The following is a 52153-nucleotide window of genomic DNA, read 5'->3' on the forward strand; positions in this document are numbered from 1 at the left end:
ACAAATGAGCCCCGTAGGGCTCAATGGTTGGCGCAGGTTCTGGGCGTGGGACGTCAAAAACGCCCACAGGTTCCCCAGGGGTCCACTCAGTCGCGGAAGTTATTGAACTGCAGCGGCATGTCGAAGGTCTTGGCGCGCAGGGCAGCAATGGCCTCTTGCAAGTCGTCACGCTTCTTACCGGTGATACGTACCTGCTCGCCCTGGATGGCGGCCTGGACCTTGAGCTTGGCGTCCTTGACGTGAGCGACGATTTTCTTCGCCAGCTCCTTGTCGATGCCTTCCTTGAGCACGGCTTCCTGCTTCATCAGCTTGCCGGACGCATACGCATCCTTGATTTCGAGGCATTGCGCGTCGATCTTGCGCTTGACCAGAGACAGCTTGAGGATCTCAATCATCGCTTCCAGCTGGAAGTCGGCTTCCGCGGTCAGGTTGACGGTCAGCTCTTTTTCCTTGAACTCGAAGCTGCCCTTGCCCTTCAAGTCATAGCGGCGATCCAGCTCCTTGACGGCGTTCTCGACGGCGTTGGTGACTTCATGTTTGTCCAGTTCGGATACCACGTCGAACGACGGCATGTAATTTCTCCAATAAAAAAGGGGCGCGGCTCAGTAGAGATGGAGCACGCCCAGGCTAAAATGCCCGGGCATTATAGCGGTTCTTTCGCCTCGTTCACTGCGGGCAGCCTTACGGAGTAAAAACTGATGTCGACCACCTGGCACGTCCTCGGCGCCGGCAGCCTCGGAACACTGTGGGCCGCCCGCCTGGCCCGCGCCGGGCTGCCCGTGCGCCTGATCCTGCGGGATCACGGGCGGTTGGCGAGTTATCAGACGGCCAATGGCCTGACCCTGGTCGAGCAAGGCCTGGCTCACACCTACCCGGTCGTCGGCGAAACCTCCGACAGCCCTGGGCCAATTCATCGCCTGCTGGTGGCATGCAAGGCCTACGACGCCCAGGAAGCCGTCGCACAGCTGGAACATCGACTGGTGCCGGACGCCGAACTGATCCTGCTGCAAAACGGCCTCGGCAGCCAGGACGCAGTCGCCGCCCAACTGCCCCAGGCACGCTGCATCTTCGCCTCCAGCACCGAAGGCGCGTTTCGCGAGAGTGACTGGCGAGTAGTGTTTGCCGGCCATGGCTACACCTGGCTGGGGGATGCGCGGCACCCTACTCCGCCGCTGTGGCTGGATGACCTGCAAGCCGCCGGCATTCCCCATGAGTGGAGCACCGACATCCTCACCCGCCTGTGGCGCAAACTGGCCCTGAACTGCGCCATCAACCCGCTGACCGTGCTTTACCAATGTCGCAATGGCGAGCTGCAAGCCCATCAGTGCGAAGTGGCCACCCTGTGCGCCGAACTCGCCGACCTGCTGGAATGCTGCGGCCAACCCGCTGCCGCAGAGGATTTGCACAGCGAAGTGGAACGGGTAATCCAGGCCACGGCGGCCAATTACTCCTCGATGTACCAGGACGTGGCCAGTGCCCGACGCACCGAAATCAGCTATTTGCTGGGCTATGCCTGCCAGGCGGCCGCCCGCCACCAACTGAGCTTGCCGCACCTGCAACAACTCCAGGCGCGCCTGGTACGGCAACTGTCTGCACGCGGATTGCCCAGCGACTGAAGCACGCGCTACCCTGCCTGCTTGTTCCTTTGCAGCGAAAACCTTGATGCCACTGCGCCAGCGTCTCGAAAATCTACCGGTTGGGCAGAAACTGCTGGCGGCCCTGCTGGTTTTGTTGACCACCGTCTTGCTGGTGGCCAACCTGACCTTTATCAGCGCCGCCTACTGGATCTCCCAGGAAAGCATGGCACCCCAGGCCTTGCAGGCCATCGGTCGGCTGGTGTCCAACCCGTCGCTCGCCGCCGAGTCCCTGGACTCACCGCTCAAGGCGCAAACCCTGCTGGATGAACTGACCAGCTACTCGCCATTGCGGGCCGCGGCCTTATACGACGGAGATGGCACGCGCCTGGCCCAGCTGCAACATGCCAATCGCCTGCACCTGCCAGATAATTTCCGGGACATTGAAACCTGGCGTACCACCGAATTTCGCAGCAACCAGGTGATCACCCTGCCCCGTGCCGGCAAACCGTCCGGGCACTTGCTGTTGGTGGCCAGCAGCGAACTGCCGGTGGCTTTCTATACCGGGACCTTCACCGCCAGCCTGGGTATCCTGATCTTCAGCGTGCTGCTGTGGCTGGTGATCGCCCGGCAGATCAAGCGCCTGATTACCCGGCCGATCCACGAACTGGAAGAATTGTCGCGCCAGGTCACCCGGGAAGAGAACTACGCCCTGCGCGCCGGGCGCGGCAATCATGATGAAATCGGCAGCCTCGCCGAAGCTTTCAACACCATGCTTTCGCGCATTGAAGCCCGTGAGCAGCAACTCAAGCGCGCGCGAGACGATTCCCAGGCCGCCTACGATCAAGCCCAGGGCCTGGCGGAAGAAACCCGCCACACCAACCGCAAGCTGGAACTGGAAGTGCAGGTGCGCAGCAAGATCGAGAAAAAGCTCACCGGCTTCCAAAACTACCTCAACAGCATCATCGACTCGATGCCCTCGGCGCTGATCGCCCTCGACGAACAGCTCTACGTCACCCAATGGAACCAGGAAGCCAGCGCACTTTCCGGGACCCGCCTGGACGAGGCACTGAACCAGCCGATCTTCCTCGCCTTCCAGCCGCTCAAGCCGTTCCTGCCGCAGATCAAGGCCACGGTCGAGCAACACACCGTGGAGCGGATCGAGCGCGTTACCTGGGTCAAGGATGACGAACCCAAGCACTACGCCCTGACCTTCTACCCGTTGATGGGCGGCGCCGGGCGCGGCGTGGTGATCCGGATCGACGACATCACCCAGCGCCTGTCCCTGGAAGAAATGATGGTGCAGTCAGAGAAAATGCTCTCGGTCGGTGGCCTGGCCGCCGGCATGGCGCACGAAATCAACAACCCGCTGGGAGCGATCCTGCATAACGTGCAGAACATTCGCCGCCGGTTGTCCAACGAACTGCCGAAAAACCTTGAGCACGCCGAACAGGCGGGCATCGACCTGGACTCGGTCAACCGCTACCTGCAAAGCCGCGAAGTGCCACAGTTGCTCGACGGCATCCAGCAGGCTGGCGCCCGGGCGGCGAAAATCGTCACTCATATGCTCAGTTTCAGCCGCCGCAGCAACCGGCAGATGGCGCCGTGCGACTTGCCGGCCTTGATCGACCAGGCCGTGGAAATTGCCGGCAACGACTTCGACCTCACCGTCGGCTTCGACTTCAAGGGCCAGGCGATCATCCGCCAGTTCGACCCGCAACTGGGCCCGGTACCCGGCACCGCCAACGAACTGGAGCAAGTACTGCTCAACCTGCTGAAAAACGCCGCCCAGGCCATTCATCAGCGCGAAGACGGCAGCGAGCCCGGCCGGATCATCCTGCGCACCCGGCTCAACCCGCCGTGGGCAGAAATCCAGGTGGAAGACAACGGCATCGGCATGAGCGAGAACGTGCGCAAACGCACGTTTGAGCCATTCTTCACCACCAAGGAAATCGGCCAGGGCACCGGGCTTGGGTTGTCGGTTTCGTATTTCATCATCACCAACAATCACAAGGGGCAGATGGAAGTGCATTCGACCCTTGGCCAGGGTACCTGCTTCACCTTGCGCCTGCCCCTGGCGGGCAGCCAATTGCCACCCAACGAACTCACTCAACTGGAGCGCTAACCATGGGCTTTCGCCTGTCGAAAATTTACACCCGTACCGGCGACAAGGGCGAAACCGGCCTGGGCGACGGTCGCCGCGTGCCCAAGGACCATCCACGGGTGGAGGCGATTGGCGAGGTGGATGCGCTGAACAGCCAGTTGGGTTTGTTGCTGGCGGGATTGGAGGAACAAAGCGGGCAGCATCCAGCGTTGAAGGATGTGATCGAGGTGCTGACACCTTGCCAGCATCGTCTGTTTGACCTGGGCGGCGAATTGGCGATGCCGGTGTACAAGGCGCTGAACGCGGCGGAAGTCGACCGCCTTGAGGCGGCGATCGATCGCTGGAATGAAGAGGTCGGGCCGCTGGAGAACTTCATTCTGCCGGGTGGTTCGGCGTTGATTGCCCAGGCCCATGTATGCCGAAGCCTGGCTCGCAGTGCGGAGCGCCGGTGTCAGCACCTGAATGCGCAGGAACCGCTGGAAGGCGTCGGGTTGGCGTACATCAACCGGCTGTCGGACTTGCTCTTTGTGGCAGCCAGGGTGATTGCCAAGCGCCAGGGCGTTGCAGAGATCTTGTGGCAGGCGGCGGCAAAGCCTCACTGACGCTTACTGACCGATTGCAACCTGTGGCGAGGGAGCTTGCTCCCGCTGGGCTGCGTAGCGGCCCCAAAAAAGCGGGAGCGCTGCGCACTCCAGCGGGAGCAAGCTCCCTCGCCACAACAGCTCCCCTGGCCACTCGCCAGGGTTATGCCTAAACCTCAGGCCAGAACGCCCGAATCCCCGCCACACCTTGAGCACCAGCCTCCCAGGCCTTTTCCCGCTCAGCAGGACCCACCCCACCGAGCAAGAACACCGGCTTGCTGAACCCACTGATCAACTGCTGTGCCTGCTCCCAGCCCAACGGCTCGGCATCAGGATGAGTCAGGGTGGGCTGCACCGGCGACAAGGTGACGAAATCCACGTCCATCAACTCCGCCAAGGCTAATTCCTCAGCATTGTGGCAAGACGCCGCCAACCAGCGATCCTTCGGCAAAGGACGTCCCTTGCTGGCGTACTTGCGCGGTTGCGCCGAGGTCATATGCCAGCCGGCCGCGGGAAAATCCCCCAGCCATTCAAACGGCCCCTTGAGCATCAGTTGCGCCTTGCCCGCACACAGGCCCACGGCGTCCACCGCCAGGTCACGGTACTTGGGGTCGTAACCGTTGGGGGCACGCAGCTGAACCAGCTTGATGCCACCAGCGATGGCTTTTTGAATACCGCGCAGCAGGACGGGTGTCTCCAGCTCGCCCGGAGTGATCAAGTAGTCAGCCGGCAAACGCGCCGCCGCAACGATCGGCGCATTGGCTGCCGGAAACTCATAGTTCGGCAGGTCCCGCTGGGCCACCCACTCAAGGGGTTGGCCTTCGGCACCGTGGGGCTCGCCGGTAAAGGCCGAGACTTCCCAGACATCCAGCAACACCTGTTTGTCCGGGTAATCATGCTGCACCTTGATCAACGGGCGAGCCGCCGTGACCTGGATGCCCAGCTCCTCCTGCAATTCACGGGACAGCGCGGTAGCGACCGACTCATCGGCCTCCACCTTGCCACCGGGAAACTCCCAGAGGCCGCCCTGATGCTGGGTATCGGCGCGGCGCGCCAGCAGAATCCTGCCGTCGACTCCCCGGATGACCGCTGCTGCTACATGAACTCGTTTCACCGCACTATTTCCTCTGAATCGGTTTGAAGACCTGCCTGGTATCAGGTGCGGTATTCCGCGTTGATCTTCACGTACTCGTGGGACAGGTCAGTGGTCCAGATGGTTTCGCTGCACTCACCGCGACCCAATTCGATACGGATGGTGATTTCTTCCTGCTGCATCACCGCCGAACCCTGGGCTTCTGTGTACGTCTCGGCACGGGCGCCACGGCTGGCGATGCACACTTCGCCGAGGAACACGTCGATCTTGCTCACGTCCAGGTTCGGCACGCCGGCACGGCCCACAGCGGCCAGGATACGGCCCCAGTTCGGGTCGGAGGCAAACAGCGCGGTCTTGATCAGCGGCGAGTGAGCCACGGTGTAACCGACATCCAGGCATTCCTGGTGGTTACCGCCGCCGTTGACTTCAACCGTCACAAACTTGGTGGCGCCTTCGCCGTCGCGCACGATGGCCTGGGCCACGTCCATGCACACTTCGAACACGGCCTGCTTCAACGCTGCGAAATACGCGCCGTTGGACGAGGTGATTTCCGGCAGGTCAGCCTGGCCGGTGGCGATCAACATGCAGCAATCGTTGGTCGAGGTGTCGCCGTCGATGGTGATGCGGTTGAAGGACTTGTTGGCGCCGTCGAGCATCAGGTTTTGCAGCACGTCACGGGAGACTTTGGCGTCGGTGGCGATATAGCCCAGCATGGTCGCCATGTTCGGGCGAATCATGCCGGCGCCTTTGCTGATGCCCGTGACGGTAACGGTCACGCCTTCGTGCACAAACTGACGGCTGGCGCCTTTTGGCAGAGTATCGGTGGTCATGATCCCGGTAGCCGCAGCCGCCCAGTTATCCACCGACAGGTCATCCAGCGCTGCTTGCAGCGCGCCTTCGATTTTCTCTACCGGCAGCGGCTCACCGATCACGCCGGTGGAGTACGGCAGCACCTGGCTGGCCTCCACGCCGGTCAGCTCCGCCAGCTTGGCGCAGGTGCGGGCAGCGGCGGCCAGGCCAGGCTCGCCGGTCCCGGCGTTGGCATTGCCGGTGTTGGTCAAAAGGTAACGCACCGGGCCTTCGACACGCTGCCTGGCCAGAATCACGGGAGCGGCGCAAAACGCGTTCAGGGTGAACACACCCGCGACGGTCGAGCCTTCGGCACAGCGCATCACCACCACATCCTTGCGCCCCGGGCGCTTGATGCCCGCCGAAGCGATACCGAGTTCAAAACCGGCAACCGGGTGCAACGTGGGCAAAGGACCAAGACCAACAGCCATGAATGCGCTCCTAAAAATATTGGGTGTGTACCCCGTCGCTATCGACGGTAACGAAATGGCAAAACGCCGCGACGGCTGATGCCGGTCGCGGCGCGGGGGTGTTGCAGCGTCAGGCGAAAATCTTAGTTGATTTCGCCGTGGCAGTGTTTGAACTTCTTGCCCGAACCGCACCAGCACAGTTCGTTGCGGCCCAGCTTCTGTTCGTTGCGCACCGGGGCCTGGGCCAGGGCCACATCGACCTCTTCGCCCAATACTTCCGGAGCCTCAAGACCAGGCGCTTCGTCGTGCTGGAACTGCATGCGCGCAGCCAGTGCCTCGGCTTCCTGACGCAAGCGAGCTTCTTCCTCGATCGGGTCTTCGCGACGCACCTGAACGTGGGACAGCACACGAATCGAATCGCGCTTGATCGAATCCAGCAGTTCGGAGAACAGCGTGAACGACTCGCGCTTGTACTCCTGCTTCGGGTTCTTCTGGGCGTAGCCACGCAAGTGGATGCCGTGACGCAGGTGGTCCATGGTCGACAGGTGGTCTTTCCACAGGTCGTCCAGCACGCGCAGTACGATTTGCTTCTCGAAGGTGCGCAGTGCTTCGGCACTCGCCTGCTCTTCTTTCTCGTTGTAAGCGGCCAGCAGCTCGGTCATGAGCTTCTCGCGCAGGGTTTCTTCGTACAGGTGGTCGTCTTCGTCGAGCCATTGCTGGACCGGCAAGTCGACACCGAAGTCGCTCTTCAACGCAGCTTCCAGGCCGGCAACATCCCACTGCTCAGGCAGGGACTGTGGCGGGATATGGGCGCTGACGGTGGCGTTGAGCACGTCCTGGCGGAAATCGGCAATGGTCTCGCCGATGTTGGTGGCGGCCAACAAGCTGTTACGCATGTGATAAATCACTTTACGCTGTTCGTTGTTGACGTCATCGAACTCGAGCAGTTGCTTACGAATGTCGAAGTTACGGCCTTCTACCTTGCGCTGGGCCTTCTCGATCGCGTTGGTCACCATGCGGTGTTCAATCGCTTCACCGGACTGCATGCCCAGGGCTTTCATGAAGTTCTTCACCCGATCCGAGGCGAAGATGCGCATCAGGCTGTCTTCCAGGGACAGGTAGAAACGGCTGGAACCGGCGTCACCCTGACGACCGGCACGACCACGCAGCTGGTTGTCGATACGGCGCGATTCGTGACGCTCGGACGCGATCACCTGCAAGCCGCCGGACTCCAGCACTTGCTGGTGGCGCTTCTGCCAGTCGGCCTTGATCTGCGCGATCTGCTCTGGGGTCGGGTTGTCCAGGGACGCAACTTCCACTTCCCAGTTACCGCCCAACAGGATGTCGGTACCACGACCGGCCATGTTGGTGGCGATGGTCAGTGCGCCCGGGCGACCGGCCTGGGCAATGATCTCGGCTTCTTTTTCGTGGAACTTGGCGTTGAGGACCTTGTGCTCGATGCCTTCCTTGGCCAGCAAGCTGGACATGTGCTCGGAAGTTTCGATGGTGGCAGTACCCACCAGCACTGGACGGCCCTGGGCCATGCATTCCTTGATGTCGGCGACGATTGCAGCGTATTTCTCGTCGGCGGTCAGGAACACCAGGTCGTTGAAGTCTTTACGCGCCAGCGGCTTGTTCGGCGGGATAACCATCACCGACAGACCGTAGATCTGGTGGAATTCGAACGCTTCGGTGTCGGCTGTACCGGTCATGCCGGACAGTTTGTTGTACAGACGGAAGTAGTTCTGGAAGGTGGTCGAGGCCAGGGTCTGGCTTTCAGCCTGGATGTTCAGGACTTCCTTGGCTTCGATCGCCTGGTGCAGGCCTTCCGACAAACGGCGACCCGGCATGGTACGACCGGTGTGTTCGTCGACCAGTACGACCTGGCCGTCCTGCACGATGTATTCAACGTTGCGATGGAACAGCTTGTGGGCGCGCAGGCCGGCATACACGTGGGTCAACAGACCCAGGTTGTGCGCCGAGTACAGGCTCTCGCCTTCGGCCAGCAGGCCGATCTGGGTCAGCATGTCTTCGACGAACTGGTGACCGGCTTCGTTGAGTTCGACCTGGCGGGTCTTCTCGTCGATGGTGAAGTGACCTTCTTTGGTCACCACGCCTTCCACTTCCTCGATGTGTTGCTCAAGGCGCGGGATCAGCTTGTTGATCTCGGTGTACAGGCGCGAGCTGTCCTCGGCCTGACCGGAGATGATCAGCGGGGTACGGGCTTCGTCGATCAGGATGGAGTCGACTTCGTCGATCACGGCAAAATTGAGTTCGCGCTGGAATTTTTCTTCCATGCTGAACGCCATGTTGTCGCGCAGGTAGTCGAAACCGAATTCGTTGTTGGTACCGTAGGTGATGTCGGCAGCGTAGGCGGCGCGCTTCTCTTCCGGCGGCTGGAACGGCGTGACAACGCCGACCGTCAGGCCGAGGAATTCGTACAGCGGACGCATCCAGTTGGCATCCCGGCGGGCGAGGTAGTCGTTCACTGTCACAACGTGCACGCCCTTGCCGGACAATGCGTTGAGGTAAACGCCCAGGGTAGCTACCAGGGTCTTGCCTTCACCGGTACGCATTTCGGCAATCATGCCTTCATGCAAGGTCATGCCGCCGATCAACTGGACGTCGAAGTGGCGCATGCCCATGACACGCTTACCGGCTTCGCGGGCGACCGCAAAGGCTTCGGGAAGCAGCTTGTCGAGGGTTTCACCTTTGGCTATGCGGGCCTTGAACTCTTCGGTCTTGGCGCGCAATTGCTCGTCCGAAAGGGCAACCATCTGCTCTTCGAAGGCATTGACCAGCTGCACCGTCTTGAGCATGCGTTTGACTTCGCGCTCATTCTTGCTTCCAAAAAGTTTCTTTAACAAAGGCGCAAACATATCGGCAGGTTCTTCCACACATAGGGATGGAGGGCGCCCCGTGAGTCGCCCGAGCAGCCCTCACGGCCGCATGCGAACGAGCATTCTACCCGGAAACGTGGGTGAGGAAAGTGGCGTTATTCCACGATGCTGGCACGGCGCTCTTGGAGGGCTTGTTTAAAATAAGGGCTTTTTGCTGAACTTCAACCCATTCGGGCAATAAGTTACTCGTTGATTTAATGGATAAACTGCCGGTAATGCAATGGCGGCGGTGTCGCAGACGCTTTCTGCTACCATGGCCTCTCTGTTACTTAAGGTGTCTAGTCATGGCATTTCGCCCTCTTACGGCCCGAGCTCCCGCCGTGTTGCTTCGCGAAGCCAAGCCTTTAAAAGCCATCTTCGGCCATGCGCAACGCCTTGGTCATCTGCAACGCCTGGTAGAAAGCCAACTGCAGCCCGCCGCTCGCGAACACTGCCATGTGGCCTCGTGGCGCGAGGGCAATCTGCTGCTGATCGTCACTGACGGCCATTGGGCGACGCGCCTGCGCTACCAGCAGAAACGTTTGCAGCGCCAATTGATGGCCTTCGACGAATTCGCCAGCCTGACGCGCATCCAGTTCAAGGTGCAACCGCCGACCGTGCCGCAAGGCGCGGTGGGGCATACGATGGATTTGTCGGAAATCGCCGCCGAAACCATTCAGGCCACGGCAGACGGGATTACCGATCCGAACTTACGCGCTGCGCTGGAACGGCTGGCCGCTCACGCCAAACCCAAAACCTGAGACCGGCGTAGAACCAAGTGTGGGAGCGAGCTTGCTCGCGAAGGTGGCGTGTCAGTCACTGCATATATTGACTGATCCACCGCTTTCGCGAGCAAGCCCGCTCCCACATTTGATCCCATCATTATTTACGTTTGCTGCCACCCAACAACGACCCCAGTAACCCGCGCACCAACTGCCGGCCCATCTGATTGGCCGCCTGTTGCATCGCCGATTTCAGTGCCTTGCCTGCCGTAGTACCGAGGAACGCACCGGCCTTGTCGGTGAAGCTCGGTTCTTCAGCTGCGGGCGTCGCCTCCTGTTGCGGCCCCAAGTCCTTGCGCGCCATCAACACTTCGTACGCCGACTCACGATCAATCGGCTTGTCATAGCGCCCCTGCAATGGCGAACTGGCAATCAGTGCTGCCCGCTCAGCTTCGCTCAGTGGCCCGATCCGCGATTGCGGCGGTGCTACCAGTACGCGTTGGACTACTTCAGGCGTCCCCTTTTCCTGCAAGGTTCCCACCAATGCCTCACCTGTACCCAACTCGGTCAGCACCGCCAGCGCATCAAATGCCGGATTGGGCCGGAAACCATCGGCCACCGCCCGCAGGGACTTCTGCTCCTTGGTGGTGAACGCCCGCAGCCCGTGCTGGATGCGCAAGCCGAGTTGCGCCAGCACGGTGTCCGGCAAGTCCCCGGGAGACTGGGTGACGAAATACACACCGACGCCTTTCGAGCGAATCAGCCGCACCACTTGCTCCAGGCGATCCTGCAGGGCCTTGGGGGTGTCGGCAAACAACAGATGCGCCTCGTCGAAAAACAGCGCCAGCAGCGGCTTGTCGGCATCGCCACGTTCCGGCAGTTGCTCGAACAGTTCGGCCAACAGCCAAAGCAGGAAGGTCGCGTAGACCTTCGGCGCCTCATGCACCAGCCGGCTGGCGTCCAATAGATGAATACGCCCGCGGCCGTCACTGGCCGGTTGCAGGATGTCTTCGAGTTGCAGCGCCGGCTCGCCGAACAACGCTTCGGCACCCTGCTGCTCCAGCACCGCCAGGCGCCGCAACAGCGCCTGGCTGGAACCGGTGGTCATCAGGGCCGCGTCTTCCCCGAGCAACTCCGGGTGATAGCGCAAATGGTTCAGCAGCGCCTTGAGATCCTTGAGGTCCAGCAGTAACAGGCCTTCACGATCGGCCACCTTGAAGGCTGCGTAGAGGGCCGATTGCTGGCTGTCGGTGAGCTCCAACAGGCTGCCGAGCAACAGCGGGCCCATTTCACTCATGGTGGTGCGCAACGGATGACCGGACTGGCCGTGGATATCCCACAACGTCACCGGATACGCCTTGGGCGTGTAATTAAGGAAAGGCATGCCGGCTATGCGCTCGGCGACCTTGCCCTGAGGGTTGGCCGCAGCGCCCAGGCCACACAGGTCACCCTTGATGTCGGCGGCAAATACCGCGACGCCGGCGTCGCTGAAGGCTTCCGCCAGGCGCTGCAAGGTCACGGTCTTGCCGGTGCCGGTGGCGCCTGCGATCAGGCCGTGGCGGTTGGCCAGGCGCATCGACTGGGCAATCGGCTGGCCCTGAAGATCTGCACCAATTATGAGTTGCGAGGAGTCAGGCATTTTGTCACCCATGGTTAATCTTTGGCGCTGAATGGTCGATACAGATAAAGCGAGAGACCCAAAAAGTCTTGGAAAAACAGGCCGGATAATTCCTGCAGGAGCAGATGGAAATATCACACTTTTTTTGACGCAGCCATTCCGCGCGTCCCAGAAGGACGTGCATCGGATATTAAGACCATAGCGGACCCCACAAGCCATGAATAAAAATCTGCGTTTCAGCCATAAAATCCTGCTTGCCGCCGCTCTTGTCGTCATTGCCGCCTTTGCGTTGTTTACCCTCTACAACGACTACTTGCAGCGTAATGCGATTCGCGACGACCTGAACAACTACCTGCATGAAATGGGCGATGTCACTGCCAGCAACATCCAGACCTGGCTTACCGGGCGCATTGTGCTGATAGAAAGCGCCGCACAGAACATCGCCATCAACCCGGATTCAACCAGCGTCGCCAGCCTCCTGGAACAGAAGGCCCTGACGTCCTCGTTCATGGCCACGTACCTTGGCGACAGCAAGGGCGGCTTCGTCATCCGCCCCGATACCAAGATGCCCGACGGCTTCGACCCACGGGTACGCCCCTGGTACAAGGGCGCGCAGGGCAGCAACGGCTCAACCCTGACCGAACCCTACATTGACGCGGCCACCGGCCAGTTGATCATCTCCATCGCCACCCCCAGCACCAAGGCCGGCCAGAGTGTCGGCGTGGTGGGCGGCGACCTGAGCCTGCAAACCCTGGTAGACAACATCGGTGCCCTGAACTTCGGCGGCATGGGTTATGCCTTCTTGGTCAGTGCCGACGGCAAAGTGCTGGTACACCCGGACAAGGGCCTGGTGATGAAAACCCTGGCCGACGTCTATCCGAACAACACCCCCCGAATCAGCAGCGACTTCAGTGAAGTCGAGGTAAACGGCAAGACACGTATCGTCACCTTTACCCCGATCAAGGGCCTGCCCTCGGTGAACTGGTACCTCGGCCTGTCGGTGGATAAAGATAAATCCTTCGCCATGCTCAGCGAATTCCGCACCTCGGCGATCATCGCCACGATCATCGCCGTGGTCATCATCATCGCCCTGCTGGGCATGCTGATTCGCATCCTCCTGCAGCCACTGCACGTCATGACCCGCGCCATGGAAGACATCGCCGACGGTGAAGGCGACCTGACCCGCCGCCTGACCATCCAGAACCACGACGAATTCGGCGTGCTTGGCAGCGCTTTCAATCGTTTCGTGGAGCGGATTCACACCTCGATTCGCGAAGTTTCCTCGGCCACCGAGCAGGTCAATGAAGTGGCCCTGCGGGTGGTCAGCGCCTCCAATTCCTCGATGGTCAATTCCGACGAGCAGGCCAACCGGACCAACAGCGTCGCGGCCGCGATCAACGAGCTGGGGGCCGCCGCCCAGGAAATCGCCCGCAACGCCGCACAGGCCTCCAACCAGGCCAGCGATGCCCGGCACTTGGCCGAAGACGGTCAGCAAGTGGTGGAACGCAATATCAAGGCGATGAACCAGTTGTCGCAGATGATCAGCGCCTCCAGCACCAATATCGAAGCGCTTAACAGCAAGACAGTGAACATCGGGCAGATTCTGGAAGTGATCACCAGCATTTCCCAGCAAACCAACCTGCTGGCCCTCAACGCGGCGATTGAAGCCGCACGGGCCGGGGAAGCCGGGCGCGGCTTTGCGGTGGTGGCCGATGAAGTGCGCAACCTGGCGCACCGCACCCAGGAGTCGGCGCAGCAGGTGCAGAAGATGATCGAGGAGCTGCAAGTCGGCGCCCGGGATTCGGTCAGCACCATGAGCGAAAGCCAGCGGCACAGCCAGGACAGTGTGGAAATCGCCAACCTGGCGGGCGAGCGTCTGAACAGCGTGACCCAGCGTATCGGCGAAATTGACGGGATGAACCAGTCGGTAGCCACCGCTACCGAGGAACAGACCTCGGTGGTGGAGTCAATCAACATGGACATCACCGAGATCAACACCCTCAATCAGGAAGGTGTGGAAAACCTGCAATCAACCTTGCGGGCCTGTTCCGACCTGGAACAGCAAGCGGCGCGCTTGAAACAACTGGTGGGTAGTTTCCGGATTTGATCCCGCCGGGTCAGCGGCTGCCTTGCACAGCCGCTGACCCCTTTTCTTCAGGCAATTCGGATGTGTCCTGCAATTGTTCCCACAACTCGGCGGCGCCTGGAAACTCGGTGCCGTCCTCACTGCTCAGGTCATCCGGGTCATATCGACTCAAACAACCCTCTCCCAGCGTCGCGGGGGCTTTGGAAGTCGCCTTGTCCAGTGGATCGCTCATGCTCCAGTCCTCACCCGCGCTCAAAAAAAGGGCCTGTAGCGATTTAACGCCCAGGCCCTTCATTCTTCAATCAAAACACTTCAATCAGAACACGACAGTCTTGTTGCCGTGCACCAGCACCCGGTCTTCCAGGTGATAGCGCAGGCCGCGAGCCAGCACCATCTTCTCGACGTCACGGCCAAAACGGACCATGTCTTCGATGCTGTCGCTATGGCTGACACGCACCACGTCCTGCTCGATGATGGGACCGGCGTCCAACTCTTCGGTGACGTAGTGGCACGTTGCACCGATCAGCTTCACGCCACGCAGGGATGCCTGGTGATACGGCTTGGCACCCACAAACGATGGCAGGAAGCTGTGGTGAATATTGATCACCTTGCCAGCGTATTCACTGCACAGCTCCGGCGGCAGAATCTGCATGTAGCGCGCCAGTACCACGACGTCCGCATCGTGCTGCTTGACCAGGCGCGAGACCTCGGCAAAGGCCGGCTCCTTGTCCTGCGGGTTGACCGGGACGTGGTAGTACGGAATGCCATGCCACTCGACCATGCTGCGCAGGTCGTCATGGTTGGAAATCACGCAGGAGATCTCGCAGTCCAGTTCATCGCTGTGCCAGCGGTGCAGCAGGTCTGCCAGGCAGTGGGACTCACGACTGGCCATCAGGACCACGCGTTTTTTCTGTTCCGTGTCGGTGATGCGCCAGGTCATCGAGAACTCTTCAGCGATCGGCGCAAATGCCTCGCGAAATGCCTCTAGACCAAAGGGCAGCGTATCGGCACGAATTTCGTGACGCATGAAAAACCAGCCGCTGAGATTGTCCGAGTGATGGCTCGCTTCGGTGATCCAACCGTTGTGGGAAGCCAGAAAGTTACTGACCTTGGCAACGATGCCAACCCGGTCCGGGCAAGCAATCACCAGCCGAAAAGTGCGCATTAGGGGGAAACTCCAGAACTTCGCAAAGGCCGCCATTCTAGCGATTGCGCAGAAAAACTGCAGTATTCCTCAACGCTTATTCTGATCGGCTGCGTCAACCCTGCCCCTTAATAGCGTAAGGTTTTTCCCCACTATGTGTGCAAACGCGTGGACTCCGGCAGTAAGCCAAGACTTAACCAGAGTATCTTTAGGCCATCCCCCTTACTAATTAACTCAATTCCACGCTTTTGCCACAAACAACCAAAGTAAATTACATAAATGCGGCCTTAAATGTTTACTTGGGCAAACTGTCTGACTATTATTGAGCCACTATCCCCTTTCACCCAGCGCCCTGCATAAGGTAGTCCCCATGTCCCTGATCAACGAATATCGCGCCACCGAAGAAGCTATCAAAGAGCTGCAAGCCCGTTTGAAGAACCTGTCCCAAGACGACAAACTGCAAACCGAGCTGGAATTCGAAGGCAAATTGCGCACCCTGATGGGCGAATACTCCAAATCCCTGCGTGACATCATCGCGCTGCTGGATCCGGATTCGAAAGTTAAGGCTCCACGTGGCGCCGTAAAAGCTACCGGCACCAAGCGTGCACGCAAGGTTAAACAATACAAAAACCCGCACAACGGCGAAGTGATTGAAACCAAAGGTGGCAACCACAAGACTCTGAAAGAGTGGAAAGCCAAGTGGGGCGGCGACGTGGTTGAAGGCTGGGCTACCCTGCTGGGCTAAGCCTCGCCAGGACGCTGCGTGATACGCAACGCAATAAAAAACGCCAGCTTGCTGGCGTTTTTTATTGTCCGTATTTTACCGGGAAGCTGATTACAGACTCATTCGAGTCGCTAAGGCATCAACATACTCCTGCCATTCATCAAGCACCTGGCGCTGAAACGGTGTGGCACTAACAGCCAACTCAAGACACGCCTGCTTAAAACCCTCAAGGGTGTTTGGCGCGCCCCATTGAGGGTCTGACAAACGTTGCTGACAGAAAACTCTCCAGCGTTGTTGCTCTTCACTATTCAAGGTGTCTGGAAAGTTGCGTGCACGATAGCGAAATAATAATTCAGGCAAACGTTCATCATCGAAAGGCCATTGCTGGCGCGCTAGTTGCGCCGGCTCGGCGACTCTCACTTGCTCACATAAACGTCGATCACGATCCCCGATAAAACCATCGTATAGCTGCTGCTCGGGATCGGCGCTTGGCGCAAAATCTTCCTCGGCGTAAATCGCCGCCAGTTTATCGCGCCATAGTTCCTGTGCGTCGCTTAGCCGCAGGGCCCGCGCATCACACTCATCCATATCCAGCTGCAAACGCTCGCGGTCTTGCGGCCGAAGCACGCTCAACGGTGCGACCACCGGGCAACGATTGATGTGCAGCAACTTGAGCGGTACCGGCAACTCACCTTCGGCCAGCTCGTCGCGGCGAGTATATAAGCGCCGGCGCAAGGTATCGGCGTCCTCGTCCAACAGCCCTTGCGGATCGAGACCCAGGTCGCAGACGATCAATGCATTGCGATTGCGCGGGTGCCACGCCAGCGGCAGCACCACCCCCAGGTAATGACGCTCGGCAGAAAAACGACCGGAAATATGCACCATCGGCTGCAACAACCGCACCTGGTCCATGACCCGTTGTTTGCTACGCAGTTGAAACAGCCAGTCATAGAGCTTGGGTTGCTTCTCGCGGATCAACCGGGCCAGGGCGATGGTGGCGCGCACATCGGACAAGGCGTCGTGGGCCTGGCCGTGGTCGATGCCGTTGGCGGCCGTCAACCGCTCAAGCTTGAGGGTGACGCGCCCGTCCTGTTCCGGCCAGACGATCCCGTCAGGGCGCAGCGCGTAGGCAGTGCGCACCACGTCGATCAGGTCCCAGCGGCTGTTGCCGCCTTGCCATTCCCGGGCATAGGGATCGAAGAAATTGCGGTACAAGCTGTAGCGCGTCATCTCATCGTCAAAACGCAAGGTGTTGTAGCCGGCCCCGCAGGTGCCCGGGGTGGCCAGCTCGGCGTGCACCCGGGTCATGAAGTCGGCTTCGGCCAGGCCTTTTTCCGCCAGCACGCCGGGAGTGATGCCAGTGATCGCGCACGCTGCCGGATGCGGCAGGATATCGTCGCTGGGGTGGCAGTAGAGATTGACCGGCGGCCCGACCTCGTTAAGCTCGAGGTCGGTGCGAATACCGGCTACCTGCAGCGGGCGGTCGGTACGCGGATTGATGCCGGTGGTTTCATAGTCGTACCAGAAAATGGTGGTCACGGGCTATTCCTGTGCTGAAGACCGGCAAAGTCTAGGCGCTTGCAGGCATCGGGGGCCAGCGCTGTGTTCCCTGTACAAATATTCAGTAAATCGTTGAGTGGTTGCTTCCACCGTCGACACTGCTAGCATCGGTCTTTCCAACCCCGCCGCTGCCGCCCAGGCGCCAGCGCCGCACTGCCAAGGACCGCGATGCCACCCGCGCCACTGGATACCCGCTACCAGATCGAGACCCCGGAGGGTATCGACCTGCCCCTGCGCCCGGCCGGCCTGCTGGTACGCTCACTGGCCTTTGCCTTCGACCTGGGTTTGCGCGGCCTGATTCTCGGCATCCTGTTTATCGCATTGGCCTTTCTCGGCAACCTGGGCATTGGCCTGGGTTCGCTGCTGCTGTTCCTCGTCAGTTGGTGGTACATGGTGCTTTTCGAAGTGCTCAACCAGGGCTGCTCGCCCGGCAAACAGGTCATGGGCCTGCGGGTGGTACAGGACGATGGCACGCCCATCGGCTGGTCCGCCTCGCTGATCCGTAACCTGCTGCGCTTTGTCGACATGCTGCCCTTCGGCTATTTCCTCGGCGCCATCAGTTGCCTGCAACACCCCAACTTCAAGCGCCTGGGCGACCTGGCGGCCGGGACTCTGGTGATCTACCGCGAACAACCGCTTTCCCGCCCGCAAGTGCCCCAGGCCCCGGCGCTGCGCCTGCCGTTCGCCCTTGAGCTGAACGAACAACGGGCGATTCTCAGCTTCGCCGAACGCCAGGGCGAACTGTCGGCCGAACGGGTCAACGAACTGGCCGCTATCCTGGCCACGCCCCTGCAGGTCTCCCCTGCCCGCGCCGTGGCAGAACTCAACGGTGTGGCCCGCGGATTGTTGGGGCCAGCATGAAACAGAGTCTTTTCGAAAGCCGCCATCAGCCACAATGGCAAGCCTTTGCCGAGCAATTGACGCAGTTGGAGAAAGGCAAAGCCAAAGGCGCCGACTTCGTCGACTTCCCTCATCAATACCGGCAGTTGTGCCAGCACCTGGCCCTGGCCCAAGAGCGCGGCTACAGCAGCTACCTGGTGGACCCGTTGCAGCAGCTTGCCTTGCGCGGCCATCAACAGTTGTATCGTCATCGCAGCCGGATGGGGGCAAACGTGCTGAGCTTCCTGCTGGCCGATTTCCCCAGGCTGGTTCGCGCGCAATGGCCATTTGTGCTGGCTGCCGGCCTGCTGTTCTTTGGCAGCCTGCTCGGCATTGCCTTGCTGGTGTACCTGTTTCCGGACTTGATCTACAGCATCGTCAGCCCTCGGCAGGTGGCCGAGATGCAGGCCATGTACAACCCCGATGCCAGCCGCCTGGGCCGGGCAGCCGAACGCGCTTCCAGCGAAGACTGGATGATGTTCGGCTACTACGTGATGCACAACATCGGTATCGCCTTCCAGACCTTTGCCGCCGGGCTGCTGTTCGGCCTGGGCAGCGTATTTTTCCTGTTCTTCAATGGCCTGATCATTGGCGCCGTTGCCGGGCACCTGACGCAAATCGGCTACGGGCAAACGTTCTGGTCATTTGTCATCGGCCATGGCGCCTTCGAGCTCAGCGCAATTGCCCTGGCTGGCGCGGCTGGCCTGCAACTGGGCTGGGCGCTGATTGCACCGGGGCCCCTCACCAGAGGCGAATCCCTGCGCCTGGCCGCGCGCAAAAGTGTGCAAATGATTTGTGGTGTGATGGTGTTCCTGCTGATCGCCGCGTTTATCGAGGCGTACTGGTCGTCCACCAATGCCGTGGCGCCGTGGGTCAAGTACCTGGTCGGCACCGCCCTGTGGTTGCTGATGGCGGCCTACCTGCTGTTTGCCGGACGGAATCGCCATGCGCCTGAGTGATGCCAGCGTCGTGATCCGCCCGCGTACCTCCTGGGAGGCCATGGACCTCGGCATCCTGCTGGCCCGGGAACACCGGCTGCTGTTGATGAGCAGTTGGGCCATCGTGACCTTGCCGGTCTTCGCCCTGTTCAGCGTGCTCCTGTGGAATCACCCCACCACCGCGCTGTTGCTGTTCTGGTGGTTGAAACCGGCATTCGACCGCCTGCCACTGTATATCCTGTCCAAGGCCCTGTTCGGCGAAACACCCAGCCTGAAACAAGCGCTGCGCCAATCGCCGCGGCTGCTCAAGGGCCAACTGCTGGCCAGCCTGACCTGGCGGCGCTTCAGCCTCAGCCGTAGCTTCGAGATGCCGGTGGTCCAGCTCGAAGGGCTGCAAGGCCAGGCGCGCCAACAACGTCTCGGGGTGTTGCAGCAGCGCAACGCAGGCGCCGCGCGCTGGCTGACCCTGATCGGGGTGCACCTGGAAATCGCCCTGTGGTTCGGGTTGATGGCCGTGTTCTATTTCTTCCTGCCGCAAGAGGTCGAACGCGACTGGGATTGGCAGCAACTGGTGCTCACCGCCGGCCACGACTGGCGTTGGCTGGAGCACCTGACCAACATGTTCTACGCCTTGATCCTGGTGTTCTGGGAGCCGATCTATGTCGCCTGTGGCTTCAGCCTTTACCTGAACCGCCGCACGGTGCTGGAAGCCTGGGACCTGGAACTGGTGTTCCGCCGAATGCGCCAGCGCCTGAGTGGTGTGGCGTCGGTGCTGTTGCTGGTGGCCGGGCTGACGCTGATTCCGCCGACCCCATCGGCATGGGCTGATGAACCGGTTCCCCAAACGCCGCTGACTACACAATCGGCCAGTCACTCGATCAAGACGCTGTTGGAGCAGCCACCGTTCAAGAACCCGGAAACGCTCACTCGCTACCGCTTCGGCGAGGATAAAGCAGCCGACAAAAACAAAGCGGCAGGTGATGCCAAGCTGCCAGCCTGGCTGGAAGCATTGCTGAAAAACCTCAACAGTGATTCGTTCAAGCACATCGCCAAGGGCCTTGAAGTACTGCTCTGGGGATTGCTGGCAGGTGGCCTGGCACTGGTGATCTGGCGCTACCGCGACTGGCTGCATGCCTTTGTCAGCCGCCGCAGCCCGCGCAAACCCAAGGCTGCCAAACCCGTGCCTTCGCAGCTGTTCGGCCTTGAACTGGGGGCTGACACCTTGCCCGAAGACATCGCAGACGCCGCCGAACAGCTGTGGGTAACACAGCCCCGGGAAGCCCTCGGCCTGCTCTACCGTGGGTTGCTCAGCCGCTTGCTGCACGACTTCAACCTGCCGCTGAAAAGTGCCGACACGGAAGGTGAAGTCCTGGAACGTATCCGCCAACTGCAACAACCGCAGCTGCTGGCATTCAGCGGTGAGCTGACCCGTTACTGGCAAAACCTTGCCTATGGCCATCGCCTGCCGCCTGCCTTGGCGCAACAACAGCTATGCAGCGATTGGCGAACCCTGTTCGGCTCGGGAGCGGCGCAATGAACCGGCCGTTGCTGTGGGTCGGGCTGCTGGTCGCGGGCTTGCTGGCAGCAGGCGGTTTTTATGCCTGGCACACGGCGATTCCTTATCAGGAAGTGGTCGATCGCGGCCCTTCACCCGAAGCCCTGGCCAACCCCTACCTGGCAGCTGAACACTTTCTGCGCCAGCAGGGCCTGGTGGTGGAACATGCCAACAGCCTCGAACGGCTGGCCAGCCTTTCGCCCAAGGGCAACAGCCTGCTGTTGCTGGGCGAGCGCAGCAACATGAGCCCGCCCCAGGTTGATCAATTGCTGCAGTGGACCCGGGCTGGCGGCCATCTGCTGCTGGTAGCCGAAGCGCTGTGGGATGAGGACACCGGTGAAAGTGGCGACCTGTTGCTGGATCGTGTGCAGATACACCAATCCTTCAGTGAAGAATTCGACGCTCCGGCACCCGCGCGTAAAAAGAAAACGCCGGACCTGACCAAACTCTATGTGGACAACGAAACAGCGCCGGCCTATTTCAGCTTCGACACCGACTTCAACCTCACCGACCCCAGGCACCTGGCACAATTCTCGGCCAACAGCGCCCGGTCGACGCACCTGATGCAGGTCAACCTCGGGCAAGGGCGTGTGACCGTGGTCACCGACAGCGACCTGTGGAAAAACCCGGGCATCGGCCTGCACGATAACGCGTGGCTGCTCTGGTACCTGAGCCAGGGCACCCAGGTCACACTGCTGTTCAACACTGATGTCGAGGACCTGTTCAGCCTGTTGTTGCGCTACTTCCCCCAGGCACTGGTGGCACTTGCCGCACTGATCGCCCTGGGCCTCTGGCACGCCAGCCTGCGCCAGGGTCCGATCCGGCAACCGGCGCCCAAGGCACGGCGGCAATTGCAGGAACACTTGAACGCCAGTGCCGACTTCCTGTTGCGCCGCAGCGGGCAAGACAGCTTGCTGCAAGCCTTGCAGCGCGACATCCAGCGCACCGCTCGGCGCCGTCATCCCGGGTTCGAACACCTCGATACAGCCGAACAATTGCGGGTGCTTGAACGCCTGACCCGCCAACCCTCCCTTGTTATCAGCCAGGCCCTTGGCCCACCTGCGACGAAACGGCTCTCCAGCGCCGATTTCAGCCGCCAGGTGGCCTGCCTGCAAACCCTCAGGAATGCCCTATGAGCGAATTTCCCGCCACTGACCCGATTCAGCGCGCCAGCCAACTGGCCCAGGCCTTGCGCGTCGAACTGCGCAAGGCGGTTATCGGTCAGGACCCGGTGATCGATGACGTGCTCACGGCGTTGATCGCGGGCGGCCATGTGTTGCTTGAAGGGGTTCCCGGCCTGGGCAAGACCTTGCTGGTACGCGCGCTGGCACGCTGTTTTGGAGGCGAGTTCGCGCGCATCCAGTTCACCCCGGACCTGATGCCCAGCGACGTGACCGGCCATGCCGTATACGACCTGCATACCGAACAGTTCAAGCTGCGCAAGGGACCGTTGTTCACCAACCTGCTGTTGGCTGACGAGATCAACCGTGCCCCGGCGAAAACCCAGGCAGCGTTGCTGGAAGCCATGCAGGAACGCCAGGTAACCCTTGAAGGCGAGGCGCTGCCCATCGGCCAGCCGTTCATGGTACTGGCCACCCAGAACCCCATCGAGCAGGAGGGTACTTACCCGTTGCCCGAAGCCGAACTGGACCGTTTCATGCTCAAGGTGCGCATGGACTATCCCGAGGCACAGCAGGAACTGGACATGGTGCGCGAAGTCACCCGCTCGTCCCGAGCCGACATGCTCGACGTACAGCCGCTGCGCACGGTGCTGCAAGCCGAAGACGTGCTGCTGTTGCAACAGATTGCCAGCGAGTTGGCGCTGGATGAGCAGGTGCTCGACTACGCCGTGCGCCTGGCCCGCACTACGCGCAGTTGGCCGGGCCTGACCATCGGCGCCGGGCCCCGGGCCTCCATCGCCCTGGTTCGCGGTGCACGGGCGCGGGCCTTGCTGCGCGGGGGCGAGTTCGTGACCCCGGACGACATCAAGGGCTGCGCCCTGGCAGTGTTGCGCCATCGGGTGCGTATTGCCCCGGAGCTGGATATCGACGGGTTGGAAGTCGACCAGGTGCTCCGGCAATTGCTGGACCAAGTCCCGGCGCCACGCCAATGAGACGCCCATGAGACCAACCCGCCTGCTGTTGACCTGGCTCTGTGTACTGCTGGGCCTGAGTATCCTGCTCGGCGCACTGGTGGCGCTACAGGTCAAGGTGCCAGACGCCCTGCACTCAGTGACGTGGGGCCTGCTGCTGGCCCTGTTGCTGCTGGCCCTGCTGGATGCCAGCCGCCTGCGCCGCCGGCCGTCCCCGCGCGTGCGACGGCAGATGCCCGGCAGCCTGGCACTGGGGCGCTGGGGGGAAGTGCGGGTAAGCCTGGAGCACGATTATCCCCAGCCGTTGGCGGTCCAGGTATTCGATCATGTGCCTGACGGCCTGGCGGTGGAGGACCTGCCGCAGTCCATCGAACTGCGGCCCGGCGAGCACAGTGAACTGGGTTATCGGCTAAGGCCCCAAAGGCGCGGGCATTTCAGCTTTACCCGCTGTGAAGTGCATCTGCCCAGCGCCCTGGGGCTATGGTCGGCCCGGCGCCTGATCGACGTCAGCGACGCCACCCGGGTCTACCCGGACTTCGCACGCCTGTATGGCGCGCAGTTGCTGGCGGTGGACAACTGGCTCAACCAGCTGGGCGTACGCCAGCGGCAACGGCGTGGGCTGGGCCTGGAGTTTCACCAGCTGCGTGAGTTTCGCGAAGGTGACAGCCTGCGCCAGATCGACTGGAAAGCCACCGCCCGGCAACGCACGCCCATTGCCAGGGAGTACCAGGACGAGCGCGACCAGCAGATCATGTTCATGCTCGATTGTGGCCGCCGTATGCGCAGCCAGGACGCCGAACTGTCGCACTTCGACCACGCGCTCAACGCCTGCCTGCTGCTCAGTTATGTAGCCTTGCGCCAGGGCGATGCCGTAGGGCTGTGCACATTTGCCTGCGACCAGCCGCGCTACCTGGCGCCGGTCAAGGGCAGTGGCCAGCTCAACCTGTTGCTGAATGCGGTGTATGACCTGGACACGTCCCGGCGTACGGCCGATTACCAGGCGGCCGCCAGCCAACTGCTGGCCCGGCAGAAACGTCGCTCGCTGGTGATCGTAGTGACCAATTTGCGGGATGAGGAAGATGAAGAGTTACTCAGCGCCGTAAAGCGCATCAGCCGCCAGCACCGGGTAATGGTCGCAAGCCTGCGGGAGGAGGTCCTTGACCAGTTACGCCAGGCTCCCGTGCAAACCCTGCCCGAAGCCCTGGCCTACTGCGGCACGATAAACTATCTCAATACCCGGGACGAACTCCACGACCGCTTGAACGCCCACGGGCTGTCGGTACTGGACACACTGCCTTCGGACCTGGGTGCCGCCCTGGTGACCCGCTACCTGGGCTGGAAAAAAGCCGGCGCGCTATGAACGCCGGATGCAGCACCTAGGCAGAGGCCTGCAACGGATCAAAGCTGAAGTAATCCAGCAGCGCGCTGATCACCTCCCCATATTCGGCAGGGGCCTGGGATATGCTGAACCCGGAATCGTAATGCTGGGGGTTTATATCCTCATGACACCACAGGCAGGTGGCCGTGAGGTCTACCGCCTGCACCTCACCCTCAGGCCCGGGGATCTTCAAGCGCAGCTCGAACTCCACATCGACCATCATGGGTAACTGGCTGATCAACATCAGGCCCTGCTCGGAAACATTGCCCAGATAGCCGATTGGCTTGTCCGTCAGGCGGTTGAACACTTGAAGGAAGCAAGGTAACTGATGCCGCTCGATCCGTCGGTGAGTAAACATGATGAGGTCGCCATCCAATGGCCATATATGTGGCCGCTCCAGTGATTCGAAACGAGCCTGAAGGCCCGCTCTCCCCGGATATCGGTGCGACAACCGCAAACGGGTTGCCACTTTTACAGCTGCCAAATCCGGGAACGCCATCCGTTTGAATAGAAACTTATACAAACTGACATTCAAAGATTAGCCCAAGACTGGCAACGAGCCAGCTATGGCATGACAAATATCATCACAACGACGCCGGCCGCGGCTGGGCAACGCTCGCGCCGGGGTAATGCCCCAGTTGCTGCAGGGTATCCAAACGGGCACGGGCACGGAATGCGTACTCGCTCGCCGGGTACTGGCTGATGATGAACTGATAGGTTTGCGCCGCATCGACAAACAGCTTCTCGCGCTCCAGGCACTGCCCGCGCAACATCGAGACTTCCGGTTGCACGTAGCGCCGGGAACGGCTTTCACGGTCGACCTGGGACAACTCAAGGGTGACCCGCTGGCAATCGCCCACACCGTAGGCGCGGTACGCATTGTTCAAATGATGGTCCATCGACCAACGGGTGCAGCCGACAACACTGACGGCCAGGGCAGCAATGATCACGATTCGCATGGGGGTTCTCCTGTCTTGTGCAGTGTATCGACCCTTCATCGAAAATCTTCAAGGTTGTTCATCTGTTCATGCAGAGTGAAAACAAGCGAATCATCGATAAGTAGTGCAAACGAACAATGACTACAACCAAAGAGCATAGTAGCCTTCCCCAGCGCTTGAACTCAGGAGTCCGTGCATGTCCGTCCGTCGTACCAAAATCGTCGCCACCCTTGGCCCGGCCAGTAACTCGCCGGAAGTCCTCGAACAGCTGATTCTGGCTGGCCTGGACGTTGCCCGTCTGAACTTCTCCCACGGCACCCCGGACGAGCACAAGGCTCGCGCCAAGCTGGTGCGTGACCTGGCCGCCAAGCATGGCCGCTTCGTGGCGTTGCTGGGTGACCTGCAAGGCCCGAAAATCCGTATCGCCAAATTCGCCAACAAGCGGATCGAGCTGAAGATCGGTGACCAGTTCACCTTCTCCACCAGCCATCCCCTGACCGAAGGCAACCAGCAAGTCGTGGGTATCGACTACCCGGACCTGGTGAAAGACTGCGGCGTGGGCGACGAACTGCTGCTGGACGACGGCCGTGTGGTAATGCGCGTCGACACCGCCACCCCGACCGAACTGAATTGCACCGTGATCATCGGCGGCCCGCTGTCGGACCACAAAGGCATCAACCGTCGCGGCGGTGGCCTGACTGCCCCGGCCCTGACTGAAAAAGACAAGGCCGACATCAAGCTCGCCGCCGAAATGGAAGTGGACTACCTCGCGGTATCCTTCCCGCGCGACGCCGCCGACATGGAATACGCCCGTAAACTGCGCGACGAAGCCGGCGGCACTGCCTGGCTGGTGGCGAAGATCGAACGCGCCGAAGCCGTAGCCGACGATGAAACCCTCGACGGCCTGATCAAGGCTTCCGACGCCGTGATGGTTGCCCGTGGCGACCTGGGTGTGGAAATCGGTGACGCCGAGCTGATCGGTATCCAGAAGAAAATCATCCTGCACGCACGTCGCCACAACAAGGCGGTGATCGTTGCGACCCAGATGATGGAGTCGATGATCCAGAACCCGATGCCAACCCGTGCCGAAGTGTCCGACGTGGCCAACGCCGTGCTCGACTACACCGACGCCGTGATGCTTTCGGCTGAAAGTGCGGCTGGCCCGTACCCGCTGGAAGCCGTGCAGGCCATGGCACGCATCTGCGTCGGCGCTGAAAAGCACCCGACCAGCAAGACCTCCAGCCACCGTATCGGCAAGGTCTTCGAAAGCTGCGACCAGAGCATCGCCCTGGCGGCCATGTACACCGCCAACCACTTCCCGGGTGTGAAAGCGATCATCGCCCTGACCGAAAGTGGCTACACGCCGTTGATCATGTCGCGCATCCGTTCCTCGATCCCGATCTACGCGTTCTCCCCGCACCGCGAAACCCAGGCCCGTGCGGCCATGTTCCGCGGCGTCTACACCGTACCGTTCGACCCGGCATCGCTACCGCCTGAGCAAGTCAGCCAGGCCGCGATCGACGAGTTGCTCAAGCGCGGCGTCGTGGAGAAAGGCGACTGGGTCATCCTGACCAAGGGCGACAGCTACCACACCATCGGCGGCACCAACGGCATGAAGATCCTGCACGTTGGCGACCCAATGGTCTGAGTGACCGCTCGCTGAAAAACAAAAGCCCTGCCATGTGAATGGCGGGGCTTTTTGCATTGCAAATTGGCTTGTGTGTTGGCTTTACTGGCCTATTCGCGAGCAAGCCCGCTCCCACATTTGATCGCGTACATCCTGAAGAAACACGGTCGAATGTGGGAGCGGGCTTGCTCGCGAAGACGGCCGACCAGTCAACGCTCATTCATCTCCGAGTGATAAACCCCGACAACGCCGCAATCGCCTCCGGCGACTTCAACCTCTGGGTAAACAACGCCCCCTCCTCCTCGATCACCTTGCGCAACTGCTCGCGATCAACGCTTTTCATCAGATGCTTGCTGACTTGCACCGCGCCCGGCGCCAGGGTCTCAAACCGTCCAGCAATTTCCCGTGCCTTGGCCAGGGCCGATTCACCGCTGCCCAATGCCTCGGTGGCAATGCCCCAGGCGGCAGCCTGTTCGCCGGTAAACCCTTCACCCAACAGCAGCAACTCCGCCGCCTTGGCATGCCCCAGCAAGCGCGGCAGGATCAAGCTGGACCCAAACTCCGGACACAGCCCCAGGTTGACGAACGGCATGCGCAACCGTGCATCCCGGCTGACATACACCAGGTCACAATGCAGCAGCAGCGTCGTGCCAATTCCCACCGCCACGCCCGCCACCGCCGCAATCACCGGCTTGCGGCAGTTGAGCAAGCTGCGCATGAAATTGAAGACCGGGCTGTCGAGATCCGCCGGCGGTTGTTCGAGGAAGTCGCCAATATCGTTACCGGCGGTGAAGCACTCGCTGCTGCCCTGGATCAGCACGGCATTCACGCTGGTATCGGCATCCGCCTGCTCCAGCGCCTCGGCCAATTGGCTGTACATGGCGCGGGTCAGGGCATTTTTCTTGTCCGGGCGATTGAGCTGCAAAATCAGCAACCCGCGTTCGCGTTGCTGCAGGATGGCATCGGTCATGACAAATCTCGCGGCTGGGAAATTCAGCGCTCAACCACGGGGCAGGAACACATCGGCCAGCAGTTGATTGCGCGGCAGTCCGGCCAGGAACAGGCGCTTGGAAAAGGCCTCGACACTGGCCGGGTGCCCGCAGAGTAAAGCCAGAGTTTGCCGGGAAACAAGCCGCAGTTGCGCCAACGCCTGCGTCACCTCAGCCGCTGTCCATAGCTCAACGGTCACGTTCGGATGCGCACCAGCCAGCTGGGCCAATGGCCCGGCGAGGTAATGACCGCCCGCGTCATGGGCCAGGTGAATGACCCGGATGGCGCCCTGGTGATCCTGGCGCAAGGCCTCGCGCAACACGCCCCATAGCGGGCCGAGTCCGGTGCCCGAGGCCAGCAGCCAGAGCGGCCGCGATTGCCAGTCGGGGTCGTACTGCAAGGCGCCGCCCCGCAATTCGCCCAGGCGCAGGCTGTCACCGGCCTTGAATTGGCGGGCGGCGTCGCTGAATTCGCCGGGCAGGCGGCAATCAATGTGAAATTCGAGAAACGGATCTTCCTGGGGCAGGCTGGCCAATGAATAAGGCCGCGCAACGCTGCCGGCCCACAACACCAGATGCTGCCCCGCCCGGTAGCGCAAGCCGCGTTCGGGTTGCAGCCGCAAGCGCAGTACACTCGGGGTCAACCAATCGACGCTCAGCACCGTCGCCGGCAACCCGTCACGCAGCGGGTCGAAGGCTTCGACGTGCAAGTCACCTGCGACCTGGCACTGGCACGCCAGGCGCCAGCCATCCTGGCGCTGCGCCGGGCTCAGGGCATCCGGCTGGTTGTCCTGGATATCCCCCTGGCAACGCACCAGGCAGGCATGGCAGCTGCCGGCGCGGCAACTATAAGGCACGGCCACGCCCGCCTGGTTCAGGGCATCCAGCAGGTTGCTGCCGGCGGCTACCGACCAGTGGCGTTCACCGACGTGAAGTTCAGGCATCAAGGGTCTCGGATCAAAAAGGCGTCTACAGGGAATCACGCCCGGTAGAGTTTGACCATAGTCGGGTGTATCGGCCACCGTGGCGGGTTATACTGCCGCGCCTTTTTAGCGTCGCGCCTGCACCACTTTGGCGTGCCTTGGAAAGGTGGCTTCAGCCGACCGATGCAACACTGACGCCACCTTTATTGAATGTTCCCTTATAGAGGAGCGCGACTCATGACCGTGATCAAGCAAGACGACCTGATTCAGAGCGTTGCCGACGCCCTGCAATTCATTTCCTACTACCATCCCGTTGACTTCATCCAGGCGATGCACGAGGCCTACCTGCGCGAAGAATCGCCAGCGGCCCGTGACTCCATGGCTCAGATCCTGATCAACTCGCGCATGTGTGCCACCGGCCACCGCCCGATCTGCCAGGACACCGGGATTGTCACCGTATTTGTACGTGTAGGCATGGACGTGCGCTGGGATGGCGCCACCATGAGCCTGGACGACATGATCAACCAAGGCGTGCGCCAGGCCTACAACCTGCCGGAAAACGTCCTGCGGGCTTCGATCCTCGCCGACCCGGCCGGTGCGCGTAAAAACACCAAGGACAACACCCCTGCCGTGATCCACTACTCCATCGTCCCGGGTAACACCGTGGAAGTGGACGTGGCCGCCAAGGGCGGTGGTTCCGAGAACAAGTCGAAAATGGCCATGCTCAACCCGTCCGACTCGATCGTCGACTGGGTGCTCAAGACCGTTCCGACCATGGGCGCCGGCTGGTGCCCACCGGGCATGCTTGGCATCGGCATCGGCGGCACCGCCGAGAAAGCCGCGGTAATGGCCAAGGAAGTGTTGATGGAATCCATCGACATCCACGAGCTGAAGAAGCGCGGCCCGTCCAACCGTATCGAAGAGATGCGCCTGGAGCTGTTCGAGAAGGTCAACCAACTGGGCATCGGCGCCCAGGGCCTGGGTGGCCTGACCACCGTGCTCGACGTGAAAATCATGGACTACCCGACCCACGCGGCCTCGCTGCCGGTGTGCATGATCCCCAACTGCGCCGCCACCCGTCACGCGCACTTCGTGCTCGACGGCTCGGGCCCTGCATCGCTCGAAGCGCCACCGCTGGACGCCTACCCGGAAATCGTCTGGGAAGCCGGCCCGTCGGCCCGTCGCGTCAACCTCGACACCCTGACCCCGGAAGACGTGCAGAGCTGGAAGCCGGGCGAAACCGTGTTGCTCAACGGCAAGATGCTCACCGGTCGCGACGCCGCGCACAAGCGCATGGTCGAGATGCTGAACAAGGGCGAAACCCTGCCGGTGGACCTCAAGGGTCGCTTCATCTACTACGTCGGCCCGGTTGATCCGGTGCGCGAAGAAGTGGTGGGGCCTGCCGGTCCGACCACCGCCACGCGGATGGACAAGTTCACCCGCCAGATCCTCGAGCAAACCGGCCTGTTGGGCATGATCGGCAAATCCGAGCGCGGCCCGACCGCTATCGAAGCGATCAAGGACCACAAGGCGGTTTACCTGATGGCAGTGGGCGGCGCGGCTTACCTGGTGGCCCAGGCCATCAAGAAATCCCGCGTCGTGGCGTTCGCCGAGCTGGGCATGGAAGCGATCTACGAGTTCGACGTGAAAGACATGCCGGTCACCGTTGCCGTTGATAGCAAGGGCGAGTCGGTACACATCACCGGTCCTGCCATCTGGCAGAAAAAGATCAGTGAAAGCCTGGCGGTTGAAGTGCAGTAAGCATTTCCCCGCAAGGATAAAAGGCGACCACTACGGTCGCCTTTTTTTGTTTCATGCACCTCTCACTGTGGCGAGGGAGCTTGCTCCCGCTCCAGTGCGCAGCGCTCCCATTTTTTTGGGGCCGCTACGCGCCCCAGCGGGAGCAAGCTCCCTCGCCACAACAGCCATGCGCCTCATGCTATGGTGCTCGCCCCCAATTGCACTGTTCATCCTCGAATGATCGCGATTCCCCGGCCTTTGCGTTTGACCTTCTACTCCCTGCTGATCATCGCCGGTGCGATGCTGGCTGCCGCCCTGGCCACCCGCCACGCCGAACGCCTGGCCCTGGTGGATGACGCCGCCCGCGCCAATCAGCAGCTCATGCTTTATGGCAACTCCCTGCACACCCTGATCGAACGCTACCGCGCCCTGCCCGCCGTGCTGGCCCTGGACTCGGAAATGATCAGCGCCCTGAAGGGCCCGCTGGACACCGCCACCCAGGATTTGCTCAACCGCAAGCTGGAGCGCATCAACGGTGCCGCCCAGTCTTCCACCCTGGAACTGATGGACCGCAACGGCCTGGCCGTGGCCGCCAGCAACTGGAACCTGCCCAGCAGTTATGTGGGGCACAACTACGCGTTTCGCCCGTACTTCAGCCAGACCCTGAGCCAGGGCACCGGGCGGTTTTATGCGGTGGGGGTGACCACCGGGATTCCGGGGTATTTCCTCTCCAGCGCGGTGGTCGGCGAGAACGAGCAGTTCCTCGGCGCCATGGTGGTCAAGCTGGAGTTTCCGGAACTGGAGCGCGAGTGGGCCCAGGGCAATGACTTGCTGCTGGTCAGCGATGCCCGGGGCATTGTGTTTATCGCCAATCAGCCGGGCTGGCGCTACCGCGCGCTGCGTCCGTTGTCGGACAGCGACCACGCCGAACTCAAGGCCACCCGCCAATACGACAAGAAACAATTGCTGCCGCTGGACACCGAAGCCTTGCAGCGCTTTGACGAAAACAGCCACCTGATGCGCGTCGACGGCCCCGACGGCAAGGCCAATTACATTTGGGAATCCCTGCCGCTGAAGGCCGAAGGCTGGACCTTGCACCTGCTGCGCAAGCCACAATTTGCCTTTGAAGACCAACGCAACGCCGGCCTCGCCGCCGCCGGCTCATGGCTGGCGCTGGTGTTCCTGGTGCTGTTCCTGACCCAGCGCTGGCGCCTCGCCCGCTTGCGCCAGCGCAGCCGCGAAGAACTTGAACAACTGGTGGAAGAACGCACCCGCGCCCTGCGTACTGCCCAGGATGGCCTGGTGCAATCCGCCAAACTGGCAGCGCTGGGGCAGATGTCTGCCGCCCTCGCTCACGAAATCAACCAGCCATTGACCGCCCAGCGCATGCAGTTGGCGACTCTGCGGCTGCTGCTGGACCATGGCCGGGTGGACGACGCCTACCAGGCCCTGACCCCGCTGGACGACATGCTCACACGCATGGCCGCGCTCACCGGCCACCTCAAGACCTTCGCCCGCAAGAGCCCCAGCGGCCTGCGCGAACGCCTCGACCTGGCGACGGTGGTGGACCAATCCCTGCACTTGCTCGATGCGCGCCTGCGGGACGAAGCCATCGGCACCGTACTGGACCTGACCCGCCCGGCCTGGGTACGCGGCGACGCGATCCGCCTCGAACAGGTGCTGATCAACCTGCTGCGCAACGCCCTCGACGCCATGGCCGACAAGCCACGCAAGCGCCTGGAGATCCGTCTGCACGCCGATCAGCAGCTATGGCACCTGACCGTCAGCGACAGCGGCGGCGGGATCGCCGAGGAAAACCTCAACAGCGTGTTCGACCCGTTCTTCACCACCAAGCCGGTGGGCGACGGGCTCGGCTTGGGGCTCGCCGTGTCGTACGCTATCGTCCACGAACTTGGCGGGCGCCTGAGCGCCGGCAATCAAGGTGACGGGGCGATCTTTACCCTGACCTTGCCCATCGCACTGGAGACGCCAGACCTATGTTGAATGCGGTGATTGTGGTCGACGACGAAGCCAGCATTCGCACGGCCGTCGAGCAATGGCTGAGCCTGTCGGGCTTTGAGGTGCAGTTGTTCGGCCGCGCCGAAGAATGCCTGGCGCAATTGCCGAGGGACTTTCCCGGGGTGATCCTGAGCGACGTGCGCATGCCCGGCCTCAGCGGCCTGGAGTTGCTGGCTGAAGTGCAGCGGCGTGACGCCGACCTGCCGGTGATTCTGCTCACCGGCCACGGCGATGTGCCGATGGCCGTCGAAGCCATGCGCGACGGCGCCTACGACTTCCTCGAAAAACCCTTCAGCCCCGAAGCCCTGCTCAGCAGCCTGCGCCGGGCGCTGGACAAGCGCGGGCTGGTGCTCGAAAACCGCCGCTTGCATCAGCAGGCCGATCACCGTGCCCAACTGGAATCGAGCCTGCTGGGGGTGTCCCGGGGTTTGCAGAACCTGCGCCGGCAAGTCCTGGACCTGGCCGGCTTGCCGGTCAATGTGTTGATTCGCGGCGAAACCGGCAGCGGCAAGGAGCTGGTCGCCCGTTGCCTGCATGATTTCGGCCCCCGGGCGAAGAAGCCGTTTGTGGCGCTGAACTGCGCGGCGATTCCCGAGCAGCTGTTTGAAGCCGAGCTGTTCGGCCATGAAAGTGGCGCGTTCACCGGCGCCCAGGGCAAGCGCATCGGCAAGCTGGAATACGCCAATGGCGGCACGCTGTTTCTCGATGAGATCGAAAGCATGCCGCTGGCCCAGCAGGTGAAATTGCTGCGGGTGTTGCAGGAGCAAAAACTCGAACGGCTCGGTTCCAATCAAAGCATCAAGGTGGACTTGCGGATCATCGCCGCCACCAAACCCGACCTGCTGGACGAAGCTCGCGCCGGGCGTTTTCGCGAGGACTTGGCCTATCGCCTGACCGTCGCACAACTGCGCCTGCCACCGCTGCGGGAACGCCGGGAAGACATTCCCCTGCTGTTCGAGCACTTTGCACAAAGCGCCGGCGAGCGCCTGGGCCGAAACTTCGCGCCGCTGAGCGGACCCGCGCTGGGGCGCCTGCTCAGCCATGACTGGCCGGGGAATGTGCGGGAGCTGGCCAATGCCGCGGAACGCCAGGTGCTGGGGCTGGGTGAACCGGAGCCGGAAGGCATCGAAGCCGGGCAATCGTTGGCGGCGCAGCAGGAAGCATTTGAAGCCCATTGCCTGAAAGCCGCGCTGACCCGGCACAAAGGCGATATCAAGGCGGTGCTGGCCGAGCTGCAACTGCCACGGCGCACCTTCAATGAAAAAATGCAGCGCCATGGCCTGGCGCGGGATACGTTCCTCTAACCCGATCGTTCCCACGCTCCGCGTGGGGATGCAGCTCTGGGCGCTCCGCGTCCGCCCTTAAAATCGTGACGCGGAGCGTCACAGGATGCGCTCCCACGCAGAGCGTGGGAGCGATCTTCGTCGGCGGTTTTCCGCTCATCCCCCTTGATTCATCAGCAATTTTCCGCTCAAAAATTTCCGCAAACCCTTCTAGACCGGGCCTTCATCGGCTTGGCACAGCTCCTGCTATAGCCCAGCCAGGCTGCGCTACCGCGCGCTCCACAAAAACAATTAGATGAAGGATCCTTAAATGGATAACTCCAACTCCCTGCCTCTGGGGTCGGCGGCTGCGCCGGCAAAAGAACGCACCACCTCCAGCCGTATCAGGTCGATCTTCAGCGGATCGGTCGGCAACATGGTCGAGTGGTACGACTGGTACGTCTACGCGGCTTTCTCCCTGTATTTCGCCAAGACCTTTTTCCCGAAAGGCGACACCACCGCCCAGCTCTTGAACACCGCCGCGATCTTCGCCGTGGGTTTCCTGATGCGTCCGATCGGTGGCTGGCTGATGGGCCTGTACGCCGACAAGGTCGGGCGTAAAAAGGCCTTGATGGCCTCGGTGTACCTGATGTGCTTCGGCTCTTTGCTGATTGCCCTGAGCCCGGGCTATGAAGCCATTGGTATCGGTGCGCCGATCCTGCTGGTTTTCGCCCGCTTACTGCAGGGCCTGTCGGTCGGCGGTGAATACGGCACCTCCGCCACTTACCTCAGCGAAATGGCGACCAAGGAACGTCGGGGCTTCTACTCCAGCTTCCAGTACGTGACCCTGATCTCCGGCCAGCTCATCGCCCTGGCGGTATTGATCGTGCTGCAACAATTGCTGACCACCGAACAACTGTACGACTGGGGCTGGCGTATCCCGTTCGCCATCGGCGCGCTGTGCGCGGTAGTGGCGCTGTACCTGCGTCGTGGCATGGAAGAAACCGAGTCGTTCACCAAGAAAGAAAAGGCCAAGGAAAGCGCAATGCGCACCTTGATGCGCCACCCCAAGGAACTGATGACCGTGGTCGGCCTGACCATGGGCGGCACCCTGGCGTTCTACACCTACACCACCTACATGCAGAAATACCTCGTGAACACCGTCGGCATGAGCATCTCCGACTCCACCACCATTTCGGCGGCCACGCTGTTCCTGTTCATGTGCCTGCAACCCATCATCGGCGGGCTGTCGGACAAGGTTGGCCGCCGGCCGATCCTGATCGCCTTCGGCGTCCTCGGCACCCTGTTCACCGTGCCGATCCTCACCACCCTGCACACCATCCAGACCTGGTGGGGCGCGTTCTTCCTGATCATGGCGGCGCTGATCATCGTCAGCGGCTACACCTCGATCAACGCCGTGGTGAAGGCCGAATTGTTCCCCACCGAAATCCGCGCCCTGGGCGTTGGCTTGCCCTATGCGCTGACCGTGTCGATCTTCGGCGGCACCGCTGAATACATCGCGCTGTGGTTCAAGAGCATTGGTATGGAAACCGGTTACTACTGGTACGTCACCGCGTGTATTGCGGTGTCGCTGTTGGTGTATGTGACCATGAAGGACACCCGCAAGCATTCGCGGATTACTACGGACTAAGGGTTCGGCAGGCGTAAAAAAAGGGCCATGTCAGTCAATGACACGGCCCTTTTTCATTGCCCTCAAGACAGCTCGGCAGCCGCCTGGCGTCCATACCGACGCTGGGCATACGCCGCCCCGGCAATCATCACCACCAGCACCGCCGCCAACACGGCCGACGAGCCGATGGTGCCAAAGTCCAGCCCGCCCTTTTCATGGGGTTTGGTCAGGAAGTCACCCAGGGTTGCGCCGAACGGCCGGGTCAACACAAACGCCACCCAGAACAGCAGCACCGACGAAATCCGCGTGAAGTATTTAAGCAACACCACCACCGCGATACTCGCCCCGATCAGCAACGCGCCACCAGCGAACCCCAGCCCGGAATCATCCGCGAGGAAATCACCCAGCGCCGTGCCCAGGGTGTTGGAGAACAGAATCGCCATCCAGTAGAACAGCTCACCGCGAAAGGTCTGCACCTTGTTCACGTTCAGCGAGTCGCCGCTGATACGCCACAGGGCAAAGATCGCCACCAGGATCGACACCAGAATCATCGAGCCCGTGGCATAACCCAGCCCCAGCGTGCGGTCCATAAAGTCCGACATGGTGGTGCCGGCGGTGCTGGTGGACAGGATCACGATCCAGTACAGCACCGGGTTGTAGGTTTTCGACCAGAGTTGCGTCACCAGAGTGACCAGGAACACGCTGATCAGGATCATCGAGCTGATGGCGTAACCGACATTCAAGGTCATCGACAGCAAGTCCCCGGCGGTTTCGCCCAGGGTCGTGGCGCAGATTTTCATGACCCAGAACGCCAGGGTGATCTGAGGAAGTTTGTTCATTGTGCAGAAGGCTCCAAAGGCTCAGTCGTTCAATCGGTCGACTTACAGGGGGTGTCGACCTGGCGCGCAGACTGACCCGGGAGCTGTGAAAAATAGGTGGGGGCTGTATGAAAATTCCATATGGATGATAGAAATCCGCCGCGCCGGATTGCACTATGGTGCCCTCCCCAGAACAGCGCAGCAGGAACCCCGGCCATGTCCGACGATATTCATTTCTACGAACCCGCCAACGGCCACGGCCTGCCCCATGACCCGTTCAACGCGATCGTCGGCCCGCGCCCGATTGGCTGGATTTCGTCACACGACAGCCAGGGCCGCCTGAACCTGGCGCCCTACAGTTTCTTTAACGCGTTCAACTACATTCCGCCGATCATTGGGTTTTCCAGTGTCGGGCGCAAAGACAGCCTGAACAACATCGAACAGACCGGTGAGTTCGTGTGGAACCTGGCCACCCGCCCGCTGGCCGAGCAGATGAACCAGAGTTGCGCGCCGGTATCACCCGAGGTCAACGAGTTTGAATTGGCCGGCTTGACGCCGGTGGCTTCAAAGGTGATCGCCGTGCCTCGCGTGGGCGAAAGCCCGGTGTCGTTCGAGTGCAAGGTGACGCAAATCATTCAGCTGCAGCGCGCCGACAAGGAGCTGGTGCCAAGCTGGTTGGTGCTCGGCGAGGTGGTCGCGGTGCATATCGCCAAATGGCTGCTGAAAGACGGGGTGTACGACACGGCTGCCGCCCAGCCGATCCTGCGTGGAGGTGGCCCGGCGGATTATTTTCAGTTGGGGCCGGAAGCGCTGTTCAAAATGTACCGCCCAGGCGCCACGCAACGCTGATTGGAACGAGATAAAAATGTGGGAGCGGGCTTGCTCGCGAAGGAGGCGTGTCAGTCCATGCATATGCCAACTGATCCACCGAATTCGCGAGCAAGCCCGCTCCCACACAAGCCCGCTCCCAGATTTGGATCAGCGGTGTTTTTAGTTGGCGGAAGTTGCCCAAGAGAGCTGACCGTCGTCATCTACATCGACCAAGCGCTCCAGTTGCAGAGCTGCGGCATCGTCGGCGTCGGAGGCAGTCTTGAACGTCTGTCCATCGAGGATCTTGTGAAAGCGCGGTGCGCCCATGCCATCGAGCGCCTTGACGGCGATGGCGGCGCTATAGCCACCCTCTTCTTCACGCACCAAGGCGGAAACGGCTTCGTGGTGGGCAAACTCTTTACGTGCCATGTTGCAGGTCCTGGCCAATGGGAAAGGCGGCCATTCTAAAGCACTAGCCCGCCAGTTGCAGGTACTCGCCATAGGCATTGGCCGCCGAGGCGTCGGTAAAGGTCTGGAAGTCCATGCTGCGAACCACCATGTCATTCAACAACTCGGTGAAGACCATCAGCGCCGGCGAGCTGAAGTAGGCACTCATCGCCTGCTCGCTGCTCCAGAAGCCCGACACCAACCACACATCCGGGTCGGCCAGGGAGTGCTGCAACGAGAATTGCAGGCAACCCTGAGCCTGGCGGCCCGGTTCGATCAAACTGCTCAAGCGTGCACCCAGTTCGGTGCTGTACCCGGTACGGGCACGGATAAAGGCCATATGGCTCGCGGGAATGGGGGTGGACATGTTCGACTCTCCCGTTGAGAAGTGATGCTCGGCAAGCACTGTGAGGGCGTGTTGCCACAGGATCAAAGATACGGGCGCGGGGGTGGATGCGGTTAGTCAATTCCTGCTGGCTTATTGCACAATCCTGCGAGATGCGTAGATATAGCAATCGGCCTGCGAAGTTTATTCCCGGCATGACTGCCGTATTTCAGGGGCATGACAGGCCCCGGCTTGCCTGATTCACGATTTTTCGCAGGATCAGGCAAGGATTGTGCAGAATCGAAATACCGCTTTTTGCAAAGCCGCCCTTAAGCTGTGCCCATCGTCAAAGCACCAGAGGATGTCCCATGTCGTCGCCCGAACTTCGCTCCAAACCCCTCGACGCCGATATGGAAAAGCAGCGCGCAGAACTCGCCGGCATCGTTCGCCGGCATACCTGGGAGGATGGTTCCTACGGCACGGCGATCACGTCGCTGTATCTCAACCGTCATAACTCCCCGCGTGAATTCACGCCGGTGCTGGTGGAACCCGCACTGTGCATCCTCGCCCAGGGTCGCAAGGAAGTGCGTTTGGCGGATGAAGTCTTCGCCTATGACCCGCTCAATTACCTGGTGTTTTCGGTAGCGATGCCGGTGGCCGGGCGCATCCTTGATGCCACGCCGGAAGACCCCAACCTGTCGATTCGGGTGAATATCGACCCGGCACAGATCACCGCACTGATTGCCGAAGCCGGGCCGATGGGCGTGCCCCCGCGCCCGACCTCCCGAGGGATGTATGTCGACCGTCTGGACAACCAGCTACTGGACGCCGTGCTGCGCCTGACCCGATTGCTCGACACACCGAAAGACATCGCAATGCTCGCGCCGCTGATCAATCGGGAAATTCTCTATCGCCTGTTGCGCGGTCCACAGGGTTATCGGCTGTATGAAATCGCCGTCGCCAACAGTCAGAGCCATCGGGTGAGCCAGGCGATCACCTGGTTGAACGGCAACTACGAACAGCCCCTGCGCATTGATGACCTGGCCAAGGAAGTGAACCTCAGCGTCTCGACCTTGCACCACCGCTTCAAGGCGATGACCGCCATGAGCCCGTTGCAGTACCAAAAACAGTTGCGCTTGCAGGAGGCTCGGCGGTTGATGATCGCCGAGGGCCTGGAAGCCTCGGCGGCGGGGTATCGGGTGGGCTATGAGAGCCCATCACAGTTCAGCCGCGAATACAGCCGGCTGTTTGGTGCGCCGCCGTTGCGGGATCTGGCCAGGTTGCGCCAGAGCGTCTAACCACGGTTATAACACCGGATACTAATAATGTGGCGAGGGAGCTTGCTCCCGTTGGRGCGCGAAGCGGCCCCAAAAGATGGGACTGCTGCGCAGTCCAACGGGAGCAAGCTCCCTCGCCACAAGTACTCAATCAGCTGCGGTATTGGTGGTGTTCAATCCAGGCCACGAGGCAGTTGCAAGGTCACCCGCAAACCGCCCTCCCGCAGATTCTGCAAACTCACTTCACCGCCATGGCTGTGGGCAATGTTGCGGGCGATGCCCAGGCCCAGGCCGTAACCCTGTTGCTGCCCGGCCAGGCGGAAGTGCGGCTCGAAGACCTGCTCCAGGCGCTGTTCCGGCACGCCCGGGCCTTCGTCGTCGACGTGGAGGATGAATTCCGCGCCATCGTCTTCAATGTGCAAATGGGCGTTCTGCCCGTACTTCAGGGCGTTGTCGATCAGGTTGCCGATGCAGCGCTTGAGCGCCAGCGGCTTGCCCGGGTACGTCGTAAGTGCCCGACCATGTTGGGTCACGCGCCCATTGCCGTTGGGCGCCAGGTACGGCTCCACCAGGCAGTCGAGTACGTGGTTGAGGTCCACCGGTTCGATGTTTTCGTGGATGTCGGTGTCCTTCACGCACTGCAACGCGCCTTTGACCAGCAACTCCAGTTCATCCAGGTCGCGGCCGAACTTGGCTTGCAGGTTCTCGTCTTCCAGCAATTCCACCCGCAACCGCAGGCGTGTGATGGGTGTGCGCAGGTCGTGGGAAATGGCGCTGAACAGCTGGCTGCGTTCGGTCAGGTAACGGCTGATGCGTTCGCGCATGGCATTGAACGCGCGGCCTACTTCCACCACTTCGCTGCCGCCGCCTTCGGCCACCGGCTCCACGTCGGCGCCCAGGGACATGTCCCGCGCCGCCCTCGCCAGGCGCTTGAGTGGACGGCTTTGCCAGTGCACCAGCAGGCCGATAAACAGCAGCAGGAAGCCGCTGGTGAGCACGATAAACCACACCTGCTGGTATGGCAGGCCTTGTTCTTCGAGGCTGGTATAGGGTTCGGGCAGCAAGGAGGCAATGTAGAGCCATTCGCCCTGGGCCAGCTGGATCTGGGTGACCAACACCGGCGGATTCACCGGTTCCAGGGTCAACGCGTAATGCGCCCAGGAGCGCGGCAATTCATCAAGTTTCAAGCCGGCGTTGAAGATGCGCAGGTCTTCGGCGCTGACGAACTCCACCGAAACATGCACGTCGCTGCCCAGGGTCTGGCGCAACACTTCTTCGACAGCACCGAGCACTGCATGCTTGCGCGGGGTTTCCGGCAATACCGCCATGTCCAGGGGCTTGTCGTTGAGCGTCACCACAAACCGGGTACCGCCCATGCTGCGCAACTGGTCCAGTACCAACGGCCGGAAGGCCACCGGCAACGAGCGGAAATAACTGACGCTGGCGGTCATCGAATGCGCCAGGCTGCGGGCGGCGGTTACCAGGCCTTCAAGCTGGGTAGCGCGCAATTGCGAGACCCAGATCACGCTGGACAACGCCTGGGCAAACAGCACCGCCAACAGGGTCAGCAGTAACATCCGCCCCAGCAGCGAACGCGGTACCGGGATGCGCCGGCGCAGTTCACGCAGGCGCTCAGTGGGCATTGCCGGCAACCACGCTGGCTGCCAATTGATAGCCACTGCCGCGCACGGTGCGGATCAGCCGGGGTGGTTTTTCGGTGTCGCGCAGGCGTTGGCGCAGACGGCTGACGGCCATGTCGACAATCCGGTCCAGGGGCATCAGGTCGCGGCCACGGGTGGCGTTGCCGATGGTGTCGCGGTCGAGGATTTGCTGGGGGTGGTCGAGGAACAGTTTGAGCAGGGCAAAATCGGCGCCGGAAAGAATCACTTCCTCGCCGTCGACGTGGAACAGCCGGTGGCTGACCATGTCCAGGCGCCACTCGCCAAACACCAGCACCTCGCCGCCGCTGCGCTCCTGGCCAAACTGGCAGCGCCGCAACAAGGCCTTGATACGGGCCTGCAACTCACGGGGGCTGAAGGGTTTGCCGATGTAATCGTCGGCACCCAGCTCCAGGCCGATGACGCGGTCGGCTTCGTCGGAACTGGCGGTGAGCATGATGATCGGCACCTGGGCCTGGCGCGGGTGCTGGCGGATCCAGCGGCAAAGGCTGAAGCCGTCTTCGTCCGGCAGCATCACATCAAGGATCACCAGGTCGCACGGGGCTTCGTTCATCGCCTGGCGGAACCCCGCGCCATCCGGCACGCCGCGCACCTGGAAACCGGCGCGGCTGAGGTAGGTTTGCAGCAACTCGCGGATTTCCTGGTCGTCGTCGACCAGGAGAATGGATTTACTGATTACGCTCACGGGGTCCTCCTTGTTGTTATGGCCAAGCTTAAGTCATTTGTTGCCCTTGAGGCCGCCTTCGCGAGCAAGCCCGCTCCCACATTCGACCTCATTCATCCAGTTGGAATGGGATTGAATGTGGGAGCGGGCTTGCTCGCGAAGAGGCCATCACTGCCTACGCAAATGCCTGCTCAAGCGCCACACCAGCACCTGTCAACCCTGAGTACGGTGCCGTCACCAGCCACACCGGAATGCCTTTGAAGTAGTCGCTCATGCAGCCCTTGTCGCCAAAACTCCTGGCAAAACCACTCTTGATAAAGAAATCGGCAAAGCGCGGGATCACCCCACCCACGATGTACACGCCACCACGACCGCCGGTGGTCAGCACGTTGTTACCGGCAACCCGGCCCAGCCAGATACTGAACTGGTCCAGCACTTCCAGGGCAATCGGGTCGCCCGCCAGGCCAGCGGCAGTGATGGCCTCGGGAGTTTCCAGAACCGCCTCGTGACCGTCCACCGCGCAGATCGCCCGGTACAACCTGGGCAAACCGCCACCGCTCAAGGCAGTTTCAGCGCTGACATGGCCGATCTCATTGTAGATGTGCTGCCACAGCTGGGCTTCACGCGGGCTGCTCACGGGCAGGTCGACATGGCCGCCCTCCCCCGGCAATGCCGCCCAACGGCCATGGCCGAGGTCGAGCAAGGTGCCCACGCCCAGGCCAGTGCCCGGGCCAATCACCACCGCAGGGCGCAACGGCTCCGGCGTGCCTTCGCACACCACGCGGAATTCGTCGGGCTTCAGGCGGGTCATGCCCAGGGCCATGGCCGAGAAATCATTCACCAGCAGCAGCTCGTCCACCTGCAAGGTCTTGCAGAACGCAGTCTTGCTCAGGCGCCAGTGATTGTTGGTGAATTTAAATTCATCTCCACTCACCGGCCCCGCGACCGACAGGCACACCGCGCCAATCGAGCCGATGGCCAAGCCTTCTTCCTTCAGATAGACCTGGATCGCCTCCTCCGGGCTGGCATGATCCGCCGTCGCATGGACGCGGATCGAATGCAGCTCCTGATCCCGCCACAACGCAAAACGGGCGTTGGTACCACCGATATCACCGACCAGCGCTAGCTTCACTTAAGTGTCTCCAAGGCAGAGGTAAAGGCGCTGGCGCCCTGCTCTGCGGAGCTTGCAGCCAAACGCATAAACGCAAACAACTCGCGACCGGCCCCCACGTTATTGCCCAGAAGGCCCGTGGCAGGCGCGCGCGCGGCAAATTCTTCGGCGTCCACCTTAAGCTCCAAGGTGCCTTTGACGCCATCCACGCGAATGATATCGCCATCGCGCACACGTGCCAGTGGCCCGCCGCTCTGGGCTTCGGGGTTGACGTGAATCGCGGCGGGAATCTTACCCGAGGCGCCGGACATGCGCCCGTCTGTTACCAACGCCACTTTGAAGCCACGATCCTGCAACACGCCGAGGAACGGGGTCATCTTGTGCAATTCCGGCATGCCGTTGGAGCGCGGGCCCTGGAAACGCATCACTGCAACAAAGTCTTTTTCCAACTCACCGGCCTTGAACGCGTCGGCCAGGTCTTGCTGGTCCTGGAACACCACGGCCGGGGCTTCGACGATTTGATGTTCGAGGGCCACGGCGGAGACCTTCATCACACCCCGGCCGAGGTTGCCTTCCATTACCCGCAGGCCGCCTTCCGGAGAAAACGCACGGGCCACGGGACGCAGGATGGTTTCGTCGAGGCTTTCGATCGGGCCTTCACGCCATACCAGCTCGCCGTCCACCAGGAACGGTTCCTGGGTGTAGCGGCTCAGGCCATGACCGGCCACGGTGTTGACGTCGTTGTGCAGCAGGCCGGCTTCCAGCAGTTCGCGGATCAGGAACGACATGCCTCCCGCCGCCTGGAAGTGGTTGATGTCGGCCTTGCCGTTTGGATACACGTGGGACAGGGTCGGCACCACCTCGGAGAGGTCGGCCATGTCATCCCAGGTCAGGATGATGCCCGCCGACATGGCGATGGCCGGCATGTGCAGGGTGTGGTTGGTGGACCCGCCAGTGGCGTTGAGGGCGATGATGGAGTTGACGATGGATTTCTCGTCGACGATCTCGCCGATCGGCGTGAAGCTGCCGTTGGCCTTGGTCAGGCGCGTGACCTGGTGCGCGGCTTCGCGGGTCAGGGCGTCACGCAGCGGCGTGTACGGGTTGACGAACGAGGCGCCCGGCAGGTGCAGGCCCATGACTTCCATCAGCAACTGGTTGGTGTTGGCGGTGCCGTAGAAGGTGCAGGTGCCCGGGCTGTGGTAGGACTTCATCTCCGATTCCAGCAGCTCTTCGCGGGTGGCCTTGCCTTCGGCGTAGCGCTGGCGCACGTCGGCTTTCTGTTTGTTGGAGATCCCCGACGGCATCGGGCCGCCCGGTACGAAGATCATCGGCAGGTGGCCGTAGCGCAGGGCGCCCATCATCAGGCCGGGGACGATCTTGTCGCAGATACCCAGCATCAGCGCGGCGTCGAACATGTTGTGGGACAGCGCTACCGCCGTGGACATGGCAATCACTTCGCGGCTCAGCAGGCTGAGCTCCATGCCTGGCTCGCCCTGGGTCACGCCGTCGCACATGGCGGGGGTACCGCCGGCGAACTGGCCAACAGAGCCGACTTCACGCAGGGCCTTTTTGATTTGCTCGGGGAAATGTTCGTATGGCTGGTGGGCCGACAGCATGTCGTTATATGACGAAACAATTGCCACGTTGGCGGCGTTCATCATGCGCAGGCTGTTTTTGTCTTCGGTGCCACACCCGGCCACGCCGTGGGCAAAGTTGGCGCATTGCAGCTTGCCGCGCATCGGGCCGTCGCTGGCAGCGCCGCGAATGAGCGCAAGGTATGCCTCACGGGTTGCACGGCTGCGGGCGATAAGCCGTTCGGTGACCTCAAGTACGCGGGGATGCATGTATAGAACTCCAGGCTAACGGATGTGGCGACCTGAGTGTCTATGCTGGTCAAAAGCCCGCCGCGAAGAGGTTGGCAGGGTGTTGCTTGACCAATCGGACCAGTTGATTCAGGTCACTCGTTGTAGATTGAACAAAATATTGCCACTAAAAAGGCTTGTTTTCTATTTTTATGCGAATAATCTTGTAATTCTTACAACAAATCGACGACAGGCACCTTCCAATGACTCTACGTATCGCTATCAATGGTTTTGGCCGTATTGGCCGTAATGTCCTGCGCGCACTTTATACCCAAGGCTACCGTCAGGATTTGCAGATCGTCGCCATCAACGATCTCGGCGACAGCTCGATCAATGCCCACCTGCTTAAATACGACACCGTCCACGGTACTTTCGACGCAGAGGTCGCTCATGATCAGGAAAGCCTGACCGTGAATGGTGACCGGATTGCCGTGAGTGCCATTCGCAACCCGGCCGACCTGCCTTGGGCTGCGCACAAGGTGGACGTGGTGTTCGAATGCACCGGTCTGTTCACCGACCGTGACAAGGCCGCCGCCCATATTACCGCCGGCGCGCGCAAGGTAATCATCTCGGCCCCGGCCAAGGGCGCCGATGCCACCGTGGTGTACGGGGTAAACCATGACATTTTGCGTCAATCCCACCAGATCATCTCCAACGCTTCCTGCACCACCAACTGCCTGGCGCCCGTGGCCCAGGTGCTGCACCGCGAGCTGGGCATCGAAAGCGGCCTGATGACCACCATCCACGCCTACACCAACGACCAGAACCTGACCGACGTCTACCACACCGACCCGTACCGCGCGCGCTCGGCCACCCAGAACATGATCCCGAGCAAGACCGGCGCTGCCGAAGCCGTGGGCCTGGTGCTGCCGGAACTGGCAGGCAAGCTGACCGGCATGGCCGTGCGTGTACCGGTGATCAACGTGTCGCTGGTGGACCTCACCGTGCAACTGAAAAAAGAAGCCAGCGCCGAGCAGGTCAACGCGCTGCTGAAAGAAGCCAGCCAGCACTCGAAAATCCTCGGCTATAACACCCTGCCGCTGGTTTCCAGTGACTTCAACCATAACCCGCTGTCGTCGATCTTCGACGCCAATCACACCAAAGTCAGCGGCAAACTGCTGAAAGTGCTGGCCTGGTACGACAACGAGTGGGGCTTCTCGAACCGCATGCTGGATAACTGCCTGGCGCTGTGCAACGCCGAGTAATGCTCGGCCTGTAGGAGCGAGCTTGCTCGCGAAAAACGCAAAACCACCGCGTTTATTCAGGATGCCAGCGATATCGTTGACGCCCTTCGCGAGCAAGCTCGCTCCTACAGTAATCCAAAGTGCCACTTGCCATTTGCGTTGATGATAAGCATTATCATTCGCTGCAAATCGGTCTGGTATCACTGTGAGCCAATCTCGTTTCAACCAAGTCTTCCTCACCCAACGGGTGATTTTGCTGCGCACCTTGCAGCGGATGGTGAATAACCACAGCACCGCCGAGGACCTGTTGCAGGAAACCTACCTGCGCGTTACCCGGGCCCTGAGCGAACGGCCGATCGACCACCTCGAACCCTTTGTCTACCAGACGGCGCGCAACCTGGCGCTGGATCACCTGCGCGCCCGCAGGATTCAGGCCCGCACCCTGCAGGAAGATGTCCCGCTGGACGTCCTGCAAAGCGTCGCCTCCCCCGTCAGCACCCCCGAAGACGCGACACAGGCCGAGCAATTGCTCGAGCACCTGAGTGTCAGCCTCGGCCAGTTGAGCGCCCGCCAGCAGCAGATATTCATCCTCAGCCGCCTGCACGGTTGCAGCTATCAGGAGATCGCCGACAAGCTCGACGTGTCCCTGAGCACCGTGCAGAAGGAACTGAAACTGATCATGGCCATCTGCATAGGTGTGGCCGAAAGACTGGATCGCCCTTAAGCTTTGGCGGCACAGTCTGTAGGACTATTGATTAAAACGTGGCGAAGACCCGAGGAACACCGTGACGGAACCGAATAAACGGCACCCCCATGAGCTGGCTCATGAGGTGTTGCAAGACGCGGCCATGGACCAAGCCCTCGACTGGCTGATCGCGTTGCAGTGCCCGCAACCCGGGCAGCAGGCGGAATTTGAAGCCTGGCTCGCCAACGACCCGTTAAACGCCGAAGCCTTCATCAAGGCCCAGACTGCCTGGGGCGGCGCGCCCGTTCACAGCGCTGCCGTCGCCCTGAATGCGCCACGCAAACCCAGCGCCTGGCGCCGTATCAAACCGCACTGGAAGCCCCTGGCCACTGCCGCCGTGTTGCTGCTGGGCCTGTTCAGCTTCAGCAACCTGCCTATGCGCCTGCAGGCCGACCATCTGACCGTGGTGGGCGAGCGCCAGCGCCTGCAGCTGGACGATGGCTCGAAAGTGTTGCTCAACACCAACTCAGCCTTCTCCAGCAGCATCAAGGACCACCAGCGCATCGCCCGCCTGTATCAGGGCGAGGCATTTTTCGAAGTGCTGCCCAGCCGTGGCCTGCCCCTGGAAATCGACGCCGGCCCGGTGCGCGCCAGCGTGCGCGACACCTCTTTCGCGGTGCGCTACTTGAACGGTGAAGCCCAGGTTCAGGTACAGCGTGGTGATGTCGACCTGAGCAACACGTTTGACGACGCGCGGGTGCGCCTGAGCGCCGGTGAAAGTATCCGCATCGGGCCCAAGGGCTTCGGCCAACCGGCCAAGCTCGACACCACCAAGGACCTGGCCTGGGTCGACGGCCGGTTGATCTTCGAAAACTGCCCGATGAGCGAAGTACTGGCCGAATTGCGTCGCTACTACCCCGGCTGGATCGTCAACAACAACGACAGGCTCGCCAGCGTGGCCGTCACCGGCAATTACCGGCTCGACCAGCCGCTCGACGTGGTGCGCTCCCTGGCCCACATCACCTCGGCCAAGCTCTCGGAATACCCGGCGCTGGTGATCCTGAACTAAATGAGAATTATTTTTACTCGATAGCCAGCGACGATACGTCTCGTTATAGCCAATGCAACTGATTCCTATTTGATTCAGTGCGCAACTATAAGATTCGTACCTTCCGGAGCGCTCTCGATGTCGTCTCGTTTCAACCGCCGGTCCTCTTCGCCCGTTCGCCGCCAGGGCTTGTCGCTGCTGACGGCCGCAATCCTGTTGGCCGGTGCGCCCGTCATGGCCGCAACCGCCGCCGAGCCTGCCAGCCGCAGCCAGGGCAACTACAGCTTCAGCATCGAGCAGCAATCCCTGGTCTCGGCGCTGAACGCCTTCACCGCGGTGACCGGCTGGCAAGTCGGCCTGCCCGCCGAGCTGGGCCAGGGTGTGTCGTCCCCTGGCGTGCGCGGCTCATTGCCGGCGGATAAAGCCCTGGACCGGCTGTTGGTGGGGACCAACCTGGGCTATCGCAAACTGGGCAACAACAACATCGTGCTGGAAAAACGCGTCGCCGTCGGCGCCATCACCCTGCAACAGATGACCATCAGTGCCACCCGCCAGGAACAGGCCGTGGACAGCGTGCCCAGCACCGTGACCGTGCACGACCGCGAAGAACTGGACCGCCAGAACGTCAACACCATCCGCGAACTGGTGCGTTATGAGCCAGGTGTTTCGGTGGGCGGAGCCGGCACCCGCTCCGGCAATGCCGGCTACAACATTCGCGGGATCGACGGCGACCGCATCTTGACCCAGGTGGACGGCGTCGAAGTCCCCGACAACTTCTTCAACGGCCCCTACGCCAAGACCCGCCGCAACTACGTCGACCCGGAAATCGTCAAGCGCGTGGAAATCCTGCGCGGCCCGGCCTCGGCCTTGTACGGCAGCAGCGCCATCGGCGGCGCGGTGAGCTACTTTACCCTCGACCCCAACGACATCATCAAGCCCGGGCAGGACTACGGCGCACGCCTGAAGACCGGCTACAGCTCCGCCGATGAGAGCTGGCTGACCTCCGGCACCGTCGCCGGTCGCGTGCAGGACTTCGACGGCTTGCTGCACCTGAGCCAGCGCAACGGTCACGAGATGGAATCCTACGACGGGAATAACGCCACCGGCCTGGCCCGCACCGGCGCCAACCCGGAAGATGCGCGCACCACCAACGTGCTGGCCAAACTGGGTTGGAACTACGGCGAAGACAACCGCCTGGGCCTGACCTACGAGAAGTTCAAGGACGATCGCGACACCAACCTGAAAAACGCAGTGGGTGGCCCGTTTGTCGGTGGCCAGGGCTTCAACTTCTACCGCGGCCGCACGGGCAACGACACCATCACCCGCGAACGCTTCGGCATCGAAAACAAGTTCGCCCTCGACTCGCCGATTGCCGATCACATCAAGACCAGCCTCAACTACCAGATCGCCAAGACCGACGAGACCACCGCAGAAATCTACCAGCCATCGCGCAAGGTATTGCGCACCCGCGAGACCCTGTACGAAGAGAAACAGTGGGTATTCGACGCGCAGTTGGACAAGGCTTTCAGCATCGGCGAAACCGACCATGTCGTGACCTACGGCACCACCCTCAAACAGCAGAAAGTCACCGGTTCCCGTGAAGGCGCCGCGACCTGCCTGGCGGTCGGCGCAGGCTGCACCGCCATCGGTGCACCAAGCCCGTCGGCCGCCGACAGCGTGAAAAAAGCCAGCGACTTCCCCGACCCGACCATCAACTCCTACGCGCTGTTTGCCCAGGACCAGATTGCCTGGGACAAGTGGACCTTCCTGCCCAGCGTGCGTTACGACTACATCCAGCTCAAACCCAAGCTGACCCAGGAATTCCTCAATACCGTTGACCCGACACGCATCTACGACCACAGCGATTCGGAAAAGAACTGGCACCGTGTAACGCCAAAATTCGGCATCACTTATGCCCTGACCGAGCAATACACCTGGTTCGGCCAATACGCCGAAGGCTATCGCACGCCATCGGCCAAGGCCTTGTATGGCCGCTTTGAAAACCTGCAGCAGGGCTACACCGTCGAACCCAACCCGGACCTCAAGCCGGAAAGCAGCCGGGGTGTCGAAACCGGGATTCGCGGCAACTTCGACTCGGGCTCGTTTGATGTGGCGGTGTACTACAACAAGTACCGTGATTTCATCGACGAAGATGCCTCGGTTGCCGGTGGCACCGTCCAGCAGTTCGAAGCCAACAACATCAAGCACGCCACCATCAAGGGAGTGGAGGCCAAGGGCCGCTTGAGCCTCGACGCATTCGGCGCACCGCAGGGCCTGTATACCCAAGGCTCGATTGCCTACACCTACGGGCGCAATGACGACAACGGCGAACCGTTGAACAGCGTCAACCCGCTCAAGGGCGTGTTCGGCCTGGGCTATGACCAGCAGAACTACGGTGCGCTGGTCAGCTGGACCCTGGTCAAGAAACAGGACCGCGTCGACAGCACCACCTTCTTCGCCCCTGACGGCAACAGCGCCAACGGCCCGTTCAAGACCCCGGGTTTCGGCATCGTCGACCTGACCGGCTTCTACAAGGTCACCAACGACGTGACCATCAACGGCGGCCTGTACAACCTGACGGACAAGAAATACTGGAACTGGGATGACGTGCGCAGCTACGACAGCGTCGGCGAAGCCGGTGTGACCGGCCCGGCCAACCTCGACCGCCTGACCCAGCCGGGCCGCAACTTTGCGATCAATCTGATCTGGGACATCTGATCCACGGAGCCTCATCCCGGCGCAATTTAATCTGCGCCGGGGTGAGGATTTTTTACTGTGACGCGTCTTCTGGTTCGTCTAGTTCATAACAGCCTGGCAACCAGACGCTTTCTCTTCTCAAGGATTCCCCGATGACCGCCTCCCCTACCGCAGAACGTGCAGCCCTGCGCTCCCAGCGCCTGAACCAGATCACCAATGAACCGCACACCAAGCTCGATGCGTTGGTGAAGGCCCATGCACCGTTTGAAACCCAGGCCAACTTCGCCCGCTTCGTGGTCGCGCAGTACCTGTTCCAGTCGGAGTTGGTGGCGCTGTACAACGATGCCGAGTTGATCAAGATCGTCCCTGACCTCGCCGAACGCTGCCGTGCCGAAGCAGCCAAACTGGACCTGGGCGACCTGGACACCGAAGTACCGGCCCCGGTCGCCGGCGCCGTGAAAAACCCGAGCAAGGCCGAAGCCTTGGGCTGGCTGTTCGTGTCCGAAGGCTCCAAGCTGGGCGCCGCGTTCCTGATCAAGCGTGCCGTGGGCCTGGGTTTGAGCGAAACCTTCGGTGCCCGTCACCTGGGCGAGCCGGCGGGTGGTCGCGCTGAAGGCTGGAAGCGCTTCACCCGCACCCTCGACGCACTGGAATTCACCGCTGAAGAAGAAGCCGAAGTGGAGAAAGGCGCGATTGATGCGTTCGTGCGCTTCACCGTGTTGCTGGAACAGGCGTACGCTAGCGCCCCTGAACTGGCCTGATTCCCTGATTGGAATGCAATCAAATGTGGGAGCGGGCTTGCTCGCGAATGCSGTGGTTCAGTCAATATATCTGGTGACTGAACCACCGCATTCGCGAGCAAGCCCGCTCCCACATTTTGATCCGGTTTCACTTTGAATCCTTCGTAAATCCATCCATGCAAACCGCACCCATGACCGGCAAAACCCAATCCTCATCCAAAATCGCCCGCGTCCTGTTCGGCCTGCTGGCCTACGTCAGCCTGGGCATCGGCTTGATTGCGATTGTGGTACCGGGCTTGCCCACCACCGAATTCATCCTGCTGGCCGCCTGGGCCGCCACCAAAAGCTCGCCGCGCCTGAGTGCCTGGCTGGAAAACCACCGGCTGTTCGGGCCGATCCTGTTCAATTGGCGCAATGGCAGGATCATCGCCCGCCGGGCCAAAGTCAGCGCCACCGTGAGCATGCTGCTGTGCGCCGGCCTGATGCTGGTGATGCTCGACCACGGCTGGCCGATCTACCTGGCCATCGCCGGAATGAGCATGGGCAACCTGTGGATCTGGTCGCGACCGGAACGTCTCCCGCAACCCACCTGACACCCCCACTACCGCTCATCGGCTCCCGCTCATGAACTGCCGGCCCAAGCCGATGTTCCGGGCATAGCGCCGAATGGACTCGCCTGAGCTTGCATACTAATAAGTCCATTCGCGGGTACTTCTATGTTCGACACCCTCTCCATTCGCTTGAAAATCGTGCTGTTGTCCGGTCTGTGCCTGCTGGGGGTGATTGCCCTTGTTGTGGGCATGAACCTTTACCAGACCAGCCAGAACGATCAACTGATCAGCGATTCAAGCTCGCGAATGCTCACCGACAGTGTGCAGAACCTGCTGCAGGCCAAGGCCGCCGAGCAAGCGGTGCAACTGCAAAAAACCTTCGGTGAAAGCCTGTTGGTGGTGACGGCCCTGGCCGACCAGATCAAGGACCTGCGCACTCTGGCCGGCAAGCGCTCGTTGGATGCCGGGGCCCTGCGTGAAGAACTCAACCACAGCCTGAAAACCGCCTTCGACCGCAACACCAAGGTGCTCGGCATCTGGCTGTCGTTCGAGCCCAACGCCCTCGATGGCAAAGACAGTGAATTCGTCAATGATGCCGCCCGTGTGTCCAACGAAAAAGGCCGCTTTTCCAGCTACTGGAGCCGCGCCGGCGGTGAAGGCCTGAACACCGTGATGGTCGAGGATGACCTGACCAAGACCACCCTCAACCTCAGCGGCACGCCATACAACATCTGGTACACCTGCCCACGAGACACAAAAAACACCTGCCTGCTGGACCCGTATGAAGACACCGTGGCCGGCAAGCCGGTGTTGATGACCACCATTTCCCTGCCGCTGCTGGTCGACGGCAAAGTGATCGGCGTGGTCGGTGTGGACCTCGCCCTCAATGCCCTGCAAGCGGCGACCGATGCGGCGCAAAAAGAACTGTTCAACGGCGCCGG

The 52153-nt window shown here is 61.4% G+C and carries 45 protein-coding genes and 1 pseudogene; 27 read left to right on the forward strand and 19 right to left on the reverse strand.

Annotation, left to right across the window (positions count from 1 at the left end):
* Positions 1-86 precede the first annotated feature (86 nt).
* Positions 87-572 (reverse strand): YajQ family cyclic di-GMP-binding protein, encoded by a 486-nt coding sequence (locus JV201_RS23030; RefSeq protein WP_003209785.1) that lies wholly within the window; start codon positions 570-572, stop codon positions 87-89.
* Between the two features lie 126 nt (positions 573-698).
* Here JV201_RS23030 and JV201_RS23035 point away from each other — a divergent pair, with 126 nt between their 5' ends.
* The 3 genes from JV201_RS23035 to JV201_RS23045 are packed head-to-tail and all read left to right on the forward strand — an operon-like array spanning position 699 to position 4280.
* Positions 699-1616: a putative 2-dehydropantoate 2-reductase gene (locus tag JV201_RS23035; protein ID WP_102605681.1), complete on the forward strand. Its 918-nt coding sequence runs from the start codon at positions 699-701 to the stop codon at positions 1614-1616.
* A gap of 46 nt (positions 1617-1662) precedes the next feature.
* On the forward strand, positions 1663-3699 hold the full coding sequence (locus JV201_RS23040) for an ATP-binding protein (RefSeq protein WP_003209782.1): 2037 nt from the start codon (positions 1663-1665) through the stop codon (positions 3697-3699).
* Between the two features lie 2 nt (positions 3700-3701).
* Positions 3702-4280, forward strand: coding sequence for a cob(I)yrinic acid a,c-diamide adenosyltransferase (locus JV201_RS23045; protein ID WP_003209781.1), 579 nt, complete (start codon positions 3702-3704; stop codon positions 4278-4280).
* Between the two features lie 148 nt (positions 4281-4428).
* Here JV201_RS23045 and JV201_RS23050 read toward each other — a convergent pair whose 3' ends face one another.
* The 3 genes from JV201_RS23050 to secA form a co-directional block, all read right to left on the reverse strand.
* A complete protein-coding gene (locus JV201_RS23050; protein ID WP_219406081.1) occupies positions 4429-5373 on the reverse strand; it encodes a Nudix family hydrolase in 945 nt (314 codons plus the stop codon).
* A gap of 41 nt (positions 5374-5414) precedes the next feature.
* Positions 5415-6632, reverse strand: coding sequence for a bifunctional glutamate N-acetyltransferase/amino-acid acetyltransferase ArgJ (argJ, locus tag JV201_RS23055; protein WP_219406082.1), 1218 nt, complete (start codon positions 6630-6632; stop codon positions 5415-5417).
* A 122-nt stretch (positions 6633-6754) separates the two neighbouring features.
* Entirely contained in the window at positions 6755-9490 is a 2736-nt protein-coding gene (secA, locus tag JV201_RS23060; RefSeq protein WP_087693541.1) for a preprotein translocase subunit SecA, read from the reverse strand.
* A gap of 305 nt (positions 9491-9795) precedes the next feature.
* Between secA and JV201_RS23065 the strand changes: the two genes are divergently transcribed.
* Positions 9796-10251 carry a DUF721 domain-containing protein gene (locus JV201_RS23065; RefSeq protein ID WP_008432358.1) on the forward strand — a complete coding sequence of 152 codons (456 nt, stop codon included), beginning with the start codon at positions 9796-9798 and terminating at the stop codon, positions 10249-10251.
* A 121-nt stretch (positions 10252-10372) separates the two neighbouring features.
* Here JV201_RS23065 and JV201_RS23070 read toward each other — a convergent pair whose 3' ends face one another.
* Positions 10373-11851, reverse strand: coding sequence for a helicase HerA-like domain-containing protein (locus JV201_RS23070; protein ID WP_177028602.1), 1479 nt, complete (start codon positions 11849-11851; stop codon positions 10373-10375).
* 196 nt (positions 11852-12047) lie between these two features.
* On the opposite strand from JV201_RS23070, the pseudogene JV201_RS30265 reads away from it, so the two are divergent.
* Positions 12048-13079: pseudogene (locus JV201_RS30265) on the forward strand (cache domain-containing protein); the annotation flags it as partial.
* A gap of 93 nt (positions 13080-13172) precedes the next feature.
* Positions 13173-13937: a methyl-accepting chemotaxis protein gene (locus tag JV201_RS30270; protein ID WP_371132408.1), complete on the forward strand. Its 765-nt coding sequence runs from the start codon at positions 13173-13175 to the stop codon at positions 13935-13937.
* Positions 13938-13947: 10 nt separating this feature from the next.
* Here the strand turns inward: JV201_RS30270 and JV201_RS23080 are convergent, their stop codons facing one another.
* Entirely contained in the window at positions 13948-14148 is a 201-nt protein-coding gene (locus JV201_RS23080) for a hypothetical protein (RefSeq protein ID WP_219406083.1), read from the reverse strand.
* An 84-nt stretch (positions 14149-14232) separates the two neighbouring features.
* A complete protein-coding gene (gene purU / locus JV201_RS23085; RefSeq protein WP_003209762.1) occupies positions 14233-15081 on the reverse strand; it encodes a formyltetrahydrofolate deformylase in 849 nt (282 codons plus the stop codon).
* A 349-nt stretch (positions 15082-15430) separates the two neighbouring features.
* Between purU and mvaT the strand changes: the two genes are divergently transcribed.
* Positions 15431-15805 carry a histone-like nucleoid-structuring protein MvaT gene (gene mvaT, locus JV201_RS23090; protein ID WP_003209760.1) on the forward strand — a complete coding sequence of 125 codons (375 nt, stop codon included), beginning with the start codon at positions 15431-15433 and terminating at the stop codon, positions 15803-15805.
* Between the two features lie 90 nt (positions 15806-15895).
* On the opposite strand, the gene sbcB is transcribed toward mvaT, so the two are convergent.
* Positions 15896-17323, reverse strand: coding sequence for an exodeoxyribonuclease I (gene sbcB, locus JV201_RS23095; protein WP_003214166.1), 1428 nt, complete (start codon positions 17321-17323; stop codon positions 15896-15898).
* A gap of 189 nt (positions 17324-17512) precedes the next feature.
* Between sbcB and JV201_RS23100 the strand changes: the two genes are divergently transcribed.
* From JV201_RS23100 to JV201_RS23125, 6 genes are read left to right on the forward strand one after another with little or no spacing between them, the layout of a single operon-like run.
* The gene (locus tag JV201_RS23100) at positions 17513-18205 is read left to right on the forward strand and encodes an RDD family protein (RefSeq protein ID WP_003214165.1); all 693 of its coding nucleotides are present in this window, start codon (positions 17513-17515) and stop codon (positions 18203-18205) included.
* Complete coding sequence (locus tag JV201_RS23105; RefSeq protein WP_003214164.1) at positions 18202-19182, forward strand: stage II sporulation protein M; 981 nt, start codon at positions 18202-18204, stop codon at positions 19180-19182. Before JV201_RS23100 ends, JV201_RS23105 begins: the two co-directional genes overlap by 4 nt.
* Positions 19169-20698 (forward strand): DUF4129 domain-containing protein, encoded by a 1530-nt coding sequence (locus JV201_RS23110; RefSeq protein ID WP_219406084.1) that lies wholly within the window; start codon positions 19169-19171, stop codon positions 20696-20698. The genes JV201_RS23105 and JV201_RS23110 overlap by 14 nt, the downstream gene beginning before the upstream one ends.
* Complete coding sequence (locus JV201_RS23115) at positions 20695-21852, forward strand: DUF4350 domain-containing protein (protein WP_003214159.1); 1158 nt, start codon at positions 20695-20697, stop codon at positions 21850-21852. Before JV201_RS23110 ends, JV201_RS23115 begins: the two co-directional genes overlap by 4 nt.
* Positions 21849-22829 (forward strand): MoxR family ATPase, encoded by a 981-nt coding sequence (locus tag JV201_RS23120; RefSeq protein WP_008432346.1) that lies wholly within the window; start codon positions 21849-21851, stop codon positions 22827-22829. Before JV201_RS23115 ends, JV201_RS23120 begins: the two co-directional genes overlap by 4 nt.
* Positions 22830-22836: 7 nt before the next feature.
* Complete coding sequence (locus tag JV201_RS23125) at positions 22837-24168, forward strand: DUF58 domain-containing protein (protein ID WP_219406085.1); 1332 nt, start codon at positions 22837-22839, stop codon at positions 24166-24168.
* A gap of 16 nt (positions 24169-24184) precedes the next feature.
* Here JV201_RS23125 and JV201_RS23130 read toward each other — a convergent pair whose 3' ends face one another.
* Positions 24185-24544, reverse strand: a complete 360-nt coding sequence (locus tag JV201_RS23130) for a PilZ domain-containing protein (RefSeq protein ID WP_008432342.1) — start codon at positions 24542-24544, stop codon at positions 24185-24187.
* A 226-nt stretch (positions 24545-24770) separates the two neighbouring features.
* Positions 24771-25145, reverse strand: a complete 375-nt coding sequence (locus JV201_RS23135; RefSeq protein WP_003214151.1) for a tol-pal system YbgF family protein — start codon at positions 25143-25145, stop codon at positions 24771-24773.
* 175 nt (positions 25146-25320) lie between these two features.
* Between JV201_RS23135 and pyk the strand changes: the two genes are divergently transcribed.
* A complete protein-coding gene (gene pyk, locus JV201_RS23140; RefSeq protein ID WP_003214149.1) occupies positions 25321-26772 on the forward strand; it encodes a pyruvate kinase in 1452 nt (483 codons plus the stop codon).
* A 199-nt stretch (positions 26773-26971) separates the two neighbouring features.
* Here pyk and JV201_RS23145 read toward each other — a convergent pair whose 3' ends face one another.
* Both JV201_RS23145 and JV201_RS23150 read right to left on the reverse strand, forming a co-directional pair.
* A complete protein-coding gene (locus JV201_RS23145) occupies positions 26972-27721 on the reverse strand; it encodes an enoyl-CoA hydratase-related protein (RefSeq protein ID WP_003214147.1) in 750 nt (249 codons plus the stop codon).
* Positions 27722-27751: 30 nt separating this feature from the next.
* A complete protein-coding gene (locus JV201_RS23150) occupies positions 27752-28684 on the reverse strand; it encodes an iron-sulfur-binding ferredoxin reductase (protein WP_134327239.1) in 933 nt (310 codons plus the stop codon).
* Positions 28685-28900: 216 nt separating this feature from the next.
* Between JV201_RS23150 and JV201_RS23155 the strand changes: the two genes are divergently transcribed.
* The 4 genes from JV201_RS23155 (at position 28901) to JV201_RS23170 (ending at position 35335) form a co-directional block, all read left to right on the forward strand.
* Positions 28901-30424: a fumarate hydratase gene (locus JV201_RS23155; RefSeq protein ID WP_003214142.1), complete on the forward strand. Its 1524-nt coding sequence runs from the start codon at positions 28901-28903 to the stop codon at positions 30422-30424.
* A gap of 216 nt (positions 30425-30640) precedes the next feature.
* Complete coding sequence (locus JV201_RS23160; protein WP_003214141.1) at positions 30641-32407, forward strand: ATP-binding protein; 1767 nt, start codon at positions 30641-30643, stop codon at positions 32405-32407.
* The gene (locus tag JV201_RS23165; RefSeq protein ID WP_219406086.1) at positions 32401-33726 is read left to right on the forward strand and encodes a sigma-54 dependent transcriptional regulator; all 1326 of its coding nucleotides are present in this window, start codon (positions 32401-32403) and stop codon (positions 33724-33726) included. Before JV201_RS23160 ends, JV201_RS23165 begins: the two co-directional genes overlap by 7 nt.
* Positions 33727-34015: 289 nt before the next feature.
* The gene (locus JV201_RS23170; RefSeq protein ID WP_010169987.1) at positions 34016-35335 is read left to right on the forward strand and encodes an MFS transporter; all 1320 of its coding nucleotides are present in this window, start codon (positions 34016-34018) and stop codon (positions 35333-35335) included.
* 62 nt (positions 35336-35397) lie between these two features.
* Here JV201_RS23170 and JV201_RS23175 read toward each other — a convergent pair whose 3' ends face one another.
* Positions 35398-36153 carry a hypothetical protein gene (locus tag JV201_RS23175; protein WP_102605691.1) on the reverse strand — a complete coding sequence of 252 codons (756 nt, stop codon included), beginning with the start codon at positions 36151-36153 and terminating at the stop codon, positions 35398-35400.
* A gap of 195 nt (positions 36154-36348) precedes the next feature.
* Here JV201_RS23175 and JV201_RS23180 point away from each other — a divergent pair, with 195 nt between their 5' ends.
* Complete coding sequence (locus tag JV201_RS23180; protein WP_102369799.1) at positions 36349-36981, forward strand: flavin reductase family protein; 633 nt, start codon at positions 36349-36351, stop codon at positions 36979-36981.
* A 141-nt stretch (positions 36982-37122) separates the two neighbouring features.
* Here the strand turns inward: JV201_RS23180 and JV201_RS23185 are convergent, their stop codons facing one another.
* A complete protein-coding gene (locus tag JV201_RS23185; protein WP_219406087.1) occupies positions 37123-37371 on the reverse strand; it encodes a hypothetical protein in 249 nt (82 codons plus the stop codon).
* Positions 37372-37414: 43 nt separating this feature from the next.
* Positions 37415-37756, reverse strand: a complete 342-nt coding sequence (locus tag JV201_RS23190; RefSeq protein WP_003214130.1) for an antibiotic biosynthesis monooxygenase family protein — start codon at positions 37754-37756, stop codon at positions 37415-37417.
* A gap of 326 nt (positions 37757-38082) precedes the next feature.
* On the opposite strand from JV201_RS23190, the gene JV201_RS23195 reads away from it, so the two are divergent.
* Positions 38083-39012, forward strand: coding sequence for an AraC family transcriptional regulator (locus JV201_RS23195; RefSeq protein WP_177067564.1), 930 nt, complete (start codon positions 38083-38085; stop codon positions 39010-39012).
* A 152-nt stretch (positions 39013-39164) separates the two neighbouring features.
* Here the strand turns inward: JV201_RS23195 and JV201_RS23200 are convergent, their stop codons facing one another.
* The 4 genes from JV201_RS23200 to edd form a co-directional block, all read right to left on the reverse strand.
* Positions 39165-40634, reverse strand: a complete 1470-nt coding sequence (locus JV201_RS23200) for an ATP-binding protein (protein ID WP_003214126.1) — start codon at positions 40632-40634, stop codon at positions 39165-39167.
* Positions 40624-41355, reverse strand: coding sequence for a response regulator (locus JV201_RS23205; RefSeq protein WP_003214124.1), 732 nt, complete (start codon positions 41353-41355; stop codon positions 40624-40626). The genes JV201_RS23200 and JV201_RS23205 overlap by 11 nt, the downstream gene beginning before the upstream one ends.
* 154 nt (positions 41356-41509) lie before the next feature.
* On the reverse strand, positions 41510-42466 hold the full coding sequence (locus JV201_RS23210) for a glucokinase (protein WP_003214122.1): 957 nt from the start codon (positions 42464-42466) through the stop codon (positions 41510-41512).
* Entirely contained in the window at positions 42463-44289 is a 1827-nt protein-coding gene (gene edd, locus JV201_RS23215) for a phosphogluconate dehydratase (RefSeq protein ID WP_003214119.1), read from the reverse strand. The genes JV201_RS23210 and edd overlap by 4 nt, the downstream gene beginning before the upstream one ends.
* A gap of 221 nt (positions 44290-44510) precedes the next feature.
* Between edd and gap the strand changes: the two genes are divergently transcribed.
* The 7 genes from gap to JV201_RS29960 all read left to right on the forward strand — a co-directional run.
* Positions 44511-45512, forward strand: coding sequence for a type I glyceraldehyde-3-phosphate dehydrogenase (gene gap / locus JV201_RS23220; protein WP_003214117.1), 1002 nt, complete (start codon positions 44511-44513; stop codon positions 45510-45512).
* Between the two features lie 184 nt (positions 45513-45696).
* The gene (locus JV201_RS23225) at positions 45697-46215 is read left to right on the forward strand and encodes an RNA polymerase sigma factor (RefSeq protein ID WP_003214115.1); all 519 of its coding nucleotides are present in this window, start codon (positions 45697-45699) and stop codon (positions 46213-46215) included.
* Between the two features lie 61 nt (positions 46216-46276).
* The gene (locus tag JV201_RS23230) at positions 46277-47245 is read left to right on the forward strand and encodes a FecR domain-containing protein (protein ID WP_087694633.1); all 969 of its coding nucleotides are present in this window, start codon (positions 46277-46279) and stop codon (positions 47243-47245) included.
* A 117-nt stretch (positions 47246-47362) separates the two neighbouring features.
* Entirely contained in the window at positions 47363-49942 is a 2580-nt protein-coding gene (locus JV201_RS23235) for a TonB-dependent receptor (protein WP_219406088.1), read from the forward strand.
* A 131-nt stretch (positions 49943-50073) separates the two neighbouring features.
* Positions 50074-50682, forward strand: coding sequence for a biliverdin-producing heme oxygenase (locus JV201_RS23240; RefSeq protein ID WP_003214109.1), 609 nt, complete (start codon positions 50074-50076; stop codon positions 50680-50682).
* A 170-nt stretch (positions 50683-50852) separates the two neighbouring features.
* Positions 50853-51254 carry a YbaN family protein gene (locus JV201_RS23245; protein WP_003214107.1) on the forward strand — a complete coding sequence of 134 codons (402 nt, stop codon included), beginning with the start codon at positions 50853-50855 and terminating at the stop codon, positions 51252-51254.
* A 123-nt stretch (positions 51255-51377) separates the two neighbouring features.
* A partial coding sequence (locus JV201_RS29960; protein WP_257903258.1) for a cache domain-containing protein occupies positions 51378-52153 on the forward strand: 776 nt, incomplete at its 3' end.

It is taken from the genome of Pseudomonas sp. Colony2, from assembly GCF_019382755.1.
In the GTDB taxonomy this organism is placed as follows: domain Bacteria; phylum Pseudomonadota; class Gammaproteobacteria; order Pseudomonadales; family Pseudomonadaceae; genus Aquipseudomonas.

Excerpts from the sequence above, each read along its gene's own strand:
- JV201_RS23030 (WP_003209785.1), bottom strand. The coding sequence starts at position 572 with ATGCCGTCGTTCGACGTGGTATCCGAACTGGACAAACATGAAGTCACC.
- JV201_RS23035 (WP_102605681.1), top strand. The coding sequence starts at position 699 with ATGTCGACCACCTGGCACGTCCTCGGCGCCGGCAGCCTCGGAACACTG.
- JV201_RS23040 (WP_003209782.1), top strand. The coding sequence starts at position 1,663 with ATGCCACTGCGCCAGCGTCTCGAAAATCTACCGGTTGGGCAGAAACTG.
- JV201_RS23045 (WP_003209781.1), top strand. The coding sequence starts at position 3,702 with ATGGGCTTTCGCCTGTCGAAAATTTACACCCGTACCGGCGACAAGGGC.
- argJ (WP_219406082.1), bottom strand. The coding sequence starts at position 6,632 with ATGGCTGTTGGTCTTGGTCCTTTGCCCACGTTGCACCCGGTTGCCGGT.
- secA (WP_087693541.1), bottom strand. The coding sequence starts at position 9,490 with ATGTTTGCGCCTTTGTTAAAGAAACTTTTTGGAAGCAAGAATGAGCGC.
- JV201_RS23065 (WP_008432358.1), top strand. The coding sequence starts at position 9,796 with ATGGCATTTCGCCCTCTTACGGCCCGAGCTCCCGCCGTGTTGCTTCGC.
- JV201_RS23070 (WP_177028602.1), bottom strand. The coding sequence starts at position 11,851 with ATGCCTGACTCCTCGCAACTCATAATTGGTGCAGATCTTCAGGGCCAG.
- JV201_RS30270 (WP_371132408.1), top strand. The coding sequence starts at position 13,173 with ATGGTCAATTCCGACGAGCAGGCCAACCGGACCAACAGCGTCGCGGCC.
- JV201_RS23080 (WP_219406083.1), bottom strand. The coding sequence starts at position 14,148 with ATGAGCGATCCACTGGACAAGGCGACTTCCAAAGCCCCCGCGACGCTG.
- purU (WP_003209762.1), bottom strand. The coding sequence starts at position 15,081 with ATGCGCACTTTTCGGCTGGTGATTGCTTGCCCGGACCGGGTTGGCATC.
- mvaT (WP_003209760.1), top strand. The coding sequence starts at position 15,431 with ATGTCCCTGATCAACGAATATCGCGCCACCGAAGAAGCTATCAAAGAG.
- JV201_RS23100 (WP_003214165.1), top strand. The coding sequence starts at position 17,513 with ATGCCACCCGCGCCACTGGATACCCGCTACCAGATCGAGACCCCGGAG.
- JV201_RS23105 (WP_003214164.1), top strand. The coding sequence starts at position 18,202 with ATGAAACAGAGTCTTTTCGAAAGCCGCCATCAGCCACAATGGCAAGCC.
- JV201_RS23110 (WP_219406084.1), top strand. The coding sequence starts at position 19,169 with ATGCGCCTGAGTGATGCCAGCGTCGTGATCCGCCCGCGTACCTCCTGG.
- JV201_RS23115 (WP_003214159.1), top strand. The coding sequence starts at position 20,695 with ATGAACCGGCCGTTGCTGTGGGTCGGGCTGCTGGTCGCGGGCTTGCTG.
- JV201_RS23120 (WP_008432346.1), top strand. The coding sequence starts at position 21,849 with ATGAGCGAATTTCCCGCCACTGACCCGATTCAGCGCGCCAGCCAACTG.
- JV201_RS23125 (WP_219406085.1), top strand. The coding sequence starts at position 22,837 with ATGAGACCAACCCGCCTGCTGTTGACCTGGCTCTGTGTACTGCTGGGC.
- JV201_RS23130 (WP_008432342.1), bottom strand. The coding sequence starts at position 24,544 with ATGTTTACTCACCGACGGATCGAGCGGCATCAGTTACCTTGCTTCCTT.
- JV201_RS23135 (WP_003214151.1), bottom strand. The coding sequence starts at position 25,145 with ATGCGAATCGTGATCATTGCTGCCCTGGCCGTCAGTGTTGTCGGCTGC.
- pyk (WP_003214149.1), top strand. The coding sequence starts at position 25,321 with ATGTCCGTCCGTCGTACCAAAATCGTCGCCACCCTTGGCCCGGCCAGT.
- JV201_RS23145 (WP_003214147.1), bottom strand. The coding sequence starts at position 27,721 with ATGACCGATGCCATCCTGCAGCAACGCGAACGCGGGTTGCTGATTTTG.
- JV201_RS23150 (WP_134327239.1), bottom strand. The coding sequence starts at position 28,684 with ATGCCTGAACTTCACGTCGGTGAACGCCACTGGTCGGTAGCCGCCGGC.
- JV201_RS23155 (WP_003214142.1), top strand. The coding sequence starts at position 28,901 with ATGACCGTGATCAAGCAAGACGACCTGATTCAGAGCGTTGCCGACGCC.
- JV201_RS23160 (WP_003214141.1), top strand. The coding sequence starts at position 30,641 with ATGATCGCGATTCCCCGGCCTTTGCGTTTGACCTTCTACTCCCTGCTG.
- JV201_RS23165 (WP_219406086.1), top strand. The coding sequence starts at position 32,401 with ATGTTGAATGCGGTGATTGTGGTCGACGACGAAGCCAGCATTCGCACG.
- JV201_RS23170 (WP_010169987.1), top strand. The coding sequence starts at position 34,016 with ATGGATAACTCCAACTCCCTGCCTCTGGGGTCGGCGGCTGCGCCGGCA.
- JV201_RS23175 (WP_102605691.1), bottom strand. The coding sequence starts at position 36,153 with ATGAACAAACTTCCTCAGATCACCCTGGCGTTCTGGGTCATGAAAATC.
- JV201_RS23180 (WP_102369799.1), top strand. The coding sequence starts at position 36,349 with ATGTCCGACGATATTCATTTCTACGAACCCGCCAACGGCCACGGCCTG.
- JV201_RS23185 (WP_219406087.1), bottom strand. The coding sequence starts at position 37,371 with ATGGCACGTAAAGAGTTTGCCCACCACGAAGCCGTTTCCGCCTTGGTG.
- JV201_RS23190 (WP_003214130.1), bottom strand. The coding sequence starts at position 37,756 with ATGTCCACCCCCATTCCCGCGAGCCATATGGCCTTTATCCGTGCCCGT.
- JV201_RS23195 (WP_177067564.1), top strand. The coding sequence starts at position 38,083 with ATGTCGTCGCCCGAACTTCGCTCCAAACCCCTCGACGCCGATATGGAA.
- JV201_RS23200 (WP_003214126.1), bottom strand. The coding sequence starts at position 40,634 with ATGCCCACTGAGCGCCTGCGTGAACTGCGCCGGCGCATCCCGGTACCG.
- edd (WP_003214119.1), bottom strand. The coding sequence starts at position 44,289 with ATGCATCCCCGCGTACTTGAGGTCACCGAACGGCTTATCGCCCGCAGC.
- gap (WP_003214117.1), top strand. The coding sequence starts at position 44,511 with ATGACTCTACGTATCGCTATCAATGGTTTTGGCCGTATTGGCCGTAAT.
- JV201_RS23235 (WP_219406088.1), top strand. The coding sequence starts at position 47,363 with ATGTCGTCTCGTTTCAACCGCCGGTCCTCTTCGCCCGTTCGCCGCCAG.
- JV201_RS23240 (WP_003214109.1), top strand. The coding sequence starts at position 50,074 with ATGACCGCCTCCCCTACCGCAGAACGTGCAGCCCTGCGCTCCCAGCGC.
- JV201_RS23245 (WP_003214107.1), top strand. The coding sequence starts at position 50,853 with ATGACCGGCAAAACCCAATCCTCATCCAAAATCGCCCGCGTCCTGTTC.